Annotated in this window: 57 protein-coding genes (1 of these 57 only partly in view); 26 read left to right on the forward strand and 31 right to left on the reverse strand. The window is 60.9% G+C overall.

The window, feature by feature from the left end; translation table 11 throughout:
• The coding region (locus EJ576_RS28120; RefSeq protein WP_256656654.1) for a DUF6531 domain-containing protein at nucleotides 1-1384 on the reverse strand (1384 nt) is incomplete at its 3' end.
• A 253-nt stretch (nucleotides 1385-1637) separates the two neighbouring features.
• Between EJ576_RS28120 and EJ576_RS28125 the strand changes: the two genes are divergently transcribed.
• Nucleotides 1638-4139: a TonB-dependent siderophore receptor gene (locus EJ576_RS28125; protein WP_126571644.1), complete on the forward strand. Its 2502-nt coding sequence runs from the start codon at nucleotides 1638-1640 to the stop codon at nucleotides 4137-4139.
• 58 nt (nucleotides 4140-4197) lie between these two features.
• Here EJ576_RS28125 and EJ576_RS28130 read toward each other — a convergent pair whose 3' ends face one another.
• Both EJ576_RS28130 and EJ576_RS28135 read right to left on the reverse strand, forming a co-directional pair.
• Complete coding sequence (locus EJ576_RS28130) at nucleotides 4198-4779, reverse strand: TIGR00730 family Rossman fold protein (RefSeq protein ID WP_126571645.1); 582 nt, start codon at nucleotides 4777-4779, stop codon at nucleotides 4198-4200.
• 80 nt (nucleotides 4780-4859) lie between these two features.
• Nucleotides 4860-6245, reverse strand: a complete 1386-nt coding sequence (locus EJ576_RS28135) for a PLP-dependent aminotransferase family protein (protein ID WP_126571646.1) — start codon at nucleotides 6243-6245, stop codon at nucleotides 4860-4862.
• Between the two features lie 184 nt (nucleotides 6246-6429).
• Here EJ576_RS28135 and EJ576_RS28140 point away from each other — a divergent pair, with 184 nt between their 5' ends.
• Both EJ576_RS28140 and EJ576_RS28145 read left to right on the forward strand, forming a co-directional pair.
• Nucleotides 6430-6870, forward strand: coding sequence for a carboxymuconolactone decarboxylase family protein (locus tag EJ576_RS28140; protein ID WP_122727638.1), 441 nt, complete (start codon nucleotides 6430-6432; stop codon nucleotides 6868-6870).
• A gap of 92 nt (nucleotides 6871-6962) precedes the next feature.
• Nucleotides 6963-7292, forward strand: coding sequence for a hypothetical protein (locus EJ576_RS28145; protein ID WP_025999890.1), 330 nt, complete (start codon nucleotides 6963-6965; stop codon nucleotides 7290-7292).
• Nucleotides 7293-7296: 4 nt separating this feature from the next.
• Here EJ576_RS28145 and EJ576_RS28150 read toward each other — a convergent pair whose 3' ends face one another.
• Nucleotides 7297-8196, reverse strand: a complete 900-nt coding sequence (locus EJ576_RS28150) for a LysR family transcriptional regulator (protein ID WP_068938018.1) — start codon at nucleotides 8194-8196, stop codon at nucleotides 7297-7299.
• Nucleotides 8197-8305: 109 nt separating this feature from the next.
• Between EJ576_RS28150 and EJ576_RS28155 the strand changes: the two genes are divergently transcribed.
• The 5 genes from EJ576_RS28155 (at nucleotide 8306) to EJ576_RS28175 (ending at nucleotide 11836) form a co-directional block, all read left to right on the forward strand.
• On the forward strand, nucleotides 8306-9343 hold the full coding sequence (locus tag EJ576_RS28155; protein ID WP_126571647.1) for an AbrB family transcriptional regulator: 1038 nt from the start codon (nucleotides 8306-8308) through the stop codon (nucleotides 9341-9343).
• Between the two features lie 66 nt (nucleotides 9344-9409).
• Nucleotides 9410-10105, forward strand: coding sequence for a fumarylacetoacetate hydrolase family protein (locus EJ576_RS28160; protein WP_126571648.1), 696 nt, complete (start codon nucleotides 9410-9412; stop codon nucleotides 10103-10105).
• 36 nt (nucleotides 10106-10141) lie between these two features.
• Nucleotides 10142-11050, forward strand: a complete 909-nt coding sequence (locus tag EJ576_RS28165) for an AraC family transcriptional regulator (protein WP_123476759.1) — start codon at nucleotides 10142-10144, stop codon at nucleotides 11048-11050.
• 74 nt (nucleotides 11051-11124) lie between these two features.
• Nucleotides 11125-11571, forward strand: a complete 447-nt coding sequence (locus EJ576_RS28170) for a GNAT family N-acetyltransferase (protein ID WP_126571649.1) — start codon at nucleotides 11125-11127, stop codon at nucleotides 11569-11571.
• A gap of 4 nt (nucleotides 11572-11575) precedes the next feature.
• Nucleotides 11576-11836, forward strand: a complete 261-nt coding sequence (locus EJ576_RS28175) for a hypothetical protein (RefSeq protein ID WP_073860003.1) — start codon at nucleotides 11576-11578, stop codon at nucleotides 11834-11836.
• A gap of 266 nt (nucleotides 11837-12102) precedes the next feature.
• Here EJ576_RS28175 and EJ576_RS28180 read toward each other — a convergent pair whose 3' ends face one another.
• The gene (locus tag EJ576_RS28180; protein WP_126571650.1) at nucleotides 12103-13047 is read right to left on the reverse strand and encodes a diguanylate cyclase; all 945 of its coding nucleotides are present in this window, start codon (nucleotides 13045-13047) and stop codon (nucleotides 12103-12105) included.
• Nucleotides 13048-13294: 247 nt separating this feature from the next.
• Here EJ576_RS28180 and EJ576_RS28185 point away from each other — a divergent pair, with 247 nt between their 5' ends.
• Complete coding sequence (locus tag EJ576_RS28185) at nucleotides 13295-13543, forward strand: DUF1652 domain-containing protein (protein ID WP_028616442.1); 249 nt, start codon at nucleotides 13295-13297, stop codon at nucleotides 13541-13543.
• Here EJ576_RS28185 and EJ576_RS29850 read toward each other — a convergent pair.
• Nucleotides 13540-13680 (reverse strand): hypothetical protein, encoded by a 141-nt coding sequence (locus EJ576_RS29850; RefSeq protein ID WP_162834922.1) that lies wholly within the window; start codon nucleotides 13678-13680, stop codon nucleotides 13540-13542. The genes EJ576_RS28185 and EJ576_RS29850 overlap by 4 nt on opposite strands.
• A gap of 213 nt (nucleotides 13681-13893) precedes the next feature.
• On the opposite strand from EJ576_RS29850, the gene EJ576_RS28190 reads away from it, so the two are divergent.
• From EJ576_RS28190 to EJ576_RS28205, 4 genes are read left to right on the forward strand one after another with little or no spacing between them, the layout of a single operon-like run.
• Nucleotides 13894-14205, forward strand: a complete 312-nt coding sequence (locus EJ576_RS28190) for a YXWGXW repeat-containing protein (protein WP_028616441.1) — start codon at nucleotides 13894-13896, stop codon at nucleotides 14203-14205.
• A 15-nt stretch (nucleotides 14206-14220) separates the two neighbouring features.
• Nucleotides 14221-14799, forward strand: coding sequence for an RNA polymerase sigma factor (locus tag EJ576_RS28195; RefSeq protein ID WP_028616440.1), 579 nt, complete (start codon nucleotides 14221-14223; stop codon nucleotides 14797-14799).
• The gene (locus EJ576_RS28200; RefSeq protein ID WP_126571651.1) at nucleotides 14796-15227 is read left to right on the forward strand and encodes a hypothetical protein; all 432 of its coding nucleotides are present in this window, start codon (nucleotides 14796-14798) and stop codon (nucleotides 15225-15227) included. The genes EJ576_RS28195 and EJ576_RS28200 overlap by 4 nt, the downstream gene beginning before the upstream one ends.
• Nucleotides 15224-15712 carry a periplasmic heavy metal sensor gene (locus EJ576_RS28205; RefSeq protein WP_122727651.1) on the forward strand — a complete coding sequence of 163 codons (489 nt, stop codon included), beginning with the start codon at nucleotides 15224-15226 and terminating at the stop codon, nucleotides 15710-15712. Before EJ576_RS28200 ends, EJ576_RS28205 begins: the two co-directional genes overlap by 4 nt.
• Before the next feature lie 57 nt (nucleotides 15713-15769).
• Here EJ576_RS28205 and EJ576_RS28210 read toward each other — a convergent pair whose 3' ends face one another.
• On the reverse strand, nucleotides 15770-16084 hold the full coding sequence (locus EJ576_RS28210) for an SCP2 sterol-binding domain-containing protein (RefSeq protein WP_068938025.1): 315 nt from the start codon (nucleotides 16082-16084) through the stop codon (nucleotides 15770-15772).
• A gap of 56 nt (nucleotides 16085-16140) precedes the next feature.
• Entirely contained in the window at nucleotides 16141-16851 is a 711-nt protein-coding gene (locus EJ576_RS28215; protein ID WP_126571652.1) for a histidine phosphatase family protein, read from the reverse strand.
• 193 nt (nucleotides 16852-17044) lie between these two features.
• On the opposite strand from EJ576_RS28215, the gene sohB reads away from it, so the two are divergent.
• Entirely contained in the window at nucleotides 17045-18070 is a 1026-nt protein-coding gene (gene sohB, locus EJ576_RS28220; protein WP_010210988.1) for a protease SohB, read from the forward strand.
• Nucleotides 18071-18076: 6 nt separating this feature from the next.
• Here the strand turns inward: sohB and EJ576_RS28225 are convergent, their stop codons facing one another.
• A complete protein-coding gene (locus EJ576_RS28225) occupies nucleotides 18077-19612 on the reverse strand; it encodes an MFS transporter (protein WP_126571653.1) in 1536 nt (511 codons plus the stop codon).
• A 150-nt stretch (nucleotides 19613-19762) separates the two neighbouring features.
• Between EJ576_RS28225 and EJ576_RS28230 the strand changes: the two genes are divergently transcribed.
• Entirely contained in the window at nucleotides 19763-20659 is an 897-nt protein-coding gene (locus tag EJ576_RS28230; RefSeq protein WP_122727660.1) for a LysR family transcriptional regulator, read from the forward strand.
• Here EJ576_RS28230 and dhaL read toward each other — a convergent pair.
• From dhaL to EJ576_RS28265, 7 genes are all read right to left on the reverse strand, one after another.
• The gene (gene dhaL, locus EJ576_RS28235; RefSeq protein WP_122727663.1) at nucleotides 20616-21263 is read right to left on the reverse strand and encodes a dihydroxyacetone kinase subunit DhaL; all 648 of its coding nucleotides are present in this window, start codon (nucleotides 21261-21263) and stop codon (nucleotides 20616-20618) included. The genes EJ576_RS28230 and dhaL overlap by 44 nt on opposite strands.
• Nucleotides 21264-21266: 3 nt before the next feature.
• Nucleotides 21267-22268, reverse strand: coding sequence for a dihydroxyacetone kinase subunit DhaK (locus EJ576_RS28240; RefSeq protein ID WP_126571654.1), 1002 nt, complete (start codon nucleotides 22266-22268; stop codon nucleotides 21267-21269).
• Nucleotides 22269-22308: 40 nt separating this feature from the next.
• A complete protein-coding gene (locus EJ576_RS28245; RefSeq protein WP_122727668.1) occupies nucleotides 22309-23424 on the reverse strand; it encodes an alcohol dehydrogenase catalytic domain-containing protein in 1116 nt (371 codons plus the stop codon).
• 27 nt (nucleotides 23425-23451) lie between these two features.
• The gene (locus EJ576_RS28250; RefSeq protein ID WP_126571655.1) at nucleotides 23452-24207 is read right to left on the reverse strand and encodes an SDR family oxidoreductase; all 756 of its coding nucleotides are present in this window, start codon (nucleotides 24205-24207) and stop codon (nucleotides 23452-23454) included.
• Between the two features lie 135 nt (nucleotides 24208-24342).
• Nucleotides 24343-25350 (reverse strand): substrate-binding domain-containing protein, encoded by a 1008-nt coding sequence (locus EJ576_RS28255; protein ID WP_122727673.1) that lies wholly within the window; start codon nucleotides 25348-25350, stop codon nucleotides 24343-24345.
• A gap of 34 nt (nucleotides 25351-25384) precedes the next feature.
• Nucleotides 25385-26362, reverse strand: coding sequence for an ABC transporter permease (locus EJ576_RS28260; protein WP_016977121.1), 978 nt, complete (start codon nucleotides 26360-26362; stop codon nucleotides 25385-25387).
• Entirely contained in the window at nucleotides 26359-27846 is a 1488-nt protein-coding gene (locus EJ576_RS28265) for a sugar ABC transporter ATP-binding protein (RefSeq protein WP_123476781.1), read from the reverse strand. Before EJ576_RS28265 ends, EJ576_RS28260 begins: the two co-directional genes overlap by 4 nt.
• Nucleotides 27847-28129: 283 nt before the next feature.
• Between EJ576_RS28265 and rpiB the strand changes: the two genes are divergently transcribed.
• The 3 genes from rpiB (at nucleotide 28130) to EJ576_RS28280 (ending at nucleotide 31497) form a co-directional block, all read left to right on the forward strand.
• Nucleotides 28130-28591, forward strand: a complete 462-nt coding sequence (gene rpiB / locus EJ576_RS28270) for a ribose 5-phosphate isomerase B (protein WP_010210973.1) — start codon at nucleotides 28130-28132, stop codon at nucleotides 28589-28591.
• Nucleotides 28592-28654: 63 nt separating this feature from the next.
• Nucleotides 28655-29635 (forward strand): sugar-binding transcriptional regulator, encoded by a 981-nt coding sequence (locus tag EJ576_RS28275; RefSeq protein WP_028616426.1) that lies wholly within the window; start codon nucleotides 28655-28657, stop codon nucleotides 29633-29635.
• A gap of 299 nt (nucleotides 29636-29934) precedes the next feature.
• A complete protein-coding gene (locus EJ576_RS28280; RefSeq protein ID WP_126571656.1) occupies nucleotides 29935-31497 on the forward strand; it encodes a TerC family protein in 1563 nt (520 codons plus the stop codon).
• 21 nt (nucleotides 31498-31518) lie between these two features.
• Here EJ576_RS28280 and EJ576_RS28285 read toward each other — a convergent pair whose 3' ends face one another.
• The 5 genes from EJ576_RS28285 to EJ576_RS28305 all read right to left on the reverse strand — a co-directional run bounded on the left by EJ576_RS28285 (nucleotide 31519) and on the right by EJ576_RS28305 (nucleotide 34308).
• On the reverse strand, nucleotides 31519-32475 hold the full coding sequence (locus EJ576_RS28285) for a hypothetical protein (RefSeq protein ID WP_122727679.1): 957 nt from the start codon (nucleotides 32473-32475) through the stop codon (nucleotides 31519-31521).
• A gap of 10 nt (nucleotides 32476-32485) precedes the next feature.
• Nucleotides 32486-33229 (reverse strand): hypothetical protein, encoded by a 744-nt coding sequence (locus EJ576_RS28290; protein ID WP_028616423.1) that lies wholly within the window; start codon nucleotides 33227-33229, stop codon nucleotides 32486-32488.
• A gap of 138 nt (nucleotides 33230-33367) precedes the next feature.
• Nucleotides 33368-33589, reverse strand: a complete 222-nt coding sequence (locus EJ576_RS28295; RefSeq protein ID WP_028616422.1) for a hypothetical protein — start codon at nucleotides 33587-33589, stop codon at nucleotides 33368-33370.
• A 41-nt stretch (nucleotides 33590-33630) separates the two neighbouring features.
• Nucleotides 33631-33984: a co-chaperone YbbN gene (locus EJ576_RS28300; RefSeq protein WP_126571657.1), complete on the reverse strand. Its 354-nt coding sequence runs from the start codon at nucleotides 33982-33984 to the stop codon at nucleotides 33631-33633.
• A gap of 75 nt (nucleotides 33985-34059) precedes the next feature.
• On the reverse strand, nucleotides 34060-34308 hold the full coding sequence (locus EJ576_RS28305) for a hypothetical protein (RefSeq protein ID WP_028616420.1): 249 nt from the start codon (nucleotides 34306-34308) through the stop codon (nucleotides 34060-34062).
• A gap of 333 nt (nucleotides 34309-34641) precedes the next feature.
• On the opposite strand from EJ576_RS28305, the gene EJ576_RS28310 reads away from it, so the two are divergent.
• The 8 genes from EJ576_RS28310 to EJ576_RS28345 all read left to right on the forward strand — a co-directional run bounded on the left by EJ576_RS28310 (nucleotide 34642) and on the right by EJ576_RS28345 (nucleotide 41227).
• Entirely contained in the window at nucleotides 34642-35490 is an 849-nt protein-coding gene (locus EJ576_RS28310; RefSeq protein ID WP_028616419.1) for a transporter substrate-binding domain-containing protein, read from the forward strand.
• A gap of 50 nt (nucleotides 35491-35540) precedes the next feature.
• Nucleotides 35541-36203 carry an amino acid ABC transporter permease gene (locus EJ576_RS28315; protein WP_122727686.1) on the forward strand — a complete coding sequence of 221 codons (663 nt, stop codon included), beginning with the start codon at nucleotides 35541-35543 and terminating at the stop codon, nucleotides 36201-36203.
• 11 nt (nucleotides 36204-36214) lie between these two features.
• Nucleotides 36215-36877 carry an amino acid ABC transporter permease gene (locus tag EJ576_RS28320; protein WP_016976586.1) on the forward strand — a complete coding sequence of 221 codons (663 nt, stop codon included), beginning with the start codon at nucleotides 36215-36217 and terminating at the stop codon, nucleotides 36875-36877.
• Nucleotides 36874-37656, forward strand: coding sequence for an amino acid ABC transporter ATP-binding protein (locus tag EJ576_RS28325; RefSeq protein ID WP_016976585.1), 783 nt, complete (start codon nucleotides 36874-36876; stop codon nucleotides 37654-37656). The genes EJ576_RS28320 and EJ576_RS28325 overlap by 4 nt, the downstream gene beginning before the upstream one ends.
• 15 nt (nucleotides 37657-37671) lie before the next feature.
• On the forward strand, nucleotides 37672-38061 hold the full coding sequence (locus EJ576_RS28330; RefSeq protein WP_010210958.1) for a RidA family protein: 390 nt from the start codon (nucleotides 37672-37674) through the stop codon (nucleotides 38059-38061).
• A 167-nt stretch (nucleotides 38062-38228) separates the two neighbouring features.
• A complete protein-coding gene (locus EJ576_RS28335) occupies nucleotides 38229-38993 on the forward strand; it encodes an IclR family transcriptional regulator (RefSeq protein WP_016976583.1) in 765 nt (254 codons plus the stop codon).
• Nucleotides 38994-39002: 9 nt separating this feature from the next.
• Nucleotides 39003-40211: an amino acid deaminase gene (locus tag EJ576_RS28340; protein WP_028616417.1), complete on the forward strand. Its 1209-nt coding sequence runs from the start codon at nucleotides 39003-39005 to the stop codon at nucleotides 40209-40211.
• Between the two features lie 110 nt (nucleotides 40212-40321).
• Nucleotides 40322-41227, forward strand: a complete 906-nt coding sequence (locus EJ576_RS28345; protein WP_126571658.1) for a sugar kinase — start codon at nucleotides 40322-40324, stop codon at nucleotides 41225-41227.
• A 120-nt stretch (nucleotides 41228-41347) separates the two neighbouring features.
• On the opposite strand, the gene EJ576_RS28350 is transcribed toward EJ576_RS28345, so the two are convergent.
• The 10 genes from EJ576_RS28350 to EJ576_RS28395 all read right to left on the reverse strand — a co-directional run.
• Nucleotides 41348-41623: a peptidylprolyl isomerase gene (locus EJ576_RS28350; RefSeq protein WP_003174397.1), complete on the reverse strand. Its 276-nt coding sequence runs from the start codon at nucleotides 41621-41623 to the stop codon at nucleotides 41348-41350.
• Between the two features lie 45 nt (nucleotides 41624-41668).
• Nucleotides 41669-44164, reverse strand: coding sequence for a PAS domain-containing sensor histidine kinase (locus EJ576_RS28355; RefSeq protein ID WP_122727693.1), 2496 nt, complete (start codon nucleotides 44162-44164; stop codon nucleotides 41669-41671).
• A 135-nt stretch (nucleotides 44165-44299) separates the two neighbouring features.
• On the reverse strand, nucleotides 44300-46258 hold the full coding sequence (locus tag EJ576_RS28360; RefSeq protein WP_126571659.1) for an acetoacetate--CoA ligase: 1959 nt from the start codon (nucleotides 46256-46258) through the stop codon (nucleotides 44300-44302).
• Nucleotides 46259-46420: 162 nt separating this feature from the next.
• Entirely contained in the window at nucleotides 46421-47194 is a 774-nt protein-coding gene (locus EJ576_RS28365; protein WP_126571660.1) for a 3-hydroxybutyrate dehydrogenase, read from the reverse strand.
• 7 nt (nucleotides 47195-47201) lie between these two features.
• Nucleotides 47202-48593: a GntP family permease gene (locus tag EJ576_RS28370; protein WP_028616412.1), complete on the reverse strand. Its 1392-nt coding sequence runs from the start codon at nucleotides 48591-48593 to the stop codon at nucleotides 47202-47204.
• Between the two features lie 285 nt (nucleotides 48594-48878).
• On the reverse strand, nucleotides 48879-50288 hold the full coding sequence (locus tag EJ576_RS28375; RefSeq protein WP_126571661.1) for a sigma-54-dependent Fis family transcriptional regulator: 1410 nt from the start codon (nucleotides 50286-50288) through the stop codon (nucleotides 48879-48881).
• A gap of 59 nt (nucleotides 50289-50347) precedes the next feature.
• A complete protein-coding gene (locus EJ576_RS28380) occupies nucleotides 50348-51919 on the reverse strand; it encodes an ABC transporter ATP-binding protein (RefSeq protein ID WP_122727702.1) in 1572 nt (523 codons plus the stop codon).
• A 10-nt stretch (nucleotides 51920-51929) separates the two neighbouring features.
• Entirely contained in the window at nucleotides 51930-52952 is a 1023-nt protein-coding gene (locus EJ576_RS28385; RefSeq protein ID WP_028616409.1) for an ABC transporter permease, read from the reverse strand.
• Nucleotides 52952-54013 carry a microcin C ABC transporter permease YejB gene (locus EJ576_RS28390; protein WP_126571662.1) on the reverse strand — a complete coding sequence of 354 codons (1062 nt, stop codon included), beginning with the start codon at nucleotides 54011-54013 and terminating at the stop codon, nucleotides 52952-52954. Before EJ576_RS28390 ends, EJ576_RS28385 begins: the two co-directional genes overlap by 1 nt.
• Nucleotides 54013-55557, reverse strand: the 3' portion of a protein-coding gene (locus tag EJ576_RS28395) for an extracellular solute-binding protein (RefSeq protein WP_126571663.1). The gene runs 315 nt beyond the window's last position; only the last 1545 of its 1860 coding nucleotides appear in the window; the start codon falls outside the window, past its right edge — the gene reads right to left on this strand; it ends in the stop codon at nucleotides 54013-54015. The genes EJ576_RS28390 and EJ576_RS28395 overlap by 1 nt, the downstream gene beginning before the upstream one ends.

The raw sequence follows: 55557 nt of genomic DNA on the forward strand, positions 1-55557 counted from the left end.
TCCACACCACCGAATCCCCGGAAACACTCAGCCGATGCGCCAGCGAGTGACTCCAACCAAACCCCAACCCACAATCCACTTCCACCGCGCTGGTGCGATACAACCGGGTCCACTCAAACGGCAAAATCCCGTCCAGCGCACCATCGGTGAGGGTCAGCAGTTCCTCACCCGTGACCATCGACACCGGGCAGCCGTTAGTGGCCGTCTTGTCCGATGACGCCGCCGCATCCCCAGCCGGATTCTTCCCAACAGCAGGCACATCATCCACATGCTCCGCCTGCTTCAGCATCGCGTTCTGCCGCGCCTTCCAGCGCATCTGCAGCCTGCCTTGCTTCAACCCACCAACCACCCCGCGAACCGCGACCGCCTTGTAGCGATCCACGGCCTGCATGAACTTCGTCAGAATCCCCAACAGCCCCCTGACAAAACCCACCGCCGCATCAAGAATCTGCCCGCCATACTTGACCAACCGCAGACTCAAATACGCCACACCCGCCGCCGGTAACGCGATGGTCAACACCACGCCGATCACCAGATCAATCAGCAACGACACCACAAACCCTGCCGCCATCTCGGCCATTTCACCGGGCGGCAATGCGTCCAACCAGATCATCGCCGTGCGCAGCATCAGGAACAGTGCTGCCTCATCACTGGCCAGCAACATCGCCTGTTCCATGACTTTGGGCGCATCGGTGGCAAGCTGCGCCAATTTGGCTGCTTCTGCGCCCAGCTGTTCGACGTACTTCAGCGGGTCATCAAGAATCGCCTGCACCAGCTTGATGCTGTCCCACACATCACGAATCGCCGCCCAACTGCCCGCCAGTACGCCGCTGCCAATCGCGCTGAGGGTTGAGCGTTCCCAGTGAGGTTTGAAACCCGACCACTCAGACCGAAGCCACTGCTCCAGGTCCCCGGTCAGCCCAGCGTAAGAGGTAAACAACGCGTCCACTTGCTCAGCAGAAACGCCCCCCTGCACCCGCACTTGATAGCGCCCGCCCGCCGCGCAGTGGTGCGAGCCTTTGCCTTGTTCATCCAGCATGATCACGGTGGAACTGCCGTCATCCAGCCCGATCACCTCCACCGGGATGTTGCCAATCGGCACGTCATACACCGACTCGAACAGGCTCTCGATCTTCAGCTCGCCGCCCACCGCGCACTGGACCACGGTCGAAAAGTCGGTATCCGAAATACTCACCGCCCGCTGCGAGTCCCCCACCCGCAACACCCGATCCATCCCCAGCAGCGACGGCATATCAAGCGCATGGCTCACCGAATCCAGCGCACGCGAATACCACGCGTCCATGTGCTGGCGATAAATCACCAGGCTCTGATGGAAGCCATCCAGCTCAAATTCGATAAGGGCAATGCGGGAAGGGTGGGTCATCCGTGACGTCTCGGCAAAGGGCAAGGCGTCGGAGCATGCCGTAGCAAAACGCAGCGGGATGAGCGGTTGAGAAATTCAGAAAGGGCTGGCTGAACACGGGGAAAAAACGCAAAAAACCAACCCAAAGGGCTACAGAAAAAAGCGACAAAACTGATTGCAGCGCGGCAGCTTAAATAAAAATCGCTCTCATCCTTGCCCGATTTTCCGACATGGCCGTCATGGTTAATAGAACCTCCCTTACGCAGGATTTCCCATGTCGCGCCTTGCTCGTCCCTTGCACCCACTGGCCTTGTCAGTGGCGATGGCTTTTGCCGCCGTGCCGTTGCTGACCGTCCAGTCCTCCTTTGCCGAAGAGAGCAGCAGCGCCGTGCGCAGTTTCTCGATTCCCGCCGGTGACTTGAGCCAGGCGCTCAATAGCCTGGCCGAGCAGGCGGGCCTGGTGCTGGCGTTTGATGCAAGCCTGACGCGCGGCAAGCGCAGTAAGGGTTTGAGCGGGCAATACGACACCGATGTGGCGCTGAACCAGTTGCTCGACGGTAGCGGCTTGCAGGCCTTGAAGATTTCCGCCGACCGCTACCGTCTGGAAGCTATTCCGGATAACGGCGGGGCCATGGAGTTGCAGGCCACCACCATCAGCGGCGCATACCAGACCGAAAGCCCGACCGGGCCGGTGTCCGGCTATGTGGCCACGCGCAGCTTGTCGGGCACCAAGACCGACACCGCGCTGATCGAAACGCCGCAATCGATCTCCATCGTCACCAAAGACCAGATGCGCGCGCAAAACGCCGAGAGCCTCAACCAGATCCTGCGCTACAGCGCCGCCGTCATTCCGGAAACCCGTGGCGCCACCGCATCGCGCCTGGACCAGTTGACCATCCGGGGTTTCTCACCGGCCACTTACCTCGACGGCCTGCGCATGCCCTCGAGCCGTGACGCCTTGCCGCAAAAGGACGCTTTTGACCTGGAACGCGTCGAAGTGCTACGCGGCCCGGCCTCGGTCCTTTACGGCCAGGGTACGCCGAGCGGCGTGATCAACATGGTCAGCAAACGCCCGCTGGACACGCCGTTTCACGAAGTGGGTGTGGAATACGGCACCTTCAACAAGAAGCGTACGACCTTCGACCTGAGTGGCCCACTGGATGATCAGGGCGTGTATTCCTACCGCGTGGCCGGGCTTTTCGACGATGCCGACGGGCAGGTAGAACACACCGAGACGCGCCGCCAGTCGCTATCCAGCGCCTTCACCTGGCGCCCGGACGACGCGACCTCGCTGACCCTGCTCGGGCATTTCCAGAAGGACCCCAAAGGCGCGTCCTACGGTTCGGTACCGGCCTGGGGCTCGGTGCTGCACAGCCCGACCGGGCGCAGCATCGATGTGGATTTCTACGACGGTGAAAAGAATTTCGAGAAAAGTGACCGCGAGTACTACAGCATCGGCTGGGCATTCGAGCATCACTTCGATGACGTGTGGACCGTGCGCCAGAATGCGCGTTACCTGCGCAGCGAAGGCCAGTACCGCAGCCTCTACAGCAACTACCTGATGACGGACTATCGCACCATCCGCCGCTCGACCATCGCCAGCGATGTCGACCTGGATGCCTACACCCTCGACAACCAGGTGCAGGCCAAATTCGATACCGGCCCGTTGCAGCACACCTTGCTGATGGGGCTCGACTACCAGAACACCAGCACCGACACCCTGTCCGGCTCGGGCGTGTACACCGCCGGCCCGACCCAGGATATTTTCAATCCGGTCTACGGCGCGGCCGTTCCGGTGCCGGCCTACACCACCGACGGCACCTCGCGCAGCGAGCAGACCGGCATGTACCTGCAAGAGCAGATGAAATGGGACAAATGGGTCCTGTTGCTGGGCGGGCGCTATGACTGGGCCAGCACCGACAGCAGCACCAAGACGATTCGCACCGGCGCCAAATCCGAGTCGTCCCTGGACAGCAAGGCGTTTACCGGCCGTATCGGCCTGGTCTATCTGTTTGATAATGGCCTGGCACCCTATGCCAGCTACGCCGAGTCGTTCAACCCGCAGTCCGGCACCGGCTACGGCGGTTCGGTGTTCAAGCCGACCGAAGGCAAGCAGTACGAAATCGGCATCAAATACCAGCCGCCAGGCAGCAACAGCTTTATCACGGCAGCGATCTTCGACCTGCGCCAGACCAACGTGCTGACCACCGATCCGGACCCGACTCATCTGTGCGGCTCCGGACGCTGCCAGAGCCAGGACGGTGAAGTGCAATCCCGTGGCTTTGAGCTGGAAGGCAAGGCCAGCCTCAATGACAACCTGGACATCACCGCGGCCTACGCCTACCTGGACAACCGCATCAGCAAGTCCAACAACACCGTGCGGTATGCGCCCATCAGTGACATCGGCGTAGGCCCGGCCATCGCGGCCGAAGGCACCACCACCTACGGCGTGCCGCGTCACACCGCCTCGGCGTGGGCCGACTACACCTTCCACGATGGCAACCTCAAGGGCTTCGGTGTCGGTGCAGGGGCTCGGTATGTCGGCTCGTCCTGGGGTGATACGGCCAACACCCTCAAGGTGCCGGGCTACACCCTGTTCGATGCGGCGGTGCACTACGACATCCCGAACATCACCAGCCTGAAGGACAACCTGCGCCTGGCGCTCAATGCCACCAACCTGGCGAATAAAGAGTATGTCGCGTCCTGCTACTCCTATTCGTGGTGCTGGTATGGCTCGCAGCGCACCGTACAGGCAAGCGCCACGTACCAGTGGTGAGGTAAAAAAAGGCCTTGGCGAAAGGATTCGGGAGCAGCATCGCCAAGGCCGAAACGGGCTAACGCCTAGCTGGCTCAATCCATTTGTGGACCACCGGCGCCTGCCACCGCCCAAGGGCATCGAGCAGGGCGCCGGGGTTGTCTTCGACGATCAGCATCTGGCTGTGTTCGGCCTTGATGAAGCCTTCTTGCACGCCGTGCGCGAACAGGCCCTGCAACGGCACGAAAAACTGTGCGGTGTTCAGGCAGGCCACGCCTTTGTGGTGCTCGCCCAATTGCGTCAAGGTCATCGCTTCCAGCAATTCTTCAAAGGTGCCGAGGCCACCGGGCAGGGCGATGAACCCATCGGCCAATTCGCTCATGCGCGCTTTGCGGCTGCGCATGTCTTCGGTGATTTCATAGGTGCTGAGCCCTGGATGCATGTGCCCGAGTTCATGCAGCAATCGGGTGATGACGCCGATCACTTCGCCACCCTCCGCCAACGCGCTGTCGGCAGTCACGCCCATCAGGCCTTTGGCACTGCCGCCGTAGATCAGGCGAATACCGCGCCGGGCGATTTCACGGCCGAGGGCTTTGGCGTCTTCACTGTAGCGAGGGTGGGTGCCGAAGTTGGAGCCGCAAAACACCGTGAGACTGCGCATCAGAAATCCTGGCTGGGGGAGGGCGTCGCAGTTTTACGGCTGTTGGCCGGCAAGAACAGCGCCAAGAAATTACCTGATGACTAGGCCACCAAGCATTCCAGGATGCGCCGGCCCAATGCTTCGGCGCTGGCCTGAGAGTCGATGTTGGCAAACCCCAACAGTAGGCCGGGAACAGTGTGCTGCACGACATTCCATTCGCTCAACGCTTCCGCGAAGAGACCGACGCTTGCCAGTTTCTGTACCAGCAAGCGGTCCGATTGCGGGGTCTTGAACCGCAGGATCAGGTGCATCCCGCCAGGTTGTGCATCAATGGAAATATGCGCGCCCAATACCTTGCGCAACCCGTTGGCGGTGGCTTCGCGGCGCTCGCCGTACAGCTTGCGCATGCGCTGGATATGCCGGGCGAAATGCCCTTCGGCGATAAAACTGGCGACGATGGCCTGGGTCAGTTCCGGGCAGTTGCCAAGAAAGCTCTGGCTGACTTGCTCGAAACGACTGACCTGGGAAACGGGCACCACGAGATACGCCAGGCGAATGCCGGGGAACAGCACTTTGCTGAAGGTACCCGCGTAAAGCACCCGGCCCTCGCGGTCCAGGCTCTTGAGGGCAGGTAATGGGCGGCTGACGTAACGGTACTCGCCGTCGTAGTCGTCCTCGATGATCCAGGCCTGTTCACGGCGGGCCCACTCCAGCAGTTCCAGGCGGCGCGGCAGCGACAGCGACACACACAGCGGGCTTTGATGGGCCGGGGTGACGACCACGGCGCGGGCGGCGCTGAGGTGCTGTACGCAGAGGCCGTCCTGATCCACAGGCACGGGGATGGACTTGATCTGCAAGTGGTCCAGCAGTGGTCGTGTGGGCAGATAACCAGGGTCTTCGACCAGCACCGCGTCGCCGGGTGAGAGCAACGCATGGGTGACCAGGCTCAGCGTGTTGCGGTAGCCCGACGTGACGAAGATCTGCTCCGGCGCGCAGTGGATCCCCCGCGCCACCTGCAAGTAACTGGCGATAGCGGTGCGCAGCGAAGGCAGGCCGTAGACCGGCGGGTTGGACATGTCCGCCAGTTGTGTGGCGCGCACGCAGCGGGCGGCGATTTTCGACCAGATCTTGCGTGGGAAGGCGTCCAGCGCCGGCAGGCCCATCTGGAAGGGGCGCACCTGTGACTGTTGTCGCACCGCGTTGTAGGGCGTGATGACCACGGGCGTAGGTTGGGCGCTCTCGATGCCGTGCGCCACCACCGTGCCTGCCTGGCCGCGAGGTTCAAGGTAACCCTCGGCGGTCAGCAATGCATAAGTGCTGTCGATGGTACCGCGCGCGAGCCCCAACTCCTTGGCCAGCGCCCGCGCCGCCGGGACACGCTCGCCGGGCTTGAGCAGGCCTTCGGCGATGGCACTGCGAAAACGCCAGTAAAGCTGACGGTAGATCGGCTCGGCCGAGGTAGGGTCCAAAGGGGGCAACGTGTGCATGGGGGGAGATTTCCTGGTCGCGGCTGCCTTAACTGTAGCGGCTGCATGACCTGTACCCAAGGACCATAACTGCAACATTTGACTAGACCATCATGGTCCGGTCACCGGGCCCATTCTTGGCTCTTCAGAGGTGAGCCATGGCGCTGCAACATGGTGCCTTCACTCAACGTCATCAGGATTTATCATGACCACTCGCCTCGATTACACCCAAGCATCCCCGGAAGGCTACAAGGCTTTCGGTGGCGTCTATGTCTACCTGCAGAACAGCGGCTTGCCCAAGGCGCTGATCGACCTGGTTTACCTGCGCGTCTCGCAGATCAACGGCTGCGCCTTCTGCATCGACATGCACTCGCGTGACCTGCTCAAGCAAGGCTTGGCCGTGGACAAGCTGGTGCTGGTGCCGGTGTGGCACGACGCACGGGATGTGTTCACCGCCCGCGAACGCATCGCCTTGGCTTTCGCTGAAGCGGTCACCCACAGCGACGTCTCGGACGCAGAGTACGCAGCGGCCGCCGCCGAGTTCAGCGCCAAGGAGCTGGCCGACCTGACTTACGGCATTGCCTTGATGAACGCATTCAACCGCCTGGGCATCACCTTTCGCACCACGCCGGCTGCGGCTAACTGAAACCTTGCGCAATAAGGCAATTTAATGGCCCCTTTGTAACAAAATCCTCGCCAGAATCGCTTTTATTTTCAGGTGGTTAGGTGAGGATGCAAATGCGCTCTGTTGGAATCATGCTGATCGCCTGCTCCCTGGCCGGCGGCGCGGCTGCCGTGCAGGCACGGGAGCTGCGCGAGGGTGACAAGTACATGTGCAGTTGGGGCGCCGGCACCGCCGCCAGGGCCCAGGAACTCAAGCTGTCGGGCGTGTCGTTGTACGCGGCGCGGCAGAAGATCCAAAGCATGAAGTTCAGCAAGTCCTGGATGCGCATGATGGCCATGGGCATTACCGAACAGACCTACGACAGCCGTTCACGGCTCAAACCCGAGGCGATCCGCCAGGGCTTCTATCAGGATTGCGTGCGCTACAAAGTCGCACGCAAATAACGGCTTAACGTGACAGCGGCGAGCTGGCGTCTTCCTGGAAATACACCTTCGCCGTCTCAATAAACCGCCGATTGGCCTGGGACAGGTATTCGCTGGCGCGCCAGCACAGGTTGAAGTGCATGAATTGCGCCGGCTCGAATGAAACGCCGGCCAACCCTGGCTCTTGTTCCTGCACCGACCGCAGCAAGGTGGAGACGCCCATGCCGTTGCGCGTGGCGGTAATCACCAGCGGCACGAAGTTGCTTTCCAGGGCGATGTTGAAACGCACGCGGGCGTTGCTGCAAAAGGCATCCAGCAGATGGCGTTGCAGGAAAGTGTTGTCGAACACCAGCATCGGTTCATGTTGCAGCCGCTGCGCCGAGATGGACGAGAGGCCCGCCAGCGGGTGATCTTCGGCCATGCACAACACCATCTCATCGCTGCCGAGCAGCACCGACTCCCACGCCGGATCAACCCGCCGCGACTCCAACAACGCCACATCGATGTCCCGCGTGGCCAGGCGTTCGCTGATGTCATCGGCGCTGCCTTCCACCACATGCATGGCAATGCCGGGGTACTGGGCGCGAAATTGCATCAGCAGGTCGGGAATATGGCGGATGCCGTACATGGGCGGCACGCCCACGCGGATTTCGCCGCTGTGCAGTTGGGTCAGGTCCTGCAATTCACGGCGGGCACCGGCCAAGCCTTCAAGGCACGCCTCGGCGCGTGCCAGGAACAGCTGGCCTTCGGCAGTCACGCTGATCTGCCGCGTTGCGCGGTTGAACAGGGCCACGCCCAACTCATCCTCCAACCGGCTCACCGCCATGCTCAGCGCCGGCTGTGCCACGTGCAACGCCTGGGCGGCTTTGGTGAAGCTGCCTTGACGGGCGATCTCGACGCAGTACTCCAGCGCTTTCAGGTTCATGACGGCTCGCATAACAAAGAGTGATGACTGGCTTCACAAATGAATATTTTCTGTGATGAAGGCAAGTCTATAGCCTGTCGGCATTCTTCTCCATGCCGAGTACCCCACCATGCCCAACCATTGGCTCTTCACACTGATTATCGGCGCGCTGGGCGGCAGCCTTGCCAGTTGGGCGGGGTGGCCGTTGCCCTGGGTGATCGGTTCGCTGGTCGCCGTGATGCTGACCCGTTGCGCTGGCAGCCTGGTGCCGGAAATTCCCCATGGCCGCCAAGCCGGGCAACTCATCGTGGCGGTTGCCATCGGCTGTCATTTCACGCTGCCGGTAATGCAGCAAGTGGCGGCTCATCTCGGGCTGATCGTCACGGCGGTGTTGCTGACGCTGGTACTGGCGCTGTGTTCGGTGCTGATCCTGCATCGCTGGGGCGTGCCGTTCGGCACGGCGTTCTTCGCCTTGATGCCGGCCAACTCCAGCGAGATGGTGCACCTGGGCCGCCAACGCCAGGCGGACACCAGCTTTATTGCCGCCGCCCATAGCATCCGATTATTGCTGATTCTTTTGACGGTGCCGGCTGTCGCCACTTTCGGCATGCCTTCCGTCGCTGCGCATGCGCCATTGCCTGTGATCTGGCCCTGGCTGATCTTCATCCTCGCCGTGGGCTGGCTGGCGGCCTTAGGTTTCAGGCAGTGCAAGTTGCCTAACCCCTGGACCTTCGGGCCGTTCCTGATTTGCGCGGTGGGGGTGGGCTGCAATCACCTGTCGATGAGCATGCCGGGTTGGCTCAGCGGCAGCGGCCAGTTGCTGATTGGCTGCGCATTGGGCGTCGCGTTTGACCGCAGTTTCTTCCGCCGCGCGCCGGGCCTGCTGGGCAAAGTGCTGCTGCTATTGGTCGGTTCGGTGATTGCCAGCGCATTGGCCGCTTGGGCGCTGGGTGCCGGGTTGGGCATGCCATGGCTGTCGCTGGCCCTGGGCATGATGCCCGGCAGCGCGCCGGAAATGAGCCTCACCGCCGAGGCCCTGGGTCTGGCCGTGACCCTGGTGACGGCGATGCAGGTGATCCGCATGTTGCTGATCCAGGCGGCGTGCCTGCCGTTGTATCGCCTGTTGGATCGGCCTTCTGAAGCACCGTCCAGTGCAAAATCTGCGTAGGCCTGTCCAACTTCGCCCCGGCGCCACTCGCCATACTGGCGCCAGGTAACCGAAGAGGCCCAAGCCATGACTGACTATGTATTCACACCTACGCCAATCCCTTCCCTGGCCGTGCAGGGCAGCGAAGCACGCTTCCCGCTACGGCGGGTGTTCTGTGTGGGTCGCAACTACAGCGAACACGCTCGTGAGATGGGGCATGACCCGGACCGCGAGCCGCCATTCTTCTTCATGAAACCGGCGGATGCCGTGGTGCCGGCCGAAGGCGTGATCGCCTATCCGCCGCTGACCGCCGACCTGCACCACGAAGTGGAGCTGGTGGTAGCCATCGGCAAGGGCGGGGTGGACATCAGCCCGGAACAGGCGTTTTCCCACATCTGGGGGTATGGCGTCGGCATCGACCTGACCCGCCGCGACCTGCAGGCCCAGGCGAAAAAGCTGTCACGCCCGTGGGATTGGGCCAAGGCTTTCGATGCGTCCGCACCGACGACTGCGCTGCAACCGGTGAGCGTGGTCGGGCATCCGTCCAGCGGCAAGATCTGGCTCAACGTGAACGGTGAACAGCGCCAGGTGGGCGACCTGGCCGACCAGATATGGTCCGTCAGTGAAGTGATCAGCCATGCGTCGAAGTCGGTCGCGCTCAAAGCCGGCGACCTGATCTTCACCGGTACGCCCGCAGGCGTCGGTGCGTTACAACCGGGCGACGAGATCAGTGCTGGCATCGACGGCATCGGCGAGTTGCGTTTCACCCTCAGCCAGGGTTGAGGCTACAGTGGTGCCCAGGCCACCCGAGAGACCGTTATGCCAGGCACCCGCGTCACCACTTACGGCATGGAACAGCGCAGCGACCGCCCCGACTTCTACATCCGCGACAAACGCGGGCGGGCGGCGCTGACCAGCCCCCATCGCCATGAGTATTTCCAGATCCAGATCAACCTCGGCGGCGACACCGTGCAGCATATTGGCGGCGCGGTGCGGCCGTTTCCGCGCAAGGCCCTGGCGTTCATCCTGCCCCATCGCTTGCATGTGATTCCCCATCCCGAAGATGGCGAATTCATGCTGATCAACTTCAGCCAGGCGTTTTTCCTACCGCAGCTCACCTGCGATCCCCTGGACCTGGAAGACATTCCCATCGGCCAGGCGCCGGAGCTGTCGCCGTTTCGCTTCCAGGAGCAGTTGGACTTCATTCTCGAAGACGCGGCGTTCGAGCAGGTGCAAACCTGGCTTGCCCACATGCGCGAACTCGATGCCCACCGCACCTTCGGCGCCCGCGAACGCCTCAAGGGCTACCTGTTTCAACTGATCGGCCTGGTCTGTGAGCAGTACGCCGAGCCCTTGCAGGCTTTCGCCGCCAACAATGCCACGCGGCGCGGGCGCAAGGATGCGTTGGCACGGGTGCAGGGCTATATCCGCGAGCACTTGCATGAACCGACCCTCAACCTCACGGATGCAGCGGCGGCGGCGTTCCTGTCGCCCAACTACCTCACTCACCTGTTACGCAAGGAAACCGGCAAACCCTTCTCGCAACTGGTGCTCGACCGGCGCATGCAGATGGCGCGCACCTTGTTGCTCAACAGTGCGCAAATGATTGGCGTGATCGCGCACCGCTGCGGTTTCACCGACGAGGCATATTTTTCCCGGTGTTTCCGCAAGGCCCATGGGGTGGCGCCGGGGCAGTTCCGTCGCCAGCAGCAAAGCGAAGCGCTGTAGGGCGTTTTACAAATCCACGACATTCACTGTGTTTCTATTTGCATACAATTGCGCCCTCTACTAGGGAGGCCAGTATGCAAACGCTCATCCGCCTGGCGACGCAGGACGATGTCGACACGCTCTTCGCCATTCGCACCTCGGTGGTGCAAAACCATTTGAGTGTCGAGCAAATGGCCGACCTGGGCATAACGCCCCAGGTATTGGCTGACAGCATCCGCGCAGCGCCCTGCGTTTGGATCGCCGAGGCGGAGGGTCAGCCTGCCGCTTTTGCCATGGTCGACCTGGCCGAAGGCGAGGTATTCGCGATGTTTGTGCGGCCGGATTTCGAGAACCTGGGCCTGGGCCGTCAACTGATGGCGGTGGCCGAGGCCGCACTGTTTGAACACCATGATCGGTTGTTCTTGATTACCGACGGCCGTGACGGAATTCGTGCCAACGGGTTTTATCAGCGGCTGGGTTGGAGCGTGGTCGGCCCGGTGGAAGGCGATGATGTGCGTTACGAGAAGAGCAGGGCGCAATAACGTCATGAACCCACCCGAGCCGCCGTCGTCCAACAGCTTTCGCTACTTTGTGCTCGGCGTGCTCTGTGCTGCGGTGTTGCTGGGGTTCTATTTTGTGCGGCTCAACGCCGAGATTGACCGCGAGCGGGAAGCCGCCAACGAACGCCTGGCATTGTGCAGGCAGGTAGAAAGTGTAAGGCGCTCGGTACTTCCCAATAGCCTTGAAATACACGAAGCGTGTAAGCAATTGAATGGACGTATATCCAATAGTGCGACGCCGCTTTAATCCAATAACCCTTTTTTATAAGTGGAAATAGTGTCGGTAGTTGCACCAAAAAGTGGCACGCATAGACCGCGCTACCTTAAAAAATGTGTGGTTATTGAATGACTTACAGCGATTTTAATCCGACGAAAGGATTAAAATAATCTTGTTACAGGTTTTTACAATCGTTACTATAGCCGGGCGTTCACCTCCCACGGTTTATGCATTTTTAAATCCCAAGTTTCCATCAGCTACTTGGGATTTTTTTTGCCTGCGATTTGACCTTCGCGTCACACTTCACCGTCAGCGAACTCCGCGCGCATCCGCCCATTGCGTTTGGCTTGATACAACAACTTGTCGACATCTTCGACAAACCCCAGCATCGGGCTGTCGGGTTTCACGATGCGCGTACCGACGCCCAGACTCAGGGTCAGCAGGTTCGACACCGCCGAAAAACCATGCTCGATCTGCTGCTGGCGGATCAGGTGCAGGCAGCGCTGCGCCACTTGCCTGGCAGACTCTGCGTCGGTTTCCGGGAGCAGCCACACGAACTCTTCGCCGCCGATACGTGCAATGAAATCCCGTGGTCGGTTGGCCGCCTGAGACAAGGTATTTGCAACCTGGCGCAGACATTCATCGCCCTTGATATGGCCGTAATGGTCGTTGTACTGCTTGAAAAAATCGATATCCAGAATGATCAGCGACAGGGGCAATTGGCTGCGCTGGGCGCTGGCCCATTCGCGCTCCAGCACGGTGTCGAACATGCGCCGGTTGGCGATGCCGGTGAGGCCGTCCTGGTAGGAGTATTCCTCAAGTTGTTTTTGCAGGCGCACCAGGTGTTCTTCGGTCTTCTTGCGCTCGCTGATATCGAACATGAACCCGATCAGCGCCTCGACCTCGCCGTCCTTGCGCACCACATGCACCACATCGCGAATCCACACGTAGTCGCCATTCACGGTCAGCGCGCGGTAGTCCGCTTCGTGGTCCACCCCGGCGCGCGATTGCGACACGCAGAAATTCACCACATATTCCCGATCGTCCGGGTGCATGCGCTCGACCCAGTCGTCCACGCTCACCCAACTCTGCGGGGTCCAACCCAGCAAAGCCTCGATCTGCGGGCCGATGTAGCTGAAGGTCATGCTCTGCCAATCGATACGCCAAGGGATGGCCTTGGTCGACTCCAGCAAGGTCTTGTACACATCGCTGTCGGGCTGGCTCGGAGGGTCGATGCTCATGGTGGTTTGACTCAGATGATGGCGAAAAGCCAAGAGCGTCTTGTGATCGACGCTTCGAGTCAAGCGCTCGCCAGAGCAGCAGACGAGAGGTCGAACAGCGGGTTTTCTGACGTCAGTGATTCGGCGTTTTCGGGGCGAAATGAGGCATGGCTAACACTTTTGCATTAATGCTTCCATGCCCGGTAGAACCTCATCTACCCTGTCTCCATCACAACTACCGGGTGAGGCTCAGGGATGGGAACTTGTCATGATTTCAATCGCTGATCTCAACCGCATCATGGCCTCGGGTTTCCTGCCGCTGGCGTGCGATTGCACGCTCAACAGCGACGGCTCGTTGCGCATCAATATCTTCGAGCCAGTGTCCGGCCGGGTCGACCTGCTGCTGACCGGCGTGTCCCCCGAAGGTTTGGACAGCATCCGTTCCATCTCAAACCTGATTGGCGAGTTGCGCACCGAAATCAAGGCCGGGCGCCGGGGTTTTGCGGCAGTCGGCTAGCCGTTGACGCTGTGGGTCGGCGTATCGAGCGCGCCGTAATAGCGCCAGCAGCAATGGCGGTGTTCCGGCACGATCACGCAGCCGCTGAGGCTGGCAATCAGCAGTGCGGCAACCAGCATATAAAGTCGGCGGGACATGGTGTTTCCTCTTGGGTTGATCAGCGTTAATCCTTCAACGTTGCCACCTGCGTAAATCCGTCGCGAAGCTTGCAAACCTTTCATCAAGCGCCTTCATCCCTTGGGCAATACTGCCTGCGTAAATAATCTGCGCGTCCTGCGACGGATTTTTCGACACGCCCCGTTCAACCCATCAGCGACCGGCACTTTCGCCTGTTGCATGAAGGAGTTGCCATGAGACCCCTGGCCACATTGCGCTTTGCCTTGCTTGCTCCGCTGGCCCTTGCCGCGTTTGTCAGCACCCCGGTGTTTGCCCAGACCGAAATCATCATCCGCCAGGCGCCGCCACCGGAGCGTGTGGAAATGGTTCCCGTGGAGCGACCGGGCTACGCCTGGGACCGTGGCCACTGGCGCTGGGAAGGGCGTGGCTATGGCTGGGTGCCAGGCCACTGGCAGCCGGTGATGCGCAATGCGCGCTGGGAGCCCGGCCATTGGGAAGCCCACGGTCCCAACTGGTACTGGCGCGAAGGGCATTGGATCCGCTGACCGAGAATTGCCCGATTGAAAGACTCTGATCCGGACGTTGAACTGCTCGCACGTATCGGCAACAACGAACCTGCGGCCGTTAACGAAATGGTGACGCGCAAACTGCCGCGTCTGCTGGCGCTCGCCAGCCGGATCCTGGGGGATGCCGACGAAGCCAAGGACGTGGCCCAGGAAAGCTTCCTGCGCATCTGGCGCCAGGCCGCCAGTTGGCGCAGTGGCGAGGCGCGTTTCGACACGTGGCTGCATCGGGTGGCGCTCAACCTGTGCCATGACCGCTTGCGTCGGCGCAAGGAGCGTCCTTTGAACGAGGAGGAGGCGCTGGAGCTGGCGGACAGCGCACCACCTCTGGATGAACAATTGGAAAGCGCCGACCGCAACGCGCGCATGGCCGCCGCGCTGGCCGCTTTGCCCGCGCGTCAGCGCGAGGCGATTGTGTTGCAGTACTACCAGGAGCTGTCGAACATCGACGCCGCGGCCCTGATGAATATCAGCGTCGAGGCACTGGAGAGCCTGCTTTCGCGGGCCCGACGCCAGTTGCGCAGCCAACTTGCCGATACACCCGGGCTTGCCCGCCCAGGAAGGGGAACATCATGACACCCGAACGATTTGCTTATCTGGCCGACGCCTATGGCGCCAACCTACAGCGTTGGCCCCTGGCTGAGCGCGGGGCGGCTCAGGCGCTGCTCGACGGCGGTAATGTCAGTGCCCGAGAAGTGTTGGATCAGGCCAGTTGGCTCGACGCCCAGCTGGACAGCCATCAACTGGCATTCACCGACCCGGCGCTGGCCCGGCAGATCCGCCAGTCGGCGCCGCGCCGGACATCGTTCTGGTCGCGCTATGCCGGTTGGCTGTCACCGGCGGGACTGGTGGGCGTGGGTATTGCCGGTGTTGTCACCGGCATGCTGGTGGCGTCCATGAGCGTACCGCTGCCGATGGTGTCCGCCGAGGTGTTGCCCAGTGTGTTTGACCAAGGCGATGCGCAAGTCATCTTTACCGTCAATGCCGAGGAATCCGAGCAATGAGTACCCAATCCCTTAAACCGTGGTTGCTGGTCTCGGTGTTGCTCAATGTGTTTTTGATGGGCGGGGTGGGCGGGGCGGTTTACCACTGGATGGCCAGTGCCAAGCCTGCCGAGGCGGCGGTCAACCAGCATGGGCTGCGGCAGGCGATGGTCAAGTTGCCGCCGGAGCGGCGACGGGAACTGCGCCAGTTGTTGCGCCATAACCGTGCCGATAGCCAGCCGCTGGTGATGGCCGGGCGGGAGGCGCGGTTGGGGGTGATCAAGCAGTTGGAGGCACCGACGCTGGACCGGGATGTGCTGGTCACCGAATTGGCCAAGGCTCGCGAGGCGGATATGGCACTTCGTGCCTTGGTGGACACCACGCTGGCGCAGTTTGCCAGCACCTTGCCCCAGGTCGAGCGGCAAAAACTGGTCGAGGCGTTGTACCTGCGCGGGCAGGGCAAACCTAAAGAAAAACTCAAGGAGCCGGTAGCGGATTCAAGATAGCGGGCAAAAAAAATCCCGCCGGGAAGGGCGGGATCGGGATTCAGGGTTGCCCGTGAATCAAGCCGGGAACAGCTCGCTCAGCTTCATCGCCAGCATCATGTCGCCTTCGGTGCGCAGTTTGCCGCTCATGAAGGCCTGCATGCCGTCGGTGGAACCGTCGACGATGCCTTTCATGGTGTCGCCGTCCATCACCAGGGTGACCTGGGCGTCTGGGTTTTCACCTTCCTGCAGTTCGCAGGTCTTGTCTTTGACGACCAGCGAAAAGTTCTGGGTGTCGTCGATACGGAAACCGAACACCAGGTCCAGGCCGTCGGCGGCGGCTGGGTTGAATTTGGCTTTCATTGCTTCTACAGCTTTGGCTACGTCAGTCATGGTTTCGATCCTTTAGGGTAGAGTCCAGTGACCTTGGGGTCACGGTTGGCCGCAGTTCATCGGAACGTGATGAGCTGCGGCGCCTTCAACAGTTGCAAGTGGGTATGACTGTTGAAGGAAGCCAGTGCCACCTCGCGACCGCGGAATTTCAGCTGGTTGAGCGAGGTGTTAACAATTTGCCAGTTCAGTTCGAAGGCCTGCGCGGCAGGCATCCGGGTAATCAGGTGGAGCAAGGCGGTGATGGTGCCGCCGGAGGTGAATACCGCAATTTTCTGCGTGTTGTCCGCCGCTTCAAGAATGCGTTGCAAGCCACCCTGGACACGTTCCACAAAGCCCAGCCAACTCTCCAGCCCCGGTGGATCATAGGTGCCGGCCAGCCAGCGCTCGATGATCAGCGCGAAGATGCGCTGGAATTCGCTGCGGTTCTGCGCGGCATTGCGCAGGATCTCCAGGGCTTCGGGTTCGGTGGTGAGCAGATCGGGGAGCAGTGCGCGGATGATCGCGTCGGCATCGAATTCGTTGAAGGCGCTGTCGATTTCCAGCGGCGGCACCGGCAGGCCCAGGGCACTGTACTGATCGAACGCGGCGGTGGCGGTGTGCTGCTGGCGGCGCAGGTCGCCGGCCACACAGAGGTCGAACACCAGGCCCATGTCGGCCAGGTGGCGACCGAGCACCTGTGCCTGTTCCACGCCGACGGGCGACAGGACGTCATAGTCGTCTGCACCGAAGGAGGCCTGGCCATGTCGAATCAGATAGATGCTGCCCACGTCCGTTTTCCCGGTACGTTGAAAGTCTGGCGAGGTTATGAGGATGCCTGCGAGCTGTCAATGAAAAAACATACGCTTGTTTTAAAAGCGCGTTGGAGGGCGCCTGGTGGCGGTTTGAGCACTGGCTCCCGGCAAGCCCCGTCGGTATGCTTGGGCAATCCGCGCCTGGCGCACTGCATTTGTAAGGAGAACCATGGATTTTTTGGCCGAATACGCGAGCTTTCTGGCGAAGACCGTCACTCTGGTGGTCGCTATTCTGGTGGTACTGATCAGCTTCGCGGCCCTGCGTAGCAAAGGTCGTCGCAAATCCGCCGGTCAATTGCAGGTCAGCAAACTCAATGATTTCTACAAGGGTTTGCGTGAACGCCTGGAATCGACGCTGCTCGACAAGGACCAGCTCAAGGCCCTGCGCAAGTCCGAAGGCAAGGCCGAAAAGAAGAAGGGCAAGCAGAAAGCCGAGGCCAAGCCACGGGTATTCGTGCTGGATTTTGATGGCGATATCAAGGCGTCGGCCACCGAGAGCCTGCGCCATGAAATCACCGCTTTGTTGAGCCTGGCCACGCCGAAGGATGAAGTGGTGCTGCGCCTGGAAAGCGGCGGTGGCATGGTCCACAGCTACGGCCTGGCTTCGTCGCAACTGGCGCGTATCCGCCAGGCCGGCGTGCCGTTGACCGTGTGCATCGACAAGGTGGCGGCCAGCGGCGGCTACATGATGGCGTGCATCGGCGAGAAGATCATCAGCGCACCGTTTGCCATCCTCGGCTCCATTGGCGTGGTAGCGCAGTTGCCAAACGTCAACCGTCTGCTGAAAAAGCACGACATCGACTTTGAAGTGCTGACTGCCGGTGAGTACAAACGCACCCTCACGGTGTTTGGTGAAAACACCGAGAAGGGCCGCGAGAAGTTCCAGGAAGACCTGGACATCACCCATCAACTGTTCAAGAACTTCGTCTCGCGTTACCGCCCGCAGTTGGCGATTGATGACGTCGCGACCGGAGAAGTGTGGCTGGGTGTTGCAGCCCTCGACAAGCAACTGGTCGATGAGCTGCAAACCAGCGATGAATACCTGGCCACCAAGGCCAAGACCGCCGAGGTGTTCCACTTGCACTATGCCGAGCGCAAGAGCTTGCAGGAGCGCGTAGGCCTGGCGGCCAGTGGTTCGGTGGACCGCGTGCTGCTGACCTGGTGGAGCCGGTTGACCCAGCAGCGATTCTGGTAAAAATGATCAGCGGTGCGCAGGTTTCATTGAGGCCTGTTGCACTGCTGGTATGGGGCTTCTCATTAATATCCCCACCACCAGCGCCCCCAGCAATCCCAACAACCCCGCCACCCACAGCACGACACTGAACCCACCCACAAATGCCTGCCGTGCCAGCGGCTGCACCAACACCCGTGCCGACTCCGGCAACAACCTCATCGCCGCTGGCATATCACCCGCGACTACGCGTGAAGCAATGCCGTTAACCTGAGCCCGCCATTGTGGGTCGATGCTTGCGCTCAACAACTGTTCGCTATGACTGCTCAATAACGCCCCATACACACCGATCGCCAACATGATCGCGCTGAAGCGCATGGTGGTGCTCATACCGGACGCCATCCCGGCACGGTCTCGCGGCACGCAGGCCATGATGTTTTTTTGCGTATCGCCATTGAGCAGGCCTGCCCCGGCGCCTGTCACCGCAATCGCCAAGGCAAAGGGCAGGTAACCCCCTACGTTTACCGCCCAGGCGCTCAAGAGGTTGCCGCAGCCCACCAGGGTCAAGCCGGCCGCCATCATCGTTGCTGGCGCGAAACGCCCCGCCAGGCGGGCGCCAATGCGTGGGCAGATCAACATGGTCAGCGCAAACGGCAGCATGCCCAGGCCCGAGGCGATCGCGGAGAACCCCAGGCCGTTCTGCAGGTAGAACGGCAACAAGGTCATCATCACCTGGGCACAACCGGCGTAGGCGAACATGCCCAGCAAGGCTCCGATAAAGCGCGGGTGACGGAACAGTTGCAGGTCGACCATGGGTCGCTGTTGTACACGTTCGACGACGACAAATACGCCCAGCAATGCCGCGCCGCCTATGAGCCGGGCGTAGGTCAACGGGCTGTCCCAGCCGATGCGATTGGCTTCGATCAAACCCCAGATCAGGCACAGCAGGGCGGCGCTGAAGGCCAGGCTGCCCCAAGGGTCGAGTCGCGCCGACTGGGTATCGCGGGATTCCTCAATGGCGCGCAGCACCAGCGCCATCAGCCCCAGGCCCACCGGCAGGTTGAGATAGAAAATCCAGCGCCAGCCCAGGTACTCGGTGATCAAACCACCTAGGGTCGGTGCGGCGGTCATGGCCACGCCCATGCACGCGCCCCAGAAGGCCCAGGCTTTTGCCCGTTCCACGTCGTCATGGAAGGTGTGGCCGATGGAGGCGAGCGCCGAGGTCAATAGCAGGGCGGCGCCGACGCCTTTGATCGCGCGTGCGATGTCCAGGAGTAAAGCGTTGGGGGCGGCGCCGCAGCCCAGGGAGGCCAGGATAAAAATGCTCAGCCCCCAAACCAGGGTCTTCTTGCGGCCAAAGCGATCGGCAATGCTGCCGGCGGGCAATAACAGTGCGGCAAACGCCAGCATATAGGCGCTGACGACCCACTCGATGTCGGCAAAGTTCGCCCCCAGGTCGCGGGCGATGCTGGGCAGCGTCACGGCGACGATGTTGGTGTCGAGCACGATCAGCGAGCAAACGCCGGATGCGGTCAGCAGTGTGAGGCGTGGACTGACCCGGTTCATGGTTGAATTACCTTGCAGGCAATATGGAGAAGGCGGTTGACGGACATCGCAAAGGCTCTCTAGTGTTCAGGTGCTGTGAGCTTATGCCCGGCCGGCGGTATCTTTGTTAGCCGCCATGAAGTACTTCATTACCTTTGAGCTAATACTGTTATGGATATTCGTCATTTTCGCTACTTCCTGGCCGTTGCCCGCCAGCGCAACTTCACGCGGGCCGCGGAGCATTTGGGCATTGCGCCCCCGACGTTAAGCCGTCAGATCCAAGACATGGAAGTGGCGCTGGGGACGCGTCTGTTTATCCGCCAGCAACGCGAAGTCAGCCTGACCGAAGCCGGTGCTGCCTTATTGATCGAAGCCGAGGCTACCGTGCGCCAGTTCGAGTTCGCCCAGCGCAATGCTCAGCGCGCCGGACGTGGCGAGATCGGCCATATCGAATTGGGCTATGTGGCGTCGGCGGTGTATTCGGGCCTGTTGCAGCGGCAAATGCAGGCGTTCGGCCAGGCGTTTCCGGATGTGAGCGTGAATGTGCGCGAATGTGCGATGGCGACGTTGCCTGGCGCGGTAGCGGACGGGCGTGTCGATATCGGTTACATCCGCTCGCCCATGACGCTGCCGGAGGGGGTCGAGGCGGTGCGCCTGGACAGCGAGGGGTTTGTCTTGGCGCTGCCCCAGGACTCCTGGCTGCTGGGGCTCAAGGCCATCGGTTGCCAGCATTTGGAGAACGAGACATTTATCTTGCCGGAGCAAATCAGCGGCACGTTGCAGGTGGCCGCGCAAGGTGGCTACGCACCGCGCCTGGGGCCGCAACCCGGTGGGTTGGTGGCGGTGGTGGCGCTGGTGTCACTCGGGCAGGGCGTAGCAGTGGTGCCGGCGTCCATGGTGGGGCATGTGAGTTTGCCAGGCGTGGTGTACCGCAGCATTCAGGGCGCTGACGCATCGTCGTGGCTATCGCTGATTCACCGGCGCTTCGAAAAAGCGCCGGCGGTCGCGCGGTATATCCAGCAGGTCAAGCAGACAGTCGCGGCTGCACCGAATCGGCCAGACGTGTGAGGATCAGGCAGCACGACACCGCGCCGGCATCCAGCACGCCGAGGGAACGTTCGCCCAGGCGACTGGCGCGGCCGATCTTGGCCACCAGGTCCTTGGTCGAATCGCGGCCCTGTGACGCGGCGGCTTTCATCGCATTCAGAGCATCGCTGAAGGAGGCCCCTGAGGTGTGCGCGCGCTCAAAAGCCTCAACCGCCGGGATCAAGGTGTCCATCAGGCATTTATCGCCCACACCCGCATCCGTAATGTCCTGCAACGAGGTCAAGCCGCCCCGCAGCAAATGAGCAAAGGTTGCTGCGTCGATGTCATCACTGCTGCGCACTTCATCGGCCATGCCGATAAACAGGCTGCCATACAAAGGCCCCATGGAGCCGCCGATGCCTTCCATCAAGCTGAGGGTCAACTCGTCGAGCGCCTCGGCCAGGGTCAGTTGGCGTCCTTCAATGGTGCGTCCGCAATGGGCGAAGCCCTTGGCCATGTTGATGCCGTGGTCGCCATCGCCGATGGCGCCGTCGATTTCACTGAGGTATTCGCGGTTGGCGACGATCACGCTGACCAGGTCGCTGACGATGGCGCCGCCGTCACGGGTGGAAAAATGCTGGCTCATGGTTTACTCCGCCTGGGTCATGCCGATGGAGCGGCAGGGTTGATCGATCAGGGTGGCAAGCTCTGCGTCAAGGCCGAGCAGGGTCAGGGTCACGCCCATCATTTCCAGGGAGGTGAAGTAGTTGCCGACGTAGCAGCGGTGAATCTTCAAGCCTCTGGCCGTGAGCTGTTTTTCGACCTCGGCATAGAAAACATACAACTCCATGACCGGCGTGGCGCCCAGGCCCGAGACCAGCACCACCACGCTGTCGTCCTGGCCGAAATCACGGTCGGCGAGGATCGGCGCGAGCATGCGTTCAGCCATGGCGGCAGCCGGTTCGATCGGGATCACCTCGATGCCGGGTTCGCCATGATGGCCGATGCCCAGCTCCATCTGGCCGTCAGGGATCTGGAAGTTCGGCTTGCCCACTGCTGCAATGGTGCAGGGGGTCAGGCCGATACCAATCGAGCGGCAGTTATCCACGGTTTTCTGTGCGACCCGGATCACCTCGTCCAAGTCGTAGTGCTGCGCGGCAGCAGCGCCACCGATCTTCCACATGAAGATCTCCCCGGCCACGCCACGGCGCTTGGCAATCTCGGCCTTGGGGGCGGACGCTACGTCGTCGTTGGCGACCACCGTGCGGATGCGCATGTCTTTGCTGGCGGCCATTTTCATCGCCAGCTTCACGTTCATATTGTCGCCAGCATAGTTACCGTAAAGGCAGGCCACGCCTGCGCCATGGTCGGCGGCGCGGAAGGCGTCGAAGAAACTCTTGGCGGTGGGTGAGGAAAAGATCTCGCCGACCGCCACGGCATCCACCAGGCCCGGGCCGACATAGCCAAGGAAGGCCGGCTCGTGGCCCGATCCGCCGCCGGTGACAATGCCGACGCGGCCCGGCGCAGAAGGCTTGGCCTTGACGATGACGCGTGGGTTGGTGTCGAACTGGCGCAGTTCGGGGTGCGCGACCAGAATGCCGCGCAGCATGTCCTCGACCACCTGGTCTGGATCGTTGATGACTCGATTCATAACGCGGGTTCCTGTGTTCTTTTTATAAGGAATGGGCGGTTCAAGGTTCCAATACCACTTTGAGTGACTTGTCTCCACGCTCCATGACGGCAAAGGCTTCCTTGAAATCCGCCAGCGCGAATTTGTGGGTCACCACGTCGCGCATGTCGATCTTGCGGTTGCCGATAAAGTCGATGGCACGTGGGTACATATACGGCCCCAGGTGTGAGCCGAGAATGTCGAGTTCCTTGCGGTCACCAATGATCGACCAATCTACGGTGGCCTCGTCGTTGAACACACTGAATTCGACGAAACGCCCCAGTTTTCGCAGCATCGCCAGGCCCTGGTTCACTGCCTTGTGGTGCCCGGTGGCTTCGATATAGATGTCGCAGCCATAGCCCTCGGTGATCTCGCGGATCTTTGCCAGCACGTCCACCTCGGCCGGGTTCCAGACTTCGTCGGCGCCCATGCGCAGGGCCAGGGCGGCGCGTTCGGGTTTCATGTCCAGCACGATGAGCTTTTTCGGATTGCGCAGGCGCACGGCACCGATGATGCCCAAGCCCAGGGTGCCGGCGCCGGCGACCACCACGATGTCGTCGTGGTCGACATTGGCGCGTTCCGCCGCGTGCAGCGAGCAGGCCAGTGGCTCGATCAAAATCGCTTCGTCGGGGGCGATGGACTCCGGCACTGTGTGGATGATGCCTTCCTTGGTGAAGATCATGTACTGGGCCATGGCGCCCTGCACATTGTTCTGGAAGCCATACAGGTCGTGCTTCTGGCACATCCAGTATTGGCCGTGGTTGCAGAAGCGGCAGCCCCAGCACGGCACGATCTGTTCGGAAATCACCCGATCACCGACCTTCACCCCGCGCTTCTCTGCGCCTGGGCCCAGGGCAACCACGCGGCAGACGAATTCGTGGCCGGGGATCATCGGTGGCTTCACGTAGCGGGGTTGTTCGGCGTCACCCCAGAACGAGGGGGCGCCGCGATAGGTCTTGATGTCGCCCATGCAGATGCCGCACAACTCGACTTTGGTGAGGATTTCATCGGGGCCGGGCGTAGGCACGTCGACGGTTTCCAGGCGGTAATCTTCCGGGCCATGGCACACCACGGCCTGCATGGTTTTCGGGATGACTGGGGACAGTTGTTCGGGTGTGCGTTCGGTGACGGTGGACATGACAAAACCTCACGACAAGAAGATGAATTACTGAATGCTGTAACCGCCGTCGATCACCATGTTGGCGCCGGTGATCATCTGCGCCGCATCACTGAGCAGGTACAACGCCAGCCCGGCGATTTCTTCCGGCTGGGCAAAGCGGCCCGCCGGGATCTGCAGCTTGGCCTTTTCACCCACGTCGCCCGCCCAGGCTTTCTTGCCCAGGGCTGTCTCCACAATGGTCGGGGAGATGGCGTTGACGTTGATGTGAGGGGCCCATTCCATGGCCAGTACTTTGGTCATGCCGACAATGGCGGCCTTGCTGGCGCAATAAGCGACGTGCCGGTCCAGGCCGATCACGGCGGCCTGGGAGGCGAGGTTGACGATGCGTCCGCTGCCATGGGCGAGCATGTGCCGGGCGCAGGCCTGGGCCACGAAGAAGCTGGCCTTGAGGTTGATGTCCAGGGTGGTGTCCCAGGCGCTTTCGCTCACGTCGATGGCCTTGTCCAGCAGTACCACGCCAGCGCTGTTGATCAGGTAATCCAGGCGTTGGAAGTGTTCGAAAACCGTGTCGATGGTGGTTTGTATCTGGCCGATCTGGCCGAGGTCGACGGCAATGCCCAGATGCCCGGCGCCCAGGCTGGCGGCTACCTCGACCACTGCCGGGTCACGGTCCAGCAGCGCCACGCGGGCGCCGCGTTCTACCAGCAGGCTGGCACAGGCCAGGCCGATCCCGGCGGCGCCACCGGTAATCACCGCGCAACGGCCGGTGAGGTCGAAGGCTTGGTTCCAGAATCCAGACATGAATGACTCCATTTTCAAAGGTGTTGAAGATCCAATGTGGGAGCTGGCTTGCCTGCGATGCAGGCACCTCGGTGTGTCAGTCGCAACCCGTTGATGCCATCGCAGGCAAGCCAGCTCCCACATTTTGATCGTGTACTACTTGGAGCCGCTGACTTGTTTGTACAGCGCATCGGCGTTGGCATTGGTGACCGGCACCCACGGCAGGATGTAGTTCTTCGCCGTGCCATCCCCCCATTTCACATCCTTGGCATAGCGCTCCCAGATCACCGACTGCGGCTTGTAGTCCTTGCCGGCCAGTGCGCGCAGCGCCACGTCCAGCGCGCCCTGGGACTGGGCCTGGGCGTCTTGCAGGAAGGTGGTGACTTCGTCTTTTTTCGCCGCCTGGATCGCGTCCGGCATACCATCGATCGAGGTGACCGGCACGTCCTTGGAGGTCAGCCCGTGGGACTTCAGGGCCTGCACGGCGCCGAGGGCCATGTCGTCGTTCTGCGCGATCACGCCGTTGATGCCTTTGGGGTGAGCGTTCAACCAGTCTTCAGTGAGCGCCAAAGCCTGGGCGCGGTCCCAGTTGGCGGTCTTTTTCTCGATGATCTTGATGTCCGGGTGTTTGCCCAGCACTTCCAGTTCGCCTTTTTCCCGGTCGATCTGCGCCGACTGGCCAATCGGCCCCTGGATAATCACCACGTTGCCTTTGCCATTAAGCTTGTCGACCATGGCCTGGGCCTGCAGGCGGCCGCCTTCGACATCATCGTTACCCACATACGGTACAGAGGCATCGGCTACTTTCGTATTGGAGGCGATGACCACCACGTCGTTGCTCATGGCCGCCTTGACGGTGCCGACGCCGGCCTTGGTGTCGATCGGTACGAACAGGATGGCGTCGTAGCGTTGGGTCACCATGTTTTCGATCTGGTTGTTCTGGGTGAGGGCGTCGTAGTTGCCGTCGAACACGGTCAACTGCACGGTGCCGTCCTTGACCGCCGGGTGTTCCTTGAGCTCGCGGACCCAGTTCTGCATGAACTGGCCCTTAAGGCCGTAGACGGCTGCGCCGACCTTGTAGGTCTTGCCATCGGCGGCCAGGGCGATACTGCAGGCGAGCAGGGAGAGGGCCGCTGTGGCGGCCAAGGTGGTACCAAGTTTCATGAGTAGAACTCCGGTTATTGTTGTGGGTCGTTCTCTAGCGTTTTTTCTTGCGCCACACGTCGATCAGTACTGCGAACACAATGATCAGGCCCTTGGCGACCTGCTGGTAATAAGAGGACACGCCGAGCAGGTTCAGCCCGTTGTTGATCACCCCGATCAACAGTGCGCCGAACAGCGTGCCGACAATGCTGCCGGTACCGCCCGACAAGCTGGTGCCGCCGATCACTACGGCGGCGATCGCGTCCAGTTCATAGGACACCCCGGCCTGGGGCAGGGCAGAAGTGGTGCGGGCCGAGAGCACCACGCCGGCCAGTCCGGCGAGCAGGCCCGAGACCACGTACACCGAGAACATCACCTTGCGCACGCCGATACCTGAGGTGCGTGCGCTCTTTTCATTGCCGCCCACCGCGTACACATAGCGGCCGTAGGTCGTGTAGCGCAGCACCATCCAGAAGATCAGCGCAACCACGGCGAAGATGACGATTGGCACGCCGATCGGGCCGATCTTGCCGATGCCCAGCGCCAGGTAGGCGTCGGGCAGGTCGGTGATCGGGCTGCCATCGTTAAGGATGAAGGTCATGCCGCGCGCAATGCTGAGCATGCCCAGGGTGGCCACGAATGGCGGGATCGACAGGTTCGCGACCATGAAGCCGTTCACCACGCCGAGCATCGCGCCGGCAAACATCCCGGCACTGACCGCCGCCAGCAAGCCGTACCCCTGGGTCGCGACCATGGCACTGCACAACCCGGCAAAGGCCAGGATCGAGCCCACGGACAAGTCGATGCCCTTGGTCAGGATCACATAGGTCATGCCCACCGCGAGGATGCCGTTGATCGAGGTCTGGCGCAGGATGTCCATCCAGTTGCGCCAGGTCATGAAGTATTCACTGGAGAACGCCATCACCACGCACAGCAGGATAAACACCAGCGGCAGACCGAAGCGGTCGAGGGACAGACGCAGGCGATTGCGCGGCGCGGCAGTGACAGGTGCTGCGAGGGTTTTGGCATTCATGAGGCAAGACTCAACAAGGCTTCCTGGGAAAGGGCGGTGTCGGTGCTGATGGTCACCAGCCGGCCGCCCTTGAATACGGCGATGCGATCGCTCAGGTGCAGCAGTTCCGGCGCTTCCGACGACACCACGATGGCAGCGCCACCGCCGCGTACGAATTGGTCGAGCAGGTGGTAGATCTCCTGCTTGGCGCCTTCATCGATGCCACGGGTCGGTTCGTCACACAGCAGGCAGACCGGCTCGGTGGACAGGCATTTGGCGAGCACCACTTTCTGCTGGTTGCCGCCGCTCATGGATGCCACCGGCAATTCCAGGGACGTGGTCTTGATCTGCAGGCGCTTGACCATGTCCTGGGCCAGCTGGGTTTCCTTGCGCGCATTGATCAGCGACCAACTCGAAAGGCGCTTGTAGGCCGACAGGGCAATGTTGGAAAGAATGCTGCCGGTGAGCACCAGGCCACTGTCCTTGCGATCTTCGGTGACCAGCGACATGCCGGCATTGATGGTCGCCTTGGGCAGCCCGATCGGCATGGGCTTGCCTTGCAGGGTGACACTGCCGGAGTCCGCGACCGTCAGGCCATAGATGCAGTTGAGGAACTCGCTGCGCCCCGAACCCATCAAGCCATAAATGCCGAGGATTTCGCCTTGGCGCAATTGCAGGCTGATGTCGTGGAACTCCCCGGTGCGGCTCAGGTTGTCGACTTGCAGGCACGTGTTGGCAGCGCATTCGCGACCGACCTTGTGGTCGATGCGAGTCAACTCCTGACCGACGATGCCGCGTACCAGATGGTCGCGATCAATGTCCGCCATGCGTCCGCTTTCGACGAAGGCGCCGTCGCGGAAGATGCTGTAGTCGTCGGCGATCTGCGCCAGTTCGCTGAGGCGGTGCGACACATACACAATGCCGGCGCCCCGGGCCGTCAGGCGGCGGATGGCCTTGAACAGGGTTTGCGCCTCGTGTTCGCCAATGGCCGAGGTGGGTTCGTCCATGATCATCACCTGGCAGTCATGGCTGAAGGCCTTGGCGATTTCCACCAGTTGGATCTGCGCGACGCTCAAGCGGTGCATGGGGCTGGTGGCATCGACGTCGAACTCCAGGCTTTCCAGCAATTCGCGGGTGCGCCGGTTCAGAGCCTTGTTGTCGACGATGCAACCGGCGCGGCGTGGTTCTCGCCCCAGCCAGATGTTCTCGGCGACGGTCATGTAGGGGATAGGTTCCAGCTCCTGGGTGATCATCGCGATCCCCGCTGCCAGCGCTTCACTCGGGCGGTTGAACTGCACCGGTGCGCCGTTGAGCAGAATGCTGCCGGCGTCACGCTGGGTGATGCCCATCAGGATGCTCAGAAATGTCGATTTGCCTGCGCCATTGCCGCCGCACAGGGCGTGGACGCTGCCGGCCCGCAGAGAGAGGCGCCCGTCACGCAGGGCAGGGACCCCGGCGTAAGCCTTGGCGACGTGTTCAGCCTGGAGCAGTAATGGCGTGGCCATCGGCGTGTCCTCGTGCTGTGAATTCTTATTAGGTCGCACAGTCATGTTTCGCTGTGATCATATGTGTATCAAATGAAATTCTGATCAGTCAATCTCTTTCATGTAAAAGCACTGATTCTCGTCTTGTTCGTCAATAAGGCCTTTTTAGGCGCCTTTGACTGGCAAGTCAGTTAAATCATGCTTGACAGTGAGGGGTCGTTGGCGGCGAAATGGCTGAGCGGAATTTCATTGGGTGATCATATGATCAGTCATAAATACGATCACGGCAGCGGAGCCAGACGCCATGAACACACCTTTCCCGGTGGCTATCGGATGCGATGAAGCGGGTTTTGAGCTCAAAGAGCTGTTGAAGCGCCATATCGAGGCGCTGGGTTACCCGGTGACCGACTTCGGCACCCATTCCACCGCGCCGGTGCTTTACCCCGACATCGCCCTGGCCGTGGCCAACGCGATCAATGCCGGGCAGCAGCGCCTGGGTGTGCTGGTGTGTGGCACCGGAATCGGCATGGCCATTTCCGCCAACAAGGTGCTGGGCATTCGTGCGGCGCAGGCCCATGACACCTATTCGGCGGAGCGGGCGCGCAAGAGCAACGATGCGCAAATCCTGTCCATCGGCGCGCGGGTGATCGGTGCGGAGCTGGCCAAAAGCATCGTCAAATCATTCCTGGAGTCGGAGTTCGAGTCGGCACGTTCCGGCGCCAAGGTCGAGCGCATCAATGCGATCGAGCGCGACGGGCATCAGTAGTGGACTAAACGGGGCAAGAGTCGGGAGAATGCGCCTTTGACGCCGAAACGGAAGCCCGTCCCCATGAGTGACAGTACCCAGCGCATTGCCAGCGATATCGATCAGATGACCGAAGTGGCAATGCTCTATTACCTTGAGAACGTCACTCAGGAAGCCATTGCCAAGCGCTTCGACCTGTCGCGGGCGAAAGTCAGCCGCTTGCTCAAGCGTGCGCGCGATGAAGGGATCGTCGAGGTGCGCGTGCTGCAGCACCCGGCCATGAACAACGAGCTGGAGCAGGCATTGGTGCAGCGCTTCAAGCTGGACCGCGCCTTGATTGCCGTGGACCACAGCGACCCCGACACCCAGCGCTCGGCCGTTGCCAGTCTGGTTGCCAACTACCTGAACAAGACGCTGAGCGATGGCATGATTGTCGCGGTAGGCATGGGGCGTAACGTCGGCGCGGTGGCGGACAACGTATTCTTGCCGGTGACACGCAATTGCACATTTGTCTGCGCCATCGGTGGTTCGCTCAAGGCCGGCGAATACATGAACCCCGACCATATCTGCCGGCGCCTGGCGCTGCGCTTCGGGGGGGAGAGTGAAAGCTTGTATGCCCCGGCCCTGGTGGCGAACCCGGAGTTGCGCGGGGTGCTGATCAATAACGACACCGTGCGCTCCACGCTGGATAGGGCGCGGCGCGCGGATATTGCGTTGATCGGTATTGGCGACATGAGTGAGAACAGCAACATGGTGCGCATGGGCTGGTTCTCACCGCAGGAAATCGCCCAGGCCCGGTTGTCCGGCACCGTGGGTGACATGATGGGCTATGACTTTATCGACATTCACGGGCAGCCGGCGGTCAACGCGATCCAGGGGCGGGTGATCGGGTTGACGGTGCAGGAGTTGTTTCGCATACCGGATGTGGTGGCGATTGCCAGCGAAAATACCAAGGCGGCGGCGACGCTGGGGGCGTTGCGGTCGGGGGTGATCAATACGCTGGCCACGACGGTGACCAATGCGCATACCATTCTGGCGTTGGACGACGCTACCCGTAAGTCCTGACACCACGATGCCCCTGTAGGAGTCGGCAAGCCGGCTCCGACAGGTGAGATTACAGATCTTGTAATAGTTTTGCGTTGTAGGAGAATTGTGTTTCAGATGTAGGATTCAAGTCCTTTTGTTATTTCAGGCCTTGCATGAACACCCTTTCGGAGCCCCCCAGTCGTCTTTCCCCAAGACTTGCGCTGCCGCTGTTCCCTCTGAAGCACCCCGTATTCCGACTGCTAACCTTGTACCGGTCCACTGACCGCGCCTTGCCGTGCCCGGCATTCTGAAAATCGATGACTGAAGAGACTCAATAAATGGAATGGTTAGCGGATCCAACGGCCTGGCTCGGCCTGTTGACCTTGATTGTGCTGGAACTGGTGCTGGGCATCGACAACCTGGTGTTTATCGCGATCCTGGCGGACAAGTTGCCGCCGGAGCAGCGTGACCGTGCGCGGTTGATCGGCCTGTCCCTGGCGCTGCTGATGCGCCTGGGCCTATTGGCGAGTATTTCCTGGCTGGTGACCCTGACGCAGCCGTTGTTCGAGGTGTTCGACAAGAGCTTCTCGGGCCGTGACCTGATCATGTTGTTTGGTGGTGTATTCCTGTTGTTCAAGGCCACCATGGAATTGCACGAGCGCCTCGAAGGCCATGTGGCCCAGCGCACGGGCAATGCCGCCTACGCGATGTTCTGGCCGATCGTGGCGCAGATCGTGGTGCTGGATGCGGTGTTCTCCCTGGATGCGGTGATTACCGCCGTGGGCATGGTGGACGAGCTGGCGGTGATGATGATCGCGGTGATCGTGTCCATCGGCGTGATGATCGTCGCGAGCAAGCCATTGACCCGCTTCGTCAATGCGCACCCGACGGTGATCATGCTGTGCCTGGGCTTCTTGATGATGATCGGTTTCGCCCTGACCGCCGAAGGCCTGGGCTTCCATATTCCGAAGGGCTACCTGTACGCAGCGATTGGTTTCTCGATCCTGATCGAGTTGTTCAACCAGATCGCACGGGCCCGCCGCAAGAAGTCGGTGCAAGGTGTGTTGCCAGTACGTGAGCGTACGGCCCATGCCGTGATGCGCTTGCTCGGCGGTCGTAGCCTGGCGGTGGAAGAGGTGAGCGATGAGGTTGCCGACCTGCTGGGTGAGCCGGATGCTGCGCAAGGCCCGCTGTTTGATCGACGCGAACGCGTGATGATCAGTGGTGTGCTGCAACTGGCCGAACGGCCGATTCGCACACTGATGACACCGCGGGCCAAGGTCGACTGCATCGATCTGGCGGACGATCCCGACAGCATTCGCCTGAAACTGATGCATTCGTCCTACTCGCGACTGCCGTTGATCCGCAACGGCGCCGTCGATGAACCGCTGGGCTTTGTGCACAAGAAGGAGTTGCTCAAGGAATACCTGGCCGGTAACGAGCCGAACCTGGAGCACCTGGCACGCCGGGCGATCAACCTGCTGGACAGTTTCTCGATCCTCAACGCCCTGGAGCAGATGCGTCAGGAATCCACTCACATTGCGTTCGTGATCAACGAATTCGGTGACTTCATGGGCGTGTTGAGCATGACCGACATCCTGGAATCCATCGCCGGTGAGTTGCCGGACGCCAGCGAAATCGAAGGGCCGGATATTGTCGAGGAGGGCGCTGGTTTCCGTGCCAATGGTGCACTGAACCTCAATCAGGTGCGTCAGCGCACGGGCTTCAACGCGGTTGCGACCGACGATTACCAGACCCTGGCCGGCCTGGTGATGAGTCTGCTGGATCGCCTGCCAGTGGTGGGCGACAGCCTGGAACATGAGGGCTGGCGCCTGACGGTGGCGGCGGTGGAGGACCGCCGGGTGACGCAGGTCAGCCTGCTTCGGTGCGTGGATTCCTGATGGGGGCGTAAGCGGTGTCACTCAGCTTCGATTGATGCCTGGAGTGGCGCCGCCGGGTGTTCTGCCGTCACGTCTGAGCGCGGTTTTTTGCTCTTCGAGCGTTTTTTTCCGAAAGGCATCGACGATGTCTTTCAGGCGTTTGGCGTTTGCAATGCCAAATGCCGGGTGTTTTGGGTGCGACAGCCTTGCGGTCGCGTTGAACAAGCCGGCCAATGCAGTCAGTTCCGAAAGGTCGGATATCGGCCAAAACACCCCGGATGCACTTGCCACCGCCACTTTCATCGGGTGTGCGCCGCCTGCTGCGTCACCCACATGTACGTTACAGAGCAGTTGAAGGTAGTCCGCCATTTGAGCCAGCGGCAGGCCGTGGCGTTTTTCTGCCAGGAGCGTGTGCACGGGGATCGCCGCAGTCAGTTTTAAGTTGGGCTGAGTGATTGCGTCGTAGTAAGTGTAGGCCTCCATAGTGAGCTTTCGCAGGTTTGGAGCAGAGGGGGCGCATGTGTCGGGCCTCTGCGTGACAAAAAAATGCCCTTTTTTTGACTGGTTTATCAGTACGTGGTTGGCTTCTGGATCGATCAGCCACATTAGAATCCCCAGGAATTTGGTGTATTCGGAGCTTCTGGTGCTCATGTCTGATTTGAATTCAATCAGGAAGAACCTGTCTTCATGGGCGGTTAGCACATCGCCCGCTGCACTTTCCGCCTTGCCGTCCAATTTCGCGAGTAGTGGCGGTGTTGCCGCCATTTCTTTCACTGCCAGATCGAGCTTTTCCTTGGCCTTATTACAGGTGTTTTGTTGTGTTTTGTCTGAGGGATTGCACAGCAGTAAATGATTGTTCAATTGGAACCAGCCAAGCGCATCTGAAATCAGTGTCTGCTGTTTTTCGCGGTGATGGATCCACTGAGTATCGCGAAATGCCAGAATCAACGTATCTTCCCAGGGCTGGTCAGTATTCTCTGTTGCAGTAGCAGTGCTCATATCCATCCCCTCAGTTAACCGCCACGCCACTGAATTTCACCACGTTATCCTCACCCTTGAGGCTGCGAAACCTGATCTTGAGTGCCGGGATGCTCTCCAGCTTACCGCGCACGGGCTGGAACACCATCGTCACTCGGGTCGGCACATTGCGTACCAGCGCAAATGCGTTCCACTGGTCAGACTTAGATTGGCCGACCTGCAGTTGCTCGACATCCAGGGAGCCGCCGGTTTTTTCAAATAGGGTGCTTTGCTTAAGGTCGCGCATTTCGCGGTCGACATTGGTGTTGGTCAGTTCCAGCAGGCAGCTCGGTGCCTGGCCAATCTGCTCACACTCCAGCAGTTCGATGCGTACACCGTCGACCAGCTCTATACGCTTGCCAAACAGGTTGGCGCCGTCATTTTCAGTCATCAGCTTTTGCGATTGGGCAAATTCGAAAGTGGGTTTGGCGTACTCACTGCCCAAAATGAAAAAACCGCCGGCGAGCAATACGGCCAGGATCACCGAAAGCGTGCCTTTTATCGCATCCGGCAGGCGACGCGCCTGCCAGCCAATAGACAGTGCCGCGAGGAACAGGAACACGCTGATCACCAGAATCAAGTTTTTCCAGTTGAGAAAGCCAAAGCCGAACACGCTGGGATCGGGAAACACATAGGTGATCAGCGCCCACATGGCGCCCAACGTTGCGCTGATACCGGCCATGACTTTGGTGATTGCAGCATTGAGGCGTTTTTGCGGAAGCAGAGGAGTGTCCATACGCAGAAGAAAATCCATCGAGGCGGTAGAGGTGGTGCCGAACATTAACTCAATGAAGGCATTGAGCTATTATCCAGTAAGTGGCCGCCCGGTAAAGCATTTCGATGCGCTGTCTATCACTCACGGGGCGTGATCGGTTTACGCGGGCGTGTGAAACGTAAGCGTTGTCAGAATCACCCCGCTGGGGTGCAGATCCGTCGACAAGCCTTCGATTAGCGGACGGGTGCCCAATGTGATGATCGCGATGTAGATCAGCAGGCAGAATGACTTGAGTCGCTCGAAATCATGCTGGGCGAGCTCAAGTTGCAAGGTGGGTGAAGGGCGTTTCTCCAAGACTTCAGCTTCAATGGTCTTGAACATTGCCGACCTGGTGGCTGAGACTAATTTGAGCAGCTTAGACGCTAGGTCGTACCGTGCAAGAGGGGACGCTGGACGTAGCGGTTGAAAAGCTCTTCCACAGTTTTTTCCTGATCTTTAATGGGGTCGAAACCCTCGATAATTTCCATCAGTTCGCCCATGACGTAAACCAACAAGGTGGGCGTGCCCTTGACATGGGGGTGTTGCGGAGTGTTTGCGCAGTCCAGCACCAGGCTCACGATATCGGGATGCCTGGCAGCAATCCGTTCGAACAATGGGCCGGCGTCTGCGCACGCAGGGCAGCGAGCTGAAACGAACAATAGAAACACGGGGTGGGAGGTACTCAGTACCTTTTCATATTCCTCGGCGTTGGTAATGGTTGCGGTGGCAATTCCCATGATAGTGGTCCTCCTGGACAGTGCGAGTGTCTGCCCACGCTAAGTCGAGGAATCACTGCCGTCTACTGTCAACCTTCACAGGTCGCTATCGCGCTCCAGGCGTTCCCGCGCCTTGCGCGCCTGGCTTGCGCATTTCTTGTATTCAAGGTTGTCCCTCGAAGCCTTTGCCTGGCGGTAGCCGTGGTGGTTCTGGCTGGTGTAGTTGGTGCTCAGGGCTGCGTTGAGCTTGCGCAGTTCTTCCTTGCATTCGCGGCGGTCGTTACTGGCCCAAGCACTGCCGGCCACCAGAAAGGAAAGCAAAACCAGGGTGAGGCGGAACTTCATCAGGGCGGAGTCCTTGTCGGAATGAATGTGCCAAGGCTAGCCCAGCGTGGGGATTTTTCCACGCGCCAGACGCACTGCAACGGTGCGCGGTAACGCCGTTGTAGCGCACGCAACTGGGGTCTGTCACCGCTGTGTGGGGCCTTGGGTAGCAAAGTGATTTCAGGTGCTGGCTTAAAGCCTTGCTGGACATCATCTTTTATCTAGTTGATTTAACACAGATTTATCCATGTCGTTTTTTTCTGTTACCGCGTGTGGCACACTTTCTGCTGTCTATTCCGTTGTTACATACTAAGTTCCGGTATAGCGGAATACACAACTCCTGGAGTGCTTGTCATGCATCACCGACCTTCCGTGTTTAAAGCGTGTGTTTTTCTCTTCGCCGCATCGGCTTCCCTCGCAAGCATCGTGCAGGCGGCGGACAGCAAGCTCGATGATGTGCTCAAGCGTGGGCACTTGATCGTGGGTACAGGCAGTACCAATGCGCCGTGGCACTTCCAGGGAGCGGATGGCAAGTTGCAGGGGTTTGATATCGACATCGGCCGCATCGTGGCCAAGGGCTTGTTCAATGACCCAAGCAAGGTCGAGTTCGTGGTGCAGTCGTCTGACGCCCGAATTCCCAACCTGCTGACCGACAAGGTCGACATGAGTTGCCAGTTCATTACCGTCACCGCCAGCCGTGCCCAGCAGGTCGCGTTCACCCTGCCGTACTACCGCGAAGGCGTGGGCCTGCTGCTGCCGAACAACAGCAAGTACAAAGAGATTGAAGACCTGCAGGCCGGCGGCGACGGCGTCACCGTGGCTGTGCTGCAAAACGTGTATGCCGAAGAGCTGGTGCACCAGGCGTTGCCCAAGGCCAAGGTCGACCAGTACGACAGCGTCGACCTGATGTATCAGGCCGTGAACTCCGGTCGCGCCGATGCCGCCGCTACCGACCAGTCCTCGGTCAAATACCTGATGGTGCAGAACCCAGGCCGCTACCGCAGCCCGACGTACGCTTGGAGCCCGCAGACCTATGCGTGCGCCGTCAAGCGTGGCGACCAGGACTGGCTGAACTTCGTCAACACCGCGCTGCATGAAGCCATGACCGGTGTCGAGTTCCCGACCTACAAGGCCTCGTTCAAGCAATGGTTCGGTGTCGACCTGCCGGAACCCGCGATCGGCTTCCCGGTTGAGTTCAAGTAAATCGAAAACTGGGGCGTCGCTGACGGCGCCCCAATCAGGTACTGCTGACCATGAACTATCAGTTGAACTTTGCCGCCGTGTGGCGCGACTTCCCCAGCTTGCTGGCGGGGCTCGGCCTGGGCCTTGAGCTGGCGCTGCTGTCGATCGCCATCGGCTGTGTGATCGGCCTGATGATGGCGTTTGCCATGCTCTCCAAGCACCGTGCGTTGCGGGTCTTCGCCTCGGTGTACGTGACGGTGGTGCGCAATACGCCGATCCTTGTGTTGATCCTGTTGATCTACTTTGCGTTGCCCAGTCTCGGGATCCGTCTGGACAAGATCCCGTCGTTCATCATCACCTTGTCGCTGTACGCGGGTGCCTACTTGACCGAAGTGTTCCGCGCCGGGCTGTTGAACATTCCCAAGGGCCTGCGGGAAGCCGGGTTGGCTATCGGTCTGGGCGAATGGCGTATCCGCGCCTACATCACCGTACCGGTGATGCTGCGCAACGTGTTGCCCGCGCTGTCGAACAACTTCATTTCGCTGTTCAAGGACACCTCGCTCGCCGCCGCCATCGCGGTGCCGGAGCTGACCTATTACGCCCGCAAGATCAACGTCGAAAGCTACCGGGTGATTGAAACCTGGATGGTCACGACGGCGCTCTACGTGGCTGCCTGTTACCTCATTGCCATGCTGCTCCGTTACCTGGAACAGCGTCTGGCGATCCGTCGTTAAGCGAGGTTTCCATGTACGAATCCCCCAGCTGGCTGCATGAGTTGTGGATCGCCCGGGATACCCTCTGGGCGGGCTTTCAAGCCAGCGTTTATGTGTCTGCGTTGGCGATTATCTTTGGCACCCTGATCGGCATTGTCGCCGGGTTGATCCTGACCTACGGCAAGTTCTGGATGCGTGCGCCGTTTCGTCTGTATGTCGACCTGATCCGTGGCACGCCGGTGTTCGTGCTGGTGCTGGCGTGTTTCTACATGCTGCCGGCGCTCGGTTGGCAGATCACCGCGTTCCAGGCCGGTGCGGTCGGGTTGACGCTGTTCTGCGGTTCCCACGTCTCCGAGATCGTGCGCGGCGCGCTGCAAGCCATTCCCCGTGGGCAACTGGAAGCGGGCAAGGCGATCGGCCTGACGTTCTACCAGTCCCTGGGCTATGTGCTGCTGCCCCAGGCGCTGCGCCAGATTTTGCCGACCTGGGTCAATTCCTCCACGGAAATCGTCAAGGCCTCGACCTTGCTCTCGGTGATCGGCGTGGCCGAGTTGCTGCTCAGTACCCAGCAAGTGATCGCGCGCACCTTCATGACCCTGGAGTTCTACCTGTTCGCAGGCTTTATGTTCTTTGTCATCAACTACGCCATCGAGTTATTCGGGCGCTACATTGAAAAGCGGGTGGCCTTGCCATGAACCAACCTCACACCAACCAACCGCTGCTGAACATCCGTGGCCTGCGTAAGCAATACGGCCAGGTGGAAGTGCTCAAGGGCGTTGACCTGTCCATGCAGCGCGGCAACGTGGTGACCCTGATCGGCTCCAGCGGCTCGGGCAAGACCACACTGTTGCGTTGCGTCAACCTGCTGGAAGAGTTCCAGGGCGGCCAAATTACCTTGGATGGCGAGTCCATCGGCTACAGCGAAATCGCCGGTAAGCGCGTGCGCCACCCTGAGCGCGTCATTGCGCAGCACCGTGCGATGACGGGCATGGCGTTCCAGCAATTCAACCTGTTTCCGCATCTGACGGCATTGCAGAACGTCACCCTCGGCCTGCTCAAGGTCAAGAAGATGGGCAAGGACGAAGCCGTTGCGCTGGCGGAAAAGTGGCTGGACCGCGTAGGACTTCTAGAGCGTCGCAACCACTTCCCCGGCCAACTGTCCGGCGGCCAGCAACAGCGTGTGGCGATTGCCCGCGCCATTGCCATGAACCCCAGCCTGATGCTGTTCGACGAAGTCACCTCGGCCCTCGACCCCGAGTTGGTGGGCGAAGTGCTCAGCGTGATCAAGGGCCTGGCGGAGGAGGGCATGACCATGTTGCTGGTCACCCACGAAATGCGCTTTGCCTATGAAGTCTCGGACAAGATCGTTTTCATGAACCAGGGCCGCATTGAAGAACAGGGCACTTCGAAGGACATCTTCGAACGCCCGCAATCGCCGCGCCTGGCGGAATTTCTCAAGAACATTCGTTTTTAATCAGGAGCCTTTTTTATGAGCATTACTCGTTACGGTGCCGGTAGCACCGCCGGCGGTGGCCAACCCCGTCCGTTCGCCCGTGCGGTGGAAGCCGATGGTTGGTTGTACGTCTCAGGCCAAGTGCCTGCGGTGGACGGCGAAATCATCACTGGGGGCATCATCGAACAGACCCGTCAGACCATGCGCAACGTGGTGGCGATCCTCGAAGAAGCGGGTTACGAATTGAAGGATGTCGTGCGCGTCGGCGTGTGGCTGGAAGACCCGCGGGACTTCTGGAGCTTCAACAAAGTGTTCGGCGAATACTTCACCCCGGAACACGCTCCGGCACGGGCCTGCGTGCAGGCCAATATGATGGTCGATTGCAAGGTGGAGATTGATTGCGTGGCGTACAAGAAAAAAGGCTAAATGCTGCGATCTTAAGACTACAGCAAATCCAATGTGGGAGCTGGCTTGCCTGCGATGACGGAGTGTCAGGTAACCCATGTGTGACTGAACCACCGCCATCGCGGGCAAGCCCGCTCCCACAGGGGTTCACTGTGCAGCATTACCACTATGACCGGACCGACACTGCCATGACCGAAGACACCATCAAACGCCGCGCCAAAGGCCTGGACCGTGCATTCGATATCCTCGATTTTCTCAAGGAAATCGGCCAGCCCCTGCGCCCGAATGATATTGCCAGCGGCATCGGCAGCCCCAAGTCCACTGTCTACGAACTGGTTGCGTCGCTGCTTGAGCGGCGCATCCTGGAAACGGTGGGCAAGGACGGTCACGTCTACCTCGGCCGCCAGCTGTATTTTCTCGGCCAGGCGCACCTGCGCCATTTCGACCTGACCCGCGAGGCCGATCACGCCTTGCAGGAAATCGTCAGCCAGACCCACGAAACCGCGCAGATGTGCCTGCTCAACGGGCGCAAATACACGGTGGCGCTGATGCGTGAAGGCGAGCGGCATTTCCGTATCTCCTCGGACATTGGCGAAAACGCGCCGATCCCGTGGACCGCTTCCGGGCGCCTGTTGCTGGGGCACTTGAGCGACCAGCAGATCATCGACCTGATCGATCACGACGACTTCATCCTGCCGGACGGTCAGCGCCTGCCGCTGGAGACCTTCCTGGCGCAAATCCGTCAGGCCACCCTCGATGGCTTCTTCTCCTTCGACAGCGTGGCCGACACCTTTACCCACTGCTTTGCCGCCCCGGTGCGGGACGCGCAAGGCATCAGCATCGCGACGCTGTGCATCGTCGCCCCACGCGCCGATGCCACAAAAAACTACAACGACTATCGCCGGGTGTTGATCGACAGCGCCAACAACCTGGCCCGGCGTATCAACGAATAGGAGTTTTCCATGTCTGCCATCAATGCCGTTGAAAAAGGCGCCGCCGCCGTCGGGGCCCACCTGGTCCGTGACGTCAGCCTGCCCGCTCTGGTACTGCACCGTGACGCCCTGGAACACAACATCCGCTGGATGCAGGACTTCGTCAGCAAGAGCGGCGCCGAGCTGGCGCCCCATGGCAAGACCAGCATGATGCCGGCGCTGTTTCAGCGCCAGATCGAAGCGGGTGCCTGGGGGATTACACTGGCCAACGCGGTGCAGACTCGCGCCGCTTATGCCGGTGGCGTGCGTCGCGTGCTGATGGCCAACCAACTGGTGGGCGCGCCGAACATGGCGTTGATCGCTGACCTGTTGGCCGACACGGACTTCGACTTCCACTGCATGGTCGATCACCCGGACAACGTTGCTGACCTGGGTCTGTTCTTCGCCGCCCGTGGCCTGCGCCTGAACGTGATGATCGAATATGGCGTGGTCGGCGGCCGTTGCGGCTGCCGCAGCGAGCAGGAAGTGCGTGACCTGGCCAAGGCGATCAAGGCCCAGCCGGCCCTGGCCCTCACCGGTATCGAAGGCTACGAAGGCGTGATCCATGGCGAGCATGCGATCAGCGGCATTCGCGCCTTCGCCGCCAGCCTGGTGCGCCTGGCCGTGGACCTGCAGAACAACGGTTCTTTCGACCTGCCCAAGCCCATCGTCACGGCGTCGGGTTCGGCCTGGTACGACCTGATTGCCGAGTCGTTTGAAGAACAGAACGCTGCTGGCCGCTTCCTCAGCGTATTGCGCCCCGGCAGCTACGTGGCCCATGACCACGGTATCTACAAAGAGGCGCAATGCTGCGTGCTCGACCGTCGCAGCGACCTCAGCGAAGGCCTGCGCCCGGCCCTGGAAGTCTGGGCCCATGTGCAATCGTTGCCCGAGCCGGGTTTTGCGGTGATCGCCCTGGGCAAGCGCGACGTGGCCTACGACGCTGGTTTGCCGGTGCCACTCAAACGCTACAAGGCCGGTATTTTGCCGGCGCAAGGTGATGACGTGGGCGAGTGCAAGGTCACGGCGGTGATGGACCAGCATGCGTTCATGAGCGTGGCGCCGGGGGTTGAATTGCGTATTGGCGACATCATTTCCTTTGGCACATCCCACCCTTGTTTGACGTTTGACAAGTGGCAAGTTGGCTGCCTGGTGGATGAGCAGTTGCAGGTGATCGAGAGCCTGCATACCTGCTTCTAGACCGAGTCGCTCCCATCGGGGGCAAGCCCCCTCCCACACTTGAAATGCATTCCAAATGTGGGAGGGGGCTTGCCCCCGATGAGGCCATCAGCCACACCAGAGATTCAGGCATGAACACAATCCCCCGCATCGCCCTCATCGGCGAATGCATGATCGAACTGCAACACCGCGCCGACGGCAGCCTGCATCAAAGCTTCGGCGGCGACACCCTGAACACGGCCGTCTACCTGCGCCGCGAACTGGGCGCTACCGGCCACGTCGACTACGTCACTGCCCTGGGCGATGACAGCTTCAGCGATGCCATGTGTCAGCAATGGGCGCAGGAAGGCCTGGGCCTGAGCATGGTCCAGCGCCTGCCCGGACGGTTGCCGGGTTTGTACTGCATCCAGACTGACGCCAATGGCGAACGCAAATTCCTCTACTGGCGCAACGAAGCCGCCGTGCGTGACTGTTTCACCACGCCCGCCGCCGAGCCGATCCTGGCCGCTTTGCCGGACTACGACGTGGTGTATTTCAGCGGCATCACCCTGGCGGTGTTGGGTGACATCGGCCGTGAGCGTTTGCTGCAAACCTTGGTCGAGACCCGTCGGCGAGGGGGCAAGGTGGTGTTCGACAACAACTATCGGCCGCGTCTTTGGGCCAGTGTTGAAGCGGCCCGCGCGGCGTACCACCGTGTCTTGGCCGAGGTGGATATCGCCTTGTTGACCGAAGATGACGAGCGTGCGTTGTTTGCTTATGCCGACAGTGAACAGGTGTTCGCGGCGTATCCGGGGATTGAAGAGGTGGTGCTTAAGCGTGGGGCGGATGAATGCCTGATCCGTTGCAAGGGCGAGCGCTTTGCCGTGCCGGCGCTGAAGGTGGAAAAGGTGGTGGATACGACAGCGGCGGGGGATTCGTTCAGTGCGGCGTATTTGGCGGGGCGGCTGAAAGGCGGCACTCCAGAGCAAGCTGCTTTGGCTGGACATCGGCTGGCCAGTCGGGTCATTCAGGTTCCAGGGGCCTTGATTCCAAAGTGAATGGCCGCCTGCGGCGGATCGGGGGCAAGCCCCCTCCCACCGTTGACCGCATTTCATCTGGAGGAATGCGGTCCCTTGTGGGAGGGGGCTTGCCCCCGATAGCGGTCTGCAGCCAACCCATCAATCGCGGTAGAAGACCTGCACCAGGTGATACCCGAACTTGCTCTTGATCGGCCCGTGAACCACCTTCACCGGCTTCTTGAAAATCACCGCATCAATCGCCCCCACCATTTGCCCTGGCCGCACTTCACCCAGATCGCCGCCGCGCTTGCCGGACGGGCAAGTGGAGTACTTCTTGGCCAGCACATCAAAGGCTTCGCCCTTGGCGATGCGCTGCTTGAGTTGTTCGGCTTCTTCGCTGGTTTTCACCAGGATATGACGGGCTTGGGCTTTCATTGATCTCTACCAGGTACGTGCAACGGCGCGCGATTATGCCTGAACTCATTCAACCACGCTGATCATGCTGCGGATTTTCGTGGCCAGCAGGTCGATGGAAAACGGCTTGGCGACCATGTCCATGCCGTCCTCCAGAAAGCCCTGGCGCTCAGCGGCTTTTTCCGCGTAACCGGTCATGAACAATACGCGCAGTCCAGGGCGGTGTTGGCGTGCGATCTCTGCCAGTTGCCGGCCGTTCATGCCCGGCAGTCCGACATCGGTGACCAGTAAGTCCACACGCAAATCCGACTCCAGCAGCGGCAGTGCTGCCCGTGCATCCGCCGCCTGGTGGGCGGTGTAGCCCAGCTCATCGAGCACATTGACCACCAGCATGCGCACCGCCGGGTCGTCCTCGACCACCACCACGGCTTCACCGGCCAGGGCCACCGGTGCTTCACCGAGGCTGGCGGGCAAACTGCTTTCCAGTGCAGTGCCATACAGGCGCGGCAGGTACAGACGCACGCAGGTGCCCTGGCCCGGTTCGCTATGAATGGTCACGTGGCCGCCGGACTGTTGGGCAAAGCCATAGATCATCGACAGCCCCAGGCCGGTGCCTTGGCCGATGGGCTTGGTGGTGAAAAAGGGATCGAAAGCCTTGGCCAGAATCTTCGGTGCCATGCCGGTGCCGTTGTCGCACACACCGAGCATCACGTAGTCGCCAGCCTTGACCGGTTCAAGGGTGGCGATGTCGGTGCCGTCCAGGTAGCTATTGGCGGTTTCTATCAGGATTTCACCGCCGTCGGGCATGGCATCGCGGGCGTTGATCACCAGGTTGAGCAGGGCGTTTTCCAGTTGGCTGGCGTCGGTGTTCACCGGCCAGATGTCGTGGCCCAGTTGTACCTTGAGCGCGATGTGCGCGCCTTTGGTGCGGCGGAACAAGTCTTCCAGCGAGGCGACCAATTGGTTCGGATCCAGTGGGCGCCGGTCCAGCGACTGTCGGCGTGAGAACGCCAGCAAACGGTGGGTGAGGGCGGCGGCGCGATGGGCGGAGGACACAGCCGCGTCAGTAAAACGACCGATCTCGTCACTGCGCCCGGCAGCGATATAACGCTGCATCAGGTCCAGGCTGCCGATGATACCAGTGAGCATATTGTTAAAGTCGTGGGCGATGCCACCGGTGAGCTGGCCGACGGCCTCCATCTTCTGCGCATGGCGCAGTGCATCTTCGGCGCGCTCACGCTCGTACATCTCGTTTTGCAGGCGCTGGTTGGCTTCGGCCAGGGCCTGGGTGCGTTGGGCTACGCGTTCTTCAAGGTTTTCGTTGAGGTGACGCAGGGCTTCTTCGGTGAGTTTGCGTTCAGTCTCATCGATCACAAAAATGTAGAAACCATTCACCGAGCCGTCATTGCTGAAGCGCGGCAGGTACTTCATCAAGGCGTGGCGTGGGCGGCCGTCGCGGTGTGGGGTGATGGTCATGAAGCTGCAGGCCTTGCCCTTGAGTGCAGCGGCGATCTTGTCTTCACGTCCGGCATACACCTCGTCGCCGAGTACTTCGCGGATGGTCTTGCCGTACAGCTCCTGGGGCGTCATGCCGTACCACTCCAGGTACGCGCTGTTGTTCAGGCGAAAGCGCTGTTCATGGTCGACGTAACCGATCAGCACCGGCATGGCGTTGATGATCAGCTGCAACTCGGTCTGGCTCTGGCGCAGGGCCTGTTCGGTGTGTTTGCGCTCGGTGAGGTCTAGCGCGGCCCCGAGGAACCGTGTCGGCCGACCTTGATGATCCTTGTAGCAGCGGCCACGGGCGAACACCCAGCGTATCTGGCCATCGGCCTGCAACAGGCGGTATTCCTCGGCGTACTCGGTGCCGAAGGTGATGCAGTGCTTGATACTGCGCGCCACCATGCCACGGTCTTCCGGGTGTACCCCGTGCAGGTAGTCGCTGATCGGCAACAGGCGCGCATCGCTGGGGTCGACGCCGTGCAGATAGGCGAAATGCGCGTCGGCGATAAAGCGGTCTTCACCGATATCCCAATCCCAGGTGCCTACCGCGTCGGTGGCAGCCAGGGCCAACTGCAAGCGTTGCTCGGTGTTGTGCTGGGCTCTGCGGCGTTCGTTGGTTTCGATGGCGGTGACGAGGATGCCGGCCACTCGGGTGCTTTCATCGCGGATCGGGCTGTAGGTCAGGTCCAGCCAGATTTCCGTGTCGCGATTGTTGCGCTGCAGCACAAAACGCTGCTCGCTGAAGGTGCGCACCTGGCCGCTGAGTACGGCGTCATAGATCGGCGCGGTAAAGCTTTCCAGCTCCGGCCAGGTCTGATGCGCCGGCTGCCCCATTGCTTCAGGATGCTTATTGCCGGCCAGTTGGGCGAAGCCGTCGTTGTAGAGTTGCGTGAGTTGGTCGCCCCACAGCAGGAGCATCGGCATCGGCGAGTGGACGACGATATCCACGGCGGTGCGCAGGCTTTGCGGCCAACCACTGGTCTCACCGAGCGGGCTTTGCGCCCAGTCCAGCCGCGCAATCAATGCGGCGGCTTCGCTACCGGTGGATGTTCCAATCATGAAAAAGCCCTGAGCGTAACGCTTTGAAAGATGACAACACCCATTATCCCGTGACTTGGGAATGGGTGACTACCCCAGAAAAATAGCATGCATTCGGGGTTTGTCTTCAAATGAGTGCGTCAGGGCTGAAGCCTTTCATCCTTGGGCGAGTTCAGGGCGGTCGCGGAACTGCTCCAGCGCCAGCGGGTTGGCCAGGGCGTCGGTGTTCTTCACCGGCTCACCGTGCACCACATTGCGCACCGCCAATTCGACGATCTTGCCGCTGATGGTGCGGGGGATGTCGGTGACAGCGAGGATCTTCGCCGGCACATGGCGCGGTGTGGTGTTGGCGCGAATCACCTGGCGGATCTGCTGCTCCAGCGCGTCGTCCAATTCCACACCGTCGTTGAGGCGTACGAACAGCACCACGCGCACGTCGTCCTGCCAGCGTTGGCCGATGGCTAGGCTTTCCTGCACCTGTGGGATTTTTTCCACCTGGCGGTAAATCTCGGCCGTGCCGATCCGCACGCCGCCGGGGTTGAGCACCGCGTCGGAGCGCCCGTGGATCAGCAGGCTGCCGTTGGGGCGCTGTTCGGCGTAGTCCCCTTGGGCCCAGACGCCGGGAAACTGGCTGAAATACGAAGCGAGCAGTTTCTTGCGCTCCGGATCGTTCCATAGCCCGATGGGCATGGCCGGGAAATGCCGGGTGCACACCAGCTCGCCTTTTTCGCCGACCAGCGGCTGGCCCTGGTCATCCCACACCTCGATGGCCATCGCCAGGCTCTTGCACTGCATTTCACCGCGACGCACCGGCAGCACCGGGTTGCCGATCACAAAGCAGGAGACGATATCGGTGCCACCGGACATCGACGACAGGCACAGCTCGCCCTTGATCTCGCGGTACACGTAGTCGTAGCTCTGGGGCGATAGTGGCGAACCGGTCGAAATCAAGCCTTTGAGACTGCTCAACTTGTGGCTCAGGCGCGGTTGCAAGCCGGCCTTTTCCAAGGTGGCGAGAAACTTGGGACTGGTGCCGAACACGCTGATCTTCTCGGCATCAATCAGGTCGATCAGTCGCTCGGGGCCTGGATGAAACGGCGAACCGTCATACAGCACCGCCGTGGCGCCGATGGCCAGGACCGACACCAGCCAGTTCCACATCATCCAGCCGCAGGTGGTGTAGTAGAACAGGCAGTCCTCGCGGGACAGGTCGGCATGCAGGCCGTGTTCCTTGAGGTGGGTGAGCAGCACGCCGCCGGTGCCGTGGATGATGCACTTGGGCACGCCGGTGGTGCCACTGGAATAGAGGATATACAGCGGATGATCGAATGGCACCGCGACGAATTCAGGCTCGCCGCCGGGCTGATAGAAGTCCTGCCACAGCGCGACGCGGGCGTGGGTCTGATAGTCCTCGATCCTTGCCTGGGGACGCGCGTACGGCACGATGATCAACTGCTCCAGGGACGGCAGGCGTTCGAGGATTTCATTGAGCTTGGCGGTCTGGTCGATGTCTTTGCCGGCATAACGATATCCGGCGCAGGTGATCAGCACCTTGGGCTCGATCTGGCCGAACCGGTCGATCACACCCTGGGTGCCGAAGTCCGGCGATGAGCACGACCAGATTGCGCCGAGGCTGGTGGTGGCAAGCATGCCCACCAGGGTTTGCCAGGTATTGGGCATACACGCCGCGACGCGATCACCCTGGACCACACCGGCCGCCCGCAGGCTGTTTTGCAGGCCGGCGACATGGGCGGCCAGTTCGGCGTAGGTCAATTGCTCGCGCTGGCCGTCTTCACTGAGGGCGACCACGGCGGGGTGATCGTCGCGACGGCGCAACAGGTGCTCGGCAAAGTTCAGGGTCGCGCCGGGAAACCATTGGGCGCTGGGCATTTCGGTGTCTTCGATCAGCACCGCCGTGGGCGGGCTGCGAAATTGCACGTCGAAATACGCCACGATCGCCCGCCAGAAATCCGCGCGCTGGTCGATGCTCCACTGGTGAAGCGCCGGGTAGTCGCTGAGCTGCACGCTGTAGCGTTCGTTAATGTAGCGCCGGAACTGGTCTATCCGCGTGTGGGCGATGCGTTCCGGGGAGGGTTGCCACAGAATGTCGGACATCAGCAAGGTCTCTTGTTCTTATCCAGGTCTTCCACACAATACAGTTCAAATGTGGGAGGGGGCTTGCCCCCGATGAGGGAGTGTCAGTTGATACATGGGGTGACTGACCCACCGCTATCGGGGGCAAGCCCCCTCCCACATTTTGAACTCCAGTCTCTGGTGTTACTGGGCCAGCCAGCCGCCATCGATATTCCACGCCGCGCCCCGTACTTGGGCGCCGGCTTCGCTGCACAAGAACAGCACCAACTCGCCCAATTGCGGCGGTGTCACAAACTCCAGCGACGGTTGCTTCTCCGCCAGCAGATCATGCTGCGCCTGCTGCGGGTCAACGCCTGCGGCGGCACGGTCATCAATCTGCTTCTGCACCAACGGCGTCAGCACCCAGCCGGGGCAGATGGCGTTGCAGGTGACGTTACTGGTAGCGGTTTCCAGGCCGACGACCTTGGTCAAACCAATCACGCCGTGCTTGGCCGCCACATACGCCGCCTTGCCCACCGAACCGACCTGGCCATGCACCGAGGCGATATTGACGATACGCCCCCATCCCTTGGCTTTCATGCCCGGCAAGCTCAAGCGTGTGCTGTGGAACACCGACGACAGGTTGATCGCAATGATCGAGTCCCAGCGCTCCACCGGGAAGTCTTCCACCGCCGCCACATGTTGGATGCCGGCGTTGTTCACCAGGATGTCCACGCCGCCGAACTCACGCTCGGCGTAGGCGATCATGTCGGCGATCTGCGTCGGGTCGCTGACGTCGGCCGGATGATGGCCGACCTTGCCGCCGAAAGCCTGAACCTGGGCGATCACCGCGCTGGCGTCGCCGAAGCCGTTGAGGATCAGGTTAGCGCCGGCCTTGGCCAGGCTCAGTGCAATCCCTAAGCCGATGCCGCTGGTGGAGCCGGTGACCAGGGCGGTCTTGCCGTTCAATGTCGTCATGAAAACCTCACACAATGCCGGTGGCATAGAAAGTACCGATCACCACGAACACCGCGAGGGTCTTGATAATCGTGATGCCGAAAATGTCCTTGTAGGCTTCGCGGTGCGTCAGGCCGGTGACCGCCAGCAGCGTGATCACCGCGCCGTTGTGGGGCAGGGTGTCCATGCCGCCGCTGGCCATGGCCGCGACGCGGTGCAGCACTTCAAGGGGGATATTGGCCGCATGCGCCGCCGAAATAAAGCTCTCGGACATGGCCGCCAGGGCGATGCTCATGCCGCCCGACGCGGAGCCGGTGATGCCGGCCAGCAGGGTCACGGTGATCGCTTCGTTGACCAGTGGGTTGGGGATGCCCTTGAGCCAGTCCGCCAGCACCAAAAAGCCTGGCAGCGAGGCGATCACGGCACCAAAGCCGTATTCCGACGCAGTGTTCATCGCGGCCAGCAATGCACCGCTGACCGCACTTTTGCTGCCTTCGGCGAGCTTGCTTTTGATTGCCGAGAAGCCGAACACCAGCACCACGATAATGCCCACCAGCAATGCCGCCTGCACCGCCCAGATCGCGGTGAGCTTGGCGATTTCGGTGGTCACCGGGGTGGTCATGCCTGGTAGGGCAAGGCTGTGGGTCTTGCCGTACCACTGCGGGATCCAGTGCGTGAACAACAGGTTCATCACACCCACCAGGATCAGTGGTGACAGCGCGATCCACGGGTTGGGGAGTGCCAGGTTATCGGCGGTTTCCGGCTCGTTGCGCAGTTCGGTACCGTAGCCTTCACCGGCCCGTTGCGCCTTGTTGCGTTGGCGCGCCAGGTACAGCATGCCGGCGCAAAACACGAAGATTGTGCCAATCAGGCCCAGCCACGGCGCCGCCCAGGCGGTGGTGTTGAAAAAGGTGCTGGGGATGATGTTCTGGATCTGTGGCGTGCCGGGCAGCGCGTCCATGGTGAACGAGAATGCGCCGAGGGCGATGGTTGCCGGGATCAGGCGTTTCGGGATATTGCTCTGGCGGAACATCTCCGCCGCGAACGGGTACACCGCAAACACCACCACGAACAGCGACACGCCGCCGTAGGTGAGCAGGGCGCAGACCAGCACGATCACCAGCATCGCCTGACGCGTGCCGAGCAGACCGATCGCGGCGGCGACAATGGAGCGCGAAAATCCCGACAGTTCGATCAGCTTGCCGAACACCGCGCCGAGCAGGAACACCGGGAAATACAGTTTGATAAAACCGACCATCTTCTCCATGAACACCCCGGTAAAGGCGGGGGCGACGGCGGACGGATCGGTAAGCAGTACAGCGCCGAGCGCGGCGATGGGGGCAAACAGGATAACGCTATAGCCACGGTAGGCAGCCAGCATCAGCAACGCGAGCGCTGCCAGGGCAATGATCACACTCATGGTGTGTCTCCATCGGATTGTTATTTTTGTGGGGTGTTGCTGTAGGAGGGGCTATAGCGAGATGTGTGCCATATTCATAACGTATTGATATTTATACAATTTATTTAATTTTGTGGCGGCTATCTTGAATGTGATCTCTATTTTGAGACAGGCAGAGATCAAATGTGGGAGCTGGCTTGCCTGCGATAGCGGTGTATCAGTCACCAATTGTCCAGCTGAACCAACGCTATCGCAGGCAAGCCAGCTCCCACAGTAGATCATCTGCATATTGAGATTATTGTCTCTTTAGTGAGATTGATCGATGCCCAACGCCACCATTTTCTTGTACAGCGTCGATCGCCCGAGCCCCAACCGTTTGGCCGCTTCCACCACATTCCCCTCACAGGCCCGCAACGCCGTGCCGATCACCTGCCGATCAAACCGCTCCCGCGCCGCACTGAAACTTTCTCCCTCAACCGCCGCTACCGCGCTGCCACGTTCCACCGGCGTAAAGGTGCCGATTGCTGCGCGAATGGCCGGGGCATTCAACACCAGGTCATCACTGAGCAGTGCCGCCCGCTCCAGCACATTGCGCAGCTCACGGATGTTCCCCGGCCACGCATGCTGCGCCAGCAGCGCCAAGGCTTCACGGTCCAGCTCATGCTGGCTGCGCAACTCCTCAAGAATCGCCTCGCTCAACGCCGGAATATCCTCCAGCCGTTCACGCAACGGCGGCACCTGGATCGGCAGCACGTTCAGCCGGTAATACAGGTCGGCGCGGAACTCGCCCCGTTTGATCGCCGCTTCCAGGTCCATCGACGTGGCCGCGATCACCCGCACATCGCTGTGCAGCATTTCATTGGAGCCGACCGGCTCGAATTCCTTTTCCTGCAACACCCGCAGCAATTTGCTTTGCAGCGGCAGGGGCATGTCGCCGATTTCATCGAGGAACAACGTGCCGCCCTGGGCAATCTGGAATTTGCCCGGACGGCCCTTGCGGTCGGCGCCGGTAAACGCACCCGGCGCGGTGCCGAAGAACTCGGCTTCCAGCAGGTCAGCGGGAATCGCTGCACTGTTGATACTGACAAATGCCTTGTGTGCACGGCTTGAGGCGCCGTGAATCGCCTGGGCGAGCAATTCCTTGCCGGTGCCAGTCTCGCCCAGCAGTAACACCGGCGATTCGGCGCTGGCACTGCGCCGCGCCCGGCGTTTGACTTCGAGGCTGGCGGCGCTGGTGCCGATAAAGTGCGCGAAGTTGTATTTGCTCTGGCGCGAACGCAGCAAGGAGCGCGTCGAGGCCAGTTCCTGCTGCATGCTCAAGTAACGCTCAATCAACGGGGACAGGTTGCGCAGTTCATCGAACAGCGCAAAACCAATCGCGCCGATCACCGCGCCTGCGTCGTTGTGGATCGGCAAACGCATCACCACCAACGGGCCTTTGGGCGTGTCCTGGATATCCAGCAGGATCGGCTGGTCGTTGCGCACCACCTGGCGTAACAGACTGTTGGAGATTACCTGTTCACACGGCTGGCCGATGGCTTCGTCGGCGCTCTTGAGGCCGAAACGCTTGGCGTAGCGCTCGTTCATCCACACGATATTGGCGTCGCGGTCGACAATCACCGTGCCTTCGCTGGACTGTTCGATGATCTCGAACAGCGACTGGATGGCCAGGCCACGCACCTGCTGATAGTCCTTGAGGTTATCGGTGATGTTCATGTTTAGGCTACCAACACAAATTGGACATGGAATCGCGATCCTTGTGAGAGCGGGCGTGTTTACAAGGGAATATGCGCCGCTGCCAGCAGCTCTTTGGTGTACGGATGTTGCGGTGCATCGAACACCTCATGGCTGGCGCCGCGCTCCACCACCTGGCCGTCCTTGATCACGATCATGTCATGGGCCATGGCGCGCACCACGGCCAGGTCATGGCTGATAAACAGGTAAGTCAGGCCGTACTTGTCTTGCAGCTCGCGCAGCAACGCCACCACTTGTTTCTGTACGGTGCGGTCAAGGGCCGAGGTCGGTTCGTCGAGCAGCATCAGTGCCGGCTTGAGTACCAAGGCGCGGGCGATGGCGATGCGTTGGCGCTGGCCGCCGGAGAATTCATGGGGGTAACGGTGGCGGCTGGCGGGGTCGAGGCCCACATCCTTGAGCACCTGGATCACCTGCGCATCGCGGTCGGCCAGGCTGCACGGTGCGTGCACTTCCAGGCCTTCGCTGATGATTTGCTCCACGGTCATGCGTGGGCTGAGGCTGCCGTAAGGGTCCTGGAACACCACCTGCATCTGCTTGCGCCATGGGCGCATCTGCTGGTTATTCAGCGGGTCGAGGGCTTCACCCTGGAAGCGGATGCTGCCGGTGGAGTCCAGCAGCCGCAGGATCGCCTGGCCCAGGGTGGATTTGCCCGAGCCGGACTCGCCGACAATCCCCAGGGTCTTGCCGCGTTGCACGCTGAGGCTGATGCCGTCTACAGCACGCAGGTAGGTCTTGCGCCGGAACAACCCGCCGCCGAGGGGGAACTGCACGGTCAGGTCGTCCACCTGCAAAACGGTTTCGCGTTCGTCACTGCACAGCGCATCACCGTCCGGTTCGGCATCCAGCAGCAGGCGGCTATACGGGTGTTGCGGCGCATTGAACAGGCTCTGGCAGTCGGCCTGCTCGACAATCTCGCCTGCGCGCATCACGCACACGCGCTGGGCGATGCTGCGCACCAGATTGAGGTCGTGGCTGATCAGCAGCAGCGACATGCCCAAGCGTTGTTGCAGGGACTTGAGCAGCAACAGGATCTTGCGCTGCACGGTCACGTCCAGCGCGGTGGTGGGTTCGTCGGCGATCAGCAGTTCCGGCTCGCAGGCAAGGGCCATGGCGATCATCACCCGCTGGCGTTGCCCGCCGGACAGTTGATGAGGATAGGCCCTGAGCCGCTCCTTGGGTTTCTGGATGCCCACCAGGTCAAGCAATTCCAGAATGCGCGCCTGGGCCGCCTTGCCACCCAGGCCCTTGTGCAACAGCAGGGTTTCGCCGATCTGCTTTTCGATGCTGTGCAACGGGTTCAGTGAGGTCATCGGCTCCTGGAAGATCATCGCAATGCGGTTGCCGCGTAGCTTCTGCAGGGTCGGCGCCGATGCGCCGATCAATTCCTGGCCGCGGTACTGGATAGAACCGGTGGTTTCAGTGCCGGCTTCGGGCAGCAGTTGCAGGATCGAGTGGGCAGTCACCGACTTGCCCGAGCCCGACTCGCCCACCAGCGCCAGGCACTCGCCGGGGCGAACGTCCAGGCTCAGGTTGCGCACCACGGTCTGGCCGCTGAAGGCGACGCTGAGGTCGCGGATTTCGATCAGGTTCATAGGCGGTCACTCATGAGCGTGGGTCGAAGGCATCACGCAATGCCTCGCCGATAAACACCAGCAGCGACAGGATCAGCGCCAGTGTGAAGAACGCCGTCAGGCCCAGCCAGGGCGCTTGCAGGTTCTGCTTGCCCTGGGCGATCAACTCGCCCAGGGAGGCGCTGCCTGCCGGCATGCCGAAACCGAGGAAATCCAGGGCGCTCAGGGTAGAAATCGCGCCGGTCAGGATGAACGGCAGGTAACTCAAGGTGGCCGTCATGGCGTTGGGCAGAATATGCCGGCGAATGATCTTGCCGTCACCCAAACCCAAGGCCCGTGCTGCCTTGACGTATTCCAGGTTGCGCCCGCGCAGGAACTCGGCGCGCACCACGTCTACCAGGGCCAGCCAGGAAAACAGCGCCATGATCCCCAGCAACCACCAGAAATTCGGTTCGACAAAACCGGACAGGATGATCAGCAGGTACAGCACCGGCAGCCCGGACCACACCTCCAACACGCGCTGGCCAATCAAATCCACCCAGCCGCCGTAATAGCCCTGCAATGCGCCGGCCGCAATACCGATGGCGGCGCTGATCGCGGTGAGCGCCAGGGCAAACAGGATCGATACCCGCGCACCAAAGATCACCCGCGCCAACACATCCCGTGACTGGTCGTCAGTGCCCAGCCAGTTCACCGCCGAGGGCGGACTGGGGGCAGGGCGGGTCAGTTCGTAGTTGGGCGTGTCGTCGCTGAACGGGATCGGCGGGAACAGCATCCAGCCGCCGTCCTGCTCAATCAGCTTTTTCACGTAGTCACTGCGATAGTCGGCCTGGAACGGCAGCTGGCCGCCGAACTGTTGCTCGGTGTACCGCTTGAACACCGGGAAATACAGTTCGTTCTTGAAACTCAACACCAGGGGCTTGTCATTGGCGATCAATTCGCCGCCGAGGGTCAGGATAAACAGGCCGATAAACAGCCACAGCGACCACCAGCCGCGTCGGTTTTTCTTGAAACGCTCGAAACGGCGGCGCGCCACGGGAGACAGGTTAAGCATCAGGCGTTCCTCGCGGCGAAGTCGATACGCGGGTCCACCAGGGTGTAACAGAGGTCACCGATGAGCTTTATCAAGAGGCCGAACAACGTGAAGATAAACAGCGAACCGAACACCACCGGGTAATCGCGGGAGACGGCGGCTTCGTAGCTCATGCGGCCGAGGCCATCGAGGGAGAAGATCACCTCGATCAGCAGGGAGCCGGCGAAGAACACGGCGATGAACGCCTGGGGAATCCCCGAGATCACCAGCAACATGGCGTTGCGAAATACGTGACCGTACAACACACGCCGTTCGCTCAGGCCCTTGGCGCGCGCGGTCACTACGTACTGGCGCGTGATTTCATTGAGGAATGAGTTTTTGGTGAGGATAGTCAGCGTAGCGAACCCACCGATGACCAACGAGGTAACCGGTAACACCAGATGCCAGAAATAATCGGCAATCTTGCCCACGGTACTCATTTCTTCGAAGTTCTCCGACACCAGCCCGCGCACCGGGAACCAGTTCAGCGACGTGCCGCCGGCAAACACCACGATCAGGAACATCGCAAACAGGAACGCCGGCATCGCATAGCCGATGACGATCGCGGTGCTGCTCCACACATCGAAGCTGCTGCCATGGCGCACCGCCTTGCGAATCCCCAGGGGGATCGACACCAGGTAGGTGATCAGCGTGGCCCAGAGGCCGAGGGAGATGGTGACGGGCATTTTTTCCAGGATCAGATCGATCACCGTCTTGCCGCGAAAGAAACTGTTACCAAAGTCCAGCTGCGCGTAGCTCTTGAGCATCAGCCACAGGCGTTCCGGCGCAGGCTTGTCGAAGCCGTACTGTTTTTCGATGTCCGCGATCAACTTCGGGTCCAGCCCACGGCTGGCGCGGGAACCGCCGCTGATGCCTTCGCCTGACGAGCCGCCGACGCCACCGCCGCCAATGCCTTGCAAATGGGCAATGGCTTGCTCCACCGGGCCGCCGGGGGCCGCTTGTACGATCACGAAATTCACCAGCAAGATGATCACCAGCGTCGGGATGATCAGCAGCAGGCGCCGCACGATATAGGCAAACATCAGCGCGCCCCTCCGCGTTTTTTCAGCTCAGCGTTCATTTGTTCGTTGGTCAGTGGGGTGGGGCTGATTTCCCACCAGGTTTCCAGGGCTTCGTCGTTTTTCGCCTCGATGGCCGGGCGGCCAAAGCGGTTCCACCACGCGGCGGACGTGCCGGGCGGGTAGTAATTGGGGATCCACAGGTAATTCCATTGCAGCACCCGGTCCAGCGCGTGGGCGTAGGTGAGCATCTGCGCTTGGGTGTCGGCCTTGACCAGACCCTTTATCAAGCTGTCCACGGCTGGATCCTTGAGCACCATGTAGTTGTTGGCGCCGGGGTCAAACGCGGCGGCCGAGCCGAAATAGTTGTACAGCTCCATGCCGGGCGACGTGGTGACCGGGAAGCCGGTGACGATCATGTCGTAGTCCCGTGCCATCACCCGGTTCACATACTGGGAGGAGTCGATGCGGCGGATATTCAGGGTGATGCCGATCTGCGCCAGGTTGCGTTTGTACGGCAGCAACAGGCGTTCCAGGCCGCTTTGGGCGTTGAGGAAGGTAAATTCCAGCGGCTCGCCCTCGGCGTTCACCAGTTTGTCGCCGTCCGGTTTCCAGCCGGCTTCCTCCAGCAAGGCCAGGGCCTGCAATTGCTTGTCGCGGATCATGCCGCTGCCGTCGGTGACCGGCGCCTTGAACACCTGGGTGAACACCTCGTCGGGCACCTGGCCGCGCAAGGGTTCAAGAATCGCCAGTTCTTCTGGGGTCGGCGGCTGGCTGGCCGCCAGCGGGCTGTTGGAGAAGAAGCTCTGCTGGCGGATGTACATGTTGCGCATCATCTGCCGGTTGGCCCATTCGAAGTCCCACAGCATCGCCAGGGCCTGGCGCACGCGGCGGTCCTTGAACATCGGTTTTTGCACATTGAACACATAACCCTGCGCCGGTTGCGGCATTTCCTTGGCCAAGTGCGCGCGTTGCAGGCGACCGTCATCCAGGGCCGGGCCGTTGTAGCCGATGGAGTAACCGGTGGCGGAAAACTCGCGGTTGAAATCGTAGGCACCACCGCGCAATACCTGGCGGGCCACTTCGGTGTCGCCGAAATACTCCAGGCTCAAGTGATCGAAGTTGTACAGGCCACGGCTGACGGGCAGGTCCTTGCCCCACCAGTTCGGGTCGCGGGTAAAGGTGATGGTGCTGCCGGAGTCGATCTTGCTGACTTTATAGGGGCCGCTGCCGAGAGGCGCTTCATAGCCGCCGCCGTTGGCGAAGTCGCGGGTCTTCCACCAGTGTTCCGGGAAGACCGGCAGGGTGGCGATGTCCAGGGGCAGGGTGCGGTTTTCATTGCTGGAGAAATCAAAGCGTACCTGACGTTCGCCTTCGACTTCGACGTGCTTGACGTCGGCAAACAGGGTGCGAAAGCGCAGGCTGCCTTGGGTCATCAGCAGGTCGAAGCTGTAGCGCACGTCTTCGGCGGTGATGGGTTTACCGTCCGCAAAACGTGCCTTGGGATTGAGGAAAAAACGCAGCGACAGGCCGTCATCGGCGCGCTCCATTTTTTCGGCCACCAGGCC

The organism is Pseudomonas sp. C 49-2 (assembly GCF_003970195.1).
GTDB classification, from domain to species: Bacteria; Pseudomonadota; Gammaproteobacteria; order Pseudomonadales; family Pseudomonadaceae; genus Aquipseudomonas; species Aquipseudomonas canadensis.

Bases quoted from the DNA above. Each gene is read 5' to 3' on its own strand.
- EJ576_RS28125 (WP_126571644.1), top strand. From the start codon at position 1,638: ATGTCGCGCCTTGCTCGTCCCTTGCACCCACTGGCCTTGTCAGTGGCG.
- EJ576_RS28130 (WP_126571645.1), bottom strand. From the start codon at position 4,779: ATGCGCAGTCTCACGGTGTTTTGCGGCTCCAACTTCGGCACCCACCCT.
- EJ576_RS28135 (WP_126571646.1), bottom strand. From the start codon at position 6,245: ATGCACACGTTGCCCCCTTTGGACCCTACCTCGGCCGAGCCGATCTAC.
- EJ576_RS28140 (WP_122727638.1), top strand. From the start codon at position 6,430: ATGACCACTCGCCTCGATTACACCCAAGCATCCCCGGAAGGCTACAAG.
- EJ576_RS28145 (WP_025999890.1), top strand. From the start codon at position 6,963: ATGCGCTCTGTTGGAATCATGCTGATCGCCTGCTCCCTGGCCGGCGGC.
- EJ576_RS28150 (WP_068938018.1), bottom strand. From the start codon at position 8,196: ATGAACCTGAAAGCGCTGGAGTACTGCGTCGAGATCGCCCGTCAAGGC.
- EJ576_RS28155 (WP_126571647.1), top strand. From the start codon at position 8,306: ATGCCCAACCATTGGCTCTTCACACTGATTATCGGCGCGCTGGGCGGC.
- EJ576_RS28160 (WP_126571648.1), top strand. From the start codon at position 9,410: ATGACTGACTATGTATTCACACCTACGCCAATCCCTTCCCTGGCCGTG.
- EJ576_RS28165 (WP_123476759.1), top strand. From the start codon at position 10,142: ATGCCAGGCACCCGCGTCACCACTTACGGCATGGAACAGCGCAGCGAC.
- EJ576_RS28170 (WP_126571649.1), top strand. From the start codon at position 11,125: ATGCAAACGCTCATCCGCCTGGCGACGCAGGACGATGTCGACACGCTC.
- EJ576_RS28175 (WP_073860003.1), top strand. From the start codon at position 11,576: ATGAACCCACCCGAGCCGCCGTCGTCCAACAGCTTTCGCTACTTTGTG.
- EJ576_RS28180 (WP_126571650.1), bottom strand. From the start codon at position 13,047: ATGAGCATCGACCCTCCGAGCCAGCCCGACAGCGATGTGTACAAGACC.
- EJ576_RS28185 (WP_028616442.1), top strand. From the start codon at position 13,295: ATGATTTCAATCGCTGATCTCAACCGCATCATGGCCTCGGGTTTCCTG.
- EJ576_RS29850 (WP_162834922.1), bottom strand. From the start codon at position 13,680: ATGTCCCGCCGACTTTATATGCTGGTTGCCGCACTGCTGATTGCCAGC.
- EJ576_RS28190 (WP_028616441.1), top strand. From the start codon at position 13,894: ATGAGACCCCTGGCCACATTGCGCTTTGCCTTGCTTGCTCCGCTGGCC.
- EJ576_RS28200 (WP_126571651.1), top strand. From the start codon at position 14,796: ATGACACCCGAACGATTTGCTTATCTGGCCGACGCCTATGGCGCCAAC.
- EJ576_RS28205 (WP_122727651.1), top strand. From the start codon at position 15,224: ATGAGTACCCAATCCCTTAAACCGTGGTTGCTGGTCTCGGTGTTGCTC.
- EJ576_RS28210 (WP_068938025.1), bottom strand. From the start codon at position 16,084: ATGACTGACGTAGCCAAAGCTGTAGAAGCAATGAAAGCCAAATTCAAC.
- sohB (WP_010210988.1), top strand. From the start codon at position 17,045: ATGGATTTTTTGGCCGAATACGCGAGCTTTCTGGCGAAGACCGTCACT.
- EJ576_RS28225 (WP_126571653.1), bottom strand. From the start codon at position 19,612: ATGAACCGGGTCAGTCCACGCCTCACACTGCTGACCGCATCCGGCGTT.
- EJ576_RS28230 (WP_122727660.1), top strand. From the start codon at position 19,763: ATGGATATTCGTCATTTTCGCTACTTCCTGGCCGTTGCCCGCCAGCGC.
- dhaL (WP_122727663.1), bottom strand. From the start codon at position 21,263: ATGAGCCAGCATTTTTCCACCCGTGACGGCGGCGCCATCGTCAGCGAC.
- EJ576_RS28240 (WP_126571654.1), bottom strand. From the start codon at position 22,268: ATGAATCGAGTCATCAACGATCCAGACCAGGTGGTCGAGGACATGCTG.
- EJ576_RS28245 (WP_122727668.1), bottom strand. From the start codon at position 23,424: ATGTCCACCGTCACCGAACGCACACCCGAACAACTGTCCCCAGTCATC.
- EJ576_RS28250 (WP_126571655.1), bottom strand. From the start codon at position 24,207: ATGTCTGGATTCTGGAACCAAGCCTTCGACCTCACCGGCCGTTGCGCG.
- EJ576_RS28255 (WP_122727673.1), bottom strand. From the start codon at position 25,350: ATGAAACTTGGTACCACCTTGGCCGCCACAGCGGCCCTCTCCCTGCTC.
- EJ576_RS28260 (WP_016977121.1), bottom strand. From the start codon at position 26,362: ATGAATGCCAAAACCCTCGCAGCACCTGTCACTGCCGCGCCGCGCAAT.
- EJ576_RS28265 (WP_123476781.1), bottom strand. From the start codon at position 27,846: ATGGCCACGCCATTACTGCTCCAGGCTGAACACGTCGCCAAGGCTTAC.
- rpiB (WP_010210973.1), top strand. From the start codon at position 28,130: ATGAACACACCTTTCCCGGTGGCTATCGGATGCGATGAAGCGGGTTTT.
- EJ576_RS28275 (WP_028616426.1), top strand. From the start codon at position 28,655: ATGAGTGACAGTACCCAGCGCATTGCCAGCGATATCGATCAGATGACC.
- EJ576_RS28280 (WP_126571656.1), top strand. From the start codon at position 29,935: ATGGAATGGTTAGCGGATCCAACGGCCTGGCTCGGCCTGTTGACCTTG.
- EJ576_RS28285 (WP_122727679.1), bottom strand. From the start codon at position 32,475: ATGAGCACTGCTACTGCAACAGAGAATACTGACCAGCCCTGGGAAGAT.
- EJ576_RS28290 (WP_028616423.1), bottom strand. From the start codon at position 33,229: ATGGACACTCCTCTGCTTCCGCAAAAACGCCTCAATGCTGCAATCACC.
- EJ576_RS28295 (WP_028616422.1), bottom strand. From the start codon at position 33,589: ATGTTCAAGACCATTGAAGCTGAAGTCTTGGAGAAACGCCCTTCACCC.
- EJ576_RS28300 (WP_126571657.1), bottom strand. From the start codon at position 33,984: ATGGGAATTGCCACCGCAACCATTACCAACGCCGAGGAATATGAAAAG.
- EJ576_RS28305 (WP_028616420.1), bottom strand. From the start codon at position 34,308: ATGAAGTTCCGCCTCACCCTGGTTTTGCTTTCCTTTCTGGTGGCCGGC.
- EJ576_RS28310 (WP_028616419.1), top strand. From the start codon at position 34,642: ATGCATCACCGACCTTCCGTGTTTAAAGCGTGTGTTTTTCTCTTCGCC.
- EJ576_RS28315 (WP_122727686.1), top strand. From the start codon at position 35,541: ATGAACTATCAGTTGAACTTTGCCGCCGTGTGGCGCGACTTCCCCAGC.
- EJ576_RS28320 (WP_016976586.1), top strand. From the start codon at position 36,215: ATGTACGAATCCCCCAGCTGGCTGCATGAGTTGTGGATCGCCCGGGAT.
- EJ576_RS28325 (WP_016976585.1), top strand. From the start codon at position 36,874: ATGAACCAACCTCACACCAACCAACCGCTGCTGAACATCCGTGGCCTG.
- EJ576_RS28330 (WP_010210958.1), top strand. From the start codon at position 37,672: ATGAGCATTACTCGTTACGGTGCCGGTAGCACCGCCGGCGGTGGCCAA.
- EJ576_RS28335 (WP_016976583.1), top strand. From the start codon at position 38,229: ATGACCGAAGACACCATCAAACGCCGCGCCAAAGGCCTGGACCGTGCA.
- EJ576_RS28340 (WP_028616417.1), top strand. From the start codon at position 39,003: ATGTCTGCCATCAATGCCGTTGAAAAAGGCGCCGCCGCCGTCGGGGCC.
- EJ576_RS28345 (WP_126571658.1), top strand. From the start codon at position 40,322: ATGAACACAATCCCCCGCATCGCCCTCATCGGCGAATGCATGATCGAA.
- EJ576_RS28350 (WP_003174397.1), bottom strand. From the start codon at position 41,623: ATGAAAGCCCAAGCCCGTCATATCCTGGTGAAAACCAGCGAAGAAGCC.
- EJ576_RS28355 (WP_122727693.1), bottom strand. From the start codon at position 44,164: ATGATTGGAACATCCACCGGTAGCGAAGCCGCCGCATTGATTGCGCGG.
- EJ576_RS28360 (WP_126571659.1), bottom strand. From the start codon at position 46,258: ATGTCCGACATTCTGTGGCAACCCTCCCCGGAACGCATCGCCCACACG.
- EJ576_RS28365 (WP_126571660.1), bottom strand. From the start codon at position 47,194: ATGACGACATTGAACGGCAAGACCGCCCTGGTCACCGGCTCCACCAGC.
- EJ576_RS28370 (WP_028616412.1), bottom strand. From the start codon at position 48,593: ATGAGTGTGATCATTGCCCTGGCAGCGCTCGCGTTGCTGATGCTGGCT.
- EJ576_RS28375 (WP_126571661.1), bottom strand. From the start codon at position 50,288: ATGAACATCACCGATAACCTCAAGGACTATCAGCAGGTGCGTGGCCTG.
- EJ576_RS28380 (WP_122727702.1), bottom strand. From the start codon at position 51,919: ATGAACCTGATCGAAATCCGCGACCTCAGCGTCGCCTTCAGCGGCCAG.
- EJ576_RS28385 (WP_028616409.1), bottom strand. From the start codon at position 52,952: ATGCTTAACCTGTCTCCCGTGGCGCGCCGCCGTTTCGAGCGTTTCAAG.
- EJ576_RS28390 (WP_126571662.1), bottom strand. From the start codon at position 54,013: ATGTTTGCCTATATCGTGCGGCGCCTGCTGCTGATCATCCCGACGCTG.